The sequence below is a fragment of the Pseudomonas sp. GZD-222 genome (assembly GCF_049310525.1).
Lineage (GTDB): Bacteria > Pseudomonadota > Gammaproteobacteria > Pseudomonadales > Pseudomonadaceae > Aquipseudomonas.
In genome coordinates, this window is sequence record NZ_JBMOWO010000007.1 from 1 (window position 1) to 57671 (window position 57671).

Annotated in this window: 52 protein-coding genes (1 of these 52 running past the window's edge); 35 read left to right on the plus strand and 17 right to left on the minus strand. The window is 59.6% G+C overall.

The annotated features are described in order from the left end of the window. Positions 1-100: 100 nt before the first annotated feature. The 3 genes from minE to minC form a co-directional block, all read right to left on the minus strand. Positions 101-355, minus strand: a complete 255-nt coding sequence (gene minE, locus ACO6VD_RS00490) for a cell division topological specificity factor MinE (RefSeq protein WP_010224188.1) — start codon at positions 353-355, stop codon at positions 101-103. A 3-nt stretch (positions 356-358) separates the two neighbouring features. Then, the gene (gene minD / locus ACO6VD_RS00495) at positions 359-1171 is read right to left on the minus strand and encodes a septum site-determining protein MinD (RefSeq protein WP_038608231.1); all 813 of its coding nucleotides are present in this window, start codon (positions 1169-1171) and stop codon (positions 359-361) included. 97 nt (positions 1172-1268) lie between these two features. Continuing rightward, positions 1269-2024: a septum site-determining protein MinC gene (minC, locus tag ACO6VD_RS00500; protein ID WP_422416285.1), complete on the minus strand. Its 756-nt coding sequence runs from the start codon at positions 2022-2024 to the stop codon at positions 1269-1271. 120 nt (positions 2025-2144) lie between these two features. Between minC and ACO6VD_RS00505 the strand changes: the two genes are divergently transcribed. Both ACO6VD_RS00505 and ACO6VD_RS00510 read left to right on the plus strand, forming a co-directional pair. Then, on the plus strand, positions 2145-3077 hold the full coding sequence (locus ACO6VD_RS00505; RefSeq protein ID WP_422416287.1) for a lipid A biosynthesis lauroyl acyltransferase: 933 nt from the start codon (positions 2145-2147) through the stop codon (positions 3075-3077). A 55-nt stretch (positions 3078-3132) separates the two neighbouring features. Continuing rightward, on the plus strand, positions 3133-4293 hold the full coding sequence (locus ACO6VD_RS00510; protein ID WP_422416289.1) for a patatin-like phospholipase family protein: 1161 nt from the start codon (positions 3133-3135) through the stop codon (positions 4291-4293). A 6-nt stretch (positions 4294-4299) separates the two neighbouring features. On the opposite strand, the gene ACO6VD_RS00515 is transcribed toward ACO6VD_RS00510, so the two are convergent. Both ACO6VD_RS00515 and ACO6VD_RS00520 read right to left on the minus strand, forming a co-directional pair. Further along, positions 4300-5085, minus strand: coding sequence for an MlaA family lipoprotein (locus tag ACO6VD_RS00515; RefSeq protein WP_422416291.1), 786 nt, complete (start codon positions 5083-5085; stop codon positions 4300-4302). Then, entirely contained in the window at positions 5078-6376 is a 1299-nt protein-coding gene (locus ACO6VD_RS00520; protein WP_422416293.1) for a serine/threonine protein kinase, read from the minus strand. The genes ACO6VD_RS00515 and ACO6VD_RS00520 overlap by 8 nt, the downstream gene beginning before the upstream one ends. A gap of 243 nt (positions 6377-6619) precedes the next feature. Between ACO6VD_RS00520 and ACO6VD_RS00525 the strand changes: the two genes are divergently transcribed. Then, positions 6620-6976, plus strand: coding sequence for a hypothetical protein (locus ACO6VD_RS00525; protein WP_422416295.1), 357 nt, complete (start codon positions 6620-6622; stop codon positions 6974-6976). A 131-nt stretch (positions 6977-7107) separates the two neighbouring features. On the opposite strand, the gene ACO6VD_RS00530 is transcribed toward ACO6VD_RS00525, so the two are convergent. Beyond that, positions 7108-8664: a beta (1-6) glucans synthase gene (locus ACO6VD_RS00530; RefSeq protein ID WP_422416297.1), complete on the minus strand. Its 1557-nt coding sequence runs from the start codon at positions 8662-8664 to the stop codon at positions 7108-7110. 224 nt (positions 8665-8888) lie between these two features. Between ACO6VD_RS00530 and ACO6VD_RS00535 the strand changes: the two genes are divergently transcribed. From ACO6VD_RS00535 to ACO6VD_RS00545, 3 genes are all read left to right on the plus strand, one after another. Further along, positions 8889-9737, plus strand: a complete 849-nt coding sequence (locus ACO6VD_RS00535) for a glycine betaine ABC transporter substrate-binding protein (protein ID WP_422416298.1) — start codon at positions 8889-8891, stop codon at positions 9735-9737. Positions 9738-9929: 192 nt separating this feature from the next. Next, a complete protein-coding gene (locus ACO6VD_RS00540; protein ID WP_400171470.1) occupies positions 9930-10241 on the plus strand; it encodes a DUF485 domain-containing protein in 312 nt (103 codons plus the stop codon). After that, positions 10238-11896: a cation acetate symporter gene (locus ACO6VD_RS00545; protein ID WP_422416299.1), complete on the plus strand. Its 1659-nt coding sequence runs from the start codon at positions 10238-10240 to the stop codon at positions 11894-11896. Before ACO6VD_RS00540 ends, ACO6VD_RS00545 begins: the two co-directional genes overlap by 4 nt. Before the next feature lie 50 nt (positions 11897-11946). Here ACO6VD_RS00545 and ACO6VD_RS00550 read toward each other — a convergent pair whose 3' ends face one another. After that, positions 11947-12099, minus strand: a complete 153-nt coding sequence (locus ACO6VD_RS00550) for a DUF3309 family protein (RefSeq protein WP_010224169.1) — start codon at positions 12097-12099, stop codon at positions 11947-11949. Positions 12100-12330: 231 nt separating this feature from the next. Here ACO6VD_RS00550 and ACO6VD_RS00555 point away from each other — a divergent pair, with 231 nt between their 5' ends. The 3 genes from ACO6VD_RS00555 (at position 12331) to csrA (ending at position 13850) form a co-directional block, all read left to right on the plus strand. Continuing rightward, the gene (locus ACO6VD_RS00555; protein WP_400171472.1) at positions 12331-13146 is read left to right on the plus strand and encodes an SDR family oxidoreductase; all 816 of its coding nucleotides are present in this window, start codon (positions 12331-12333) and stop codon (positions 13144-13146) included. A gap of 53 nt (positions 13147-13199) precedes the next feature. Then, positions 13200-13532: a YnfA family protein gene (locus ACO6VD_RS00560; RefSeq protein WP_422416300.1), complete on the plus strand. Its 333-nt coding sequence runs from the start codon at positions 13200-13202 to the stop codon at positions 13530-13532. Positions 13533-13667: 135 nt separating this feature from the next. Next, entirely contained in the window at positions 13668-13850 is a 183-nt protein-coding gene (gene csrA / locus ACO6VD_RS00565) for a carbon storage regulator CsrA (RefSeq protein ID WP_422416301.1), read from the plus strand. Here csrA and ACO6VD_RS00570 read toward each other — a convergent pair whose 3' ends face one another. The 5 genes from ACO6VD_RS00570 to mnmC form a co-directional block, all read right to left on the minus strand. Beyond that, a complete protein-coding gene (locus tag ACO6VD_RS00570; RefSeq protein WP_045195429.1) occupies positions 13851-14078 on the minus strand; it encodes a YheU family protein in 228 nt (75 codons plus the stop codon). It abuts the gene before it with no gap. 65 nt (positions 14079-14143) lie between these two features. Then, the gene (locus ACO6VD_RS00575; protein ID WP_422416302.1) at positions 14144-15328 is read right to left on the minus strand and encodes an osmoprotectant NAGGN system M42 family peptidase; all 1185 of its coding nucleotides are present in this window, start codon (positions 15326-15328) and stop codon (positions 14144-14146) included. 14 nt (positions 15329-15342) lie between these two features. Then, the gene (gene ngg / locus ACO6VD_RS00580) at positions 15343-17088 is read right to left on the minus strand and encodes an N-acetylglutaminylglutamine synthetase (RefSeq protein ID WP_422416303.1); all 1746 of its coding nucleotides are present in this window, start codon (positions 17086-17088) and stop codon (positions 15343-15345) included. 3 nt (positions 17089-17091) lie between these two features. Then, on the minus strand, positions 17092-18879 hold the full coding sequence (locus tag ACO6VD_RS00585; RefSeq protein ID WP_422416304.1) for an N-acetylglutaminylglutamine amidotransferase: 1788 nt from the start codon (positions 18877-18879) through the stop codon (positions 17092-17094). 103 nt (positions 18880-18982) lie between these two features. Then, positions 18983-20974 (minus strand): bifunctional tRNA (5-methylaminomethyl-2-thiouridine)(34)-methyltransferase MnmD/FAD-dependent 5-carboxymethylaminomethyl-2-thiouridine(34) oxidoreductase MnmC, encoded by a 1992-nt coding sequence (mnmC, locus tag ACO6VD_RS00590; RefSeq protein WP_422416305.1) that lies wholly within the window; start codon positions 20972-20974, stop codon positions 18983-18985. Positions 20975-21069: 95 nt separating this feature from the next. Here mnmC and pap point away from each other — a divergent pair, with 95 nt between their 5' ends. Together pap and ACO6VD_RS00600 are read left to right on the plus strand one after the other, a co-directional pair. Beyond that, positions 21070-22563, plus strand: coding sequence for a polyphosphate:AMP phosphotransferase (pap, locus tag ACO6VD_RS00595; protein WP_422416306.1), 1494 nt, complete (start codon positions 21070-21072; stop codon positions 22561-22563). 216 nt (positions 22564-22779) lie between these two features. Continuing rightward, on the plus strand, positions 22780-23736 hold the full coding sequence (locus tag ACO6VD_RS00600) for a DMT family transporter (RefSeq protein WP_422416307.1): 957 nt from the start codon (positions 22780-22782) through the stop codon (positions 23734-23736). A 1-nt stretch (position 23737) separates the two neighbouring features. Here ACO6VD_RS00600 and ACO6VD_RS00605 read toward each other — a convergent pair whose 3' ends face one another. Continuing rightward, positions 23738-25132, minus strand: coding sequence for a class II fumarate hydratase (locus ACO6VD_RS00605; RefSeq protein ID WP_422416308.1), 1395 nt, complete (start codon positions 25130-25132; stop codon positions 23738-23740). Between the two features lie 156 nt (positions 25133-25288). Between ACO6VD_RS00605 and ACO6VD_RS00610 the strand changes: the two genes are divergently transcribed. From ACO6VD_RS00610 to ACO6VD_RS00640, 7 genes are all read left to right on the plus strand, one after another. After that, on the plus strand, positions 25289-25813 hold the full coding sequence (locus tag ACO6VD_RS00610; protein WP_128325869.1) for a DUF2059 domain-containing protein: 525 nt from the start codon (positions 25289-25291) through the stop codon (positions 25811-25813). Positions 25814-25828: 15 nt separating this feature from the next. Further along, positions 25829-26128, plus strand: coding sequence for a BolA family protein (locus ACO6VD_RS00615; RefSeq protein WP_400171482.1), 300 nt, complete (start codon positions 25829-25831; stop codon positions 26126-26128). Between the two features lie 107 nt (positions 26129-26235). Continuing rightward, entirely contained in the window at positions 26236-27174 is a 939-nt protein-coding gene (locus tag ACO6VD_RS00620; protein ID WP_400171483.1) for a rhodanese-related sulfurtransferase, read from the plus strand. Between the two features lie 3 nt (positions 27175-27177). Then, a complete protein-coding gene (locus ACO6VD_RS00625; RefSeq protein WP_422416311.1) occupies positions 27178-27810 on the plus strand; it encodes a DsbA family protein in 633 nt (210 codons plus the stop codon). Next, a complete protein-coding gene (locus ACO6VD_RS00630) occupies positions 27803-29635 on the plus strand; it encodes an ABC transporter ATP-binding protein (RefSeq protein ID WP_422416313.1) in 1833 nt (610 codons plus the stop codon). Before ACO6VD_RS00625 ends, ACO6VD_RS00630 begins: the two co-directional genes overlap by 8 nt. Positions 29636-29744: 109 nt before the next feature. Further along, on the plus strand, positions 29745-32201 hold the full coding sequence (locus tag ACO6VD_RS00635) for an EAL domain-containing protein (RefSeq protein WP_422416315.1): 2457 nt from the start codon (positions 29745-29747) through the stop codon (positions 32199-32201). A 72-nt stretch (positions 32202-32273) separates the two neighbouring features. Then, a complete protein-coding gene (locus ACO6VD_RS00640) occupies positions 32274-33026 on the plus strand; it encodes a TenA family transcriptional regulator (protein ID WP_400171512.1) in 753 nt (250 codons plus the stop codon). Position 33027: 1 nt separating this feature from the next. Here the strand turns inward: ACO6VD_RS00640 and ACO6VD_RS00645 are convergent, their stop codons facing one another. The 4 genes from ACO6VD_RS00645 to ACO6VD_RS00660 all read right to left on the minus strand — a co-directional run bounded on the left by ACO6VD_RS00645 (position 33028) and on the right by ACO6VD_RS00660 (position 36640). Continuing rightward, complete coding sequence (locus ACO6VD_RS00645) at positions 33028-33768, minus strand: YciK family oxidoreductase (RefSeq protein WP_422416317.1); 741 nt, start codon at positions 33766-33768, stop codon at positions 33028-33030. 104 nt (positions 33769-33872) lie between these two features. After that, complete coding sequence (gene mupP, locus ACO6VD_RS00650; protein ID WP_400171488.1) at positions 33873-34544, minus strand: N-acetylmuramic acid 6-phosphate phosphatase MupP; 672 nt, start codon at positions 34542-34544, stop codon at positions 33873-33875. 2 nt (positions 34545-34546) lie between these two features. Beyond that, positions 34547-35245, minus strand: a complete 699-nt coding sequence (ubiG, locus tag ACO6VD_RS00655) for a bifunctional 2-polyprenyl-6-hydroxyphenol methylase/3-demethylubiquinol 3-O-methyltransferase UbiG (protein ID WP_422416319.1) — start codon at positions 35243-35245, stop codon at positions 34547-34549. Between the two features lie 63 nt (positions 35246-35308). Continuing rightward, positions 35309-36640, minus strand: a complete 1332-nt coding sequence (locus ACO6VD_RS00660) for a TRZ/ATZ family hydrolase (protein WP_422416321.1) — start codon at positions 36638-36640, stop codon at positions 35309-35311. A gap of 110 nt (positions 36641-36750) precedes the next feature. Between ACO6VD_RS00660 and mtnA the strand changes: the two genes are divergently transcribed. The 17 genes from mtnA to ACO6VD_RS00745 form a co-directional block, all read left to right on the plus strand. Beyond that, positions 36751-37827: an S-methyl-5-thioribose-1-phosphate isomerase gene (gene mtnA, locus ACO6VD_RS00665; protein WP_422416322.1), complete on the plus strand. Its 1077-nt coding sequence runs from the start codon at positions 36751-36753 to the stop codon at positions 37825-37827. Positions 37828-38106: 279 nt separating this feature from the next. After that, a complete protein-coding gene (gene gyrA, locus ACO6VD_RS00670) occupies positions 38107-40752 on the plus strand; it encodes a DNA gyrase subunit A (protein ID WP_422416324.1) in 2646 nt (881 codons plus the stop codon). 99 nt (positions 40753-40851) lie between these two features. Further along, positions 40852-41937 carry a 3-phosphoserine/phosphohydroxythreonine transaminase gene (gene serC, locus ACO6VD_RS00675; protein WP_422416326.1) on the plus strand — a complete coding sequence of 362 codons (1086 nt, stop codon included), beginning with the start codon at positions 40852-40854 and terminating at the stop codon, positions 41935-41937. Continuing rightward, positions 41937-43031 (plus strand): prephenate dehydratase, encoded by a 1095-nt coding sequence (gene pheA, locus ACO6VD_RS00680; RefSeq protein WP_274293597.1) that lies wholly within the window; start codon positions 41937-41939, stop codon positions 43029-43031. The genes serC and pheA overlap by 1 nt, the downstream gene beginning before the upstream one ends. A gap of 77 nt (positions 43032-43108) precedes the next feature. Next, on the plus strand, positions 43109-45316 hold the full coding sequence (locus ACO6VD_RS00685) for a bifunctional prephenate dehydrogenase/3-phosphoshikimate 1-carboxyvinyltransferase (protein WP_422416445.1): 2208 nt from the start codon (positions 43109-43111) through the stop codon (positions 45314-45316). Further along, positions 45313-45993, plus strand: a complete 681-nt coding sequence (gene cmk, locus ACO6VD_RS00690; RefSeq protein ID WP_422416327.1) for a (d)CMP kinase — start codon at positions 45313-45315, stop codon at positions 45991-45993. Before ACO6VD_RS00685 ends, cmk begins: the two co-directional genes overlap by 4 nt. Before the next feature lie 125 nt (positions 45994-46118). Continuing rightward, complete coding sequence (gene rpsA / locus ACO6VD_RS00695; protein WP_400171495.1) at positions 46119-47795, plus strand: 30S ribosomal protein S1; 1677 nt, start codon at positions 46119-46121, stop codon at positions 47793-47795. Positions 47796-48044: 249 nt separating this feature from the next. Then, the gene (gene ihfB, locus ACO6VD_RS00700; RefSeq protein ID WP_422416329.1) at positions 48045-48344 is read left to right on the plus strand and encodes an integration host factor subunit beta; all 300 of its coding nucleotides are present in this window, start codon (positions 48045-48047) and stop codon (positions 48342-48344) included. Then, a complete protein-coding gene (locus ACO6VD_RS00705) occupies positions 48337-48576 on the plus strand; it encodes a LapA family protein (RefSeq protein ID WP_422416447.1) in 240 nt (79 codons plus the stop codon). Before ihfB ends, ACO6VD_RS00705 begins: the two co-directional genes overlap by 8 nt. A 653-nt stretch (positions 48577-49229) precedes the next feature. Continuing rightward, positions 49230-50267: an LPS O-antigen chain length determinant protein WzzB gene (locus ACO6VD_RS00710; RefSeq protein ID WP_422416331.1), complete on the plus strand. Its 1038-nt coding sequence runs from the start codon at positions 49230-49232 to the stop codon at positions 50265-50267. 191 nt (positions 50268-50458) lie between these two features. Further along, positions 50459-51805 carry a Wzz/FepE/Etk N-terminal domain-containing protein gene (locus ACO6VD_RS00715; protein WP_422416333.1) on the plus strand — a complete coding sequence of 449 codons (1347 nt, stop codon included), beginning with the start codon at positions 50459-50461 and terminating at the stop codon, positions 51803-51805. 469 nt (positions 51806-52274) lie between these two features. Further along, positions 52275-52481, plus strand: a complete 207-nt coding sequence (locus ACO6VD_RS00720; RefSeq protein WP_422416334.1) for a phosphopantetheine-binding protein — start codon at positions 52275-52277, stop codon at positions 52479-52481. Between the two features lie 303 nt (positions 52482-52784). Next, entirely contained in the window at positions 52785-53867 is a 1083-nt protein-coding gene (locus ACO6VD_RS00725; RefSeq protein WP_422416336.1) for a 3-oxoacyl-ACP synthase III family protein, read from the plus strand. A gap of 2 nt (positions 53868-53869) precedes the next feature. Then, positions 53870-54631 (plus strand): SDR family NAD(P)-dependent oxidoreductase, encoded by a 762-nt coding sequence (locus ACO6VD_RS00730; protein ID WP_422416449.1) that lies wholly within the window; start codon positions 53870-53872, stop codon positions 54629-54631. After that, positions 54628-55278: an acetyltransferase gene (locus tag ACO6VD_RS00735; RefSeq protein ID WP_422416337.1), complete on the plus strand. Its 651-nt coding sequence runs from the start codon at positions 54628-54630 to the stop codon at positions 55276-55278. Before ACO6VD_RS00730 ends, ACO6VD_RS00735 begins: the two co-directional genes overlap by 4 nt. A gap of 5 nt (positions 55279-55283) precedes the next feature. Continuing rightward, positions 55284-56297, plus strand: coding sequence for a ketoacyl-ACP synthase III (locus tag ACO6VD_RS00740; protein WP_422416338.1), 1014 nt, complete (start codon positions 55284-55286; stop codon positions 56295-56297). A gap of 695 nt (positions 56298-56992) precedes the next feature. Continuing rightward, positions 56993-57671, plus strand: the 5' portion of a protein-coding gene (locus ACO6VD_RS00745) for a UDP-glucose dehydrogenase family protein (RefSeq protein WP_422416339.1). Its footprint extends 656 nt past the window's final position; only the first 679 of its 1335 coding nucleotides appear in the window; its start codon is at positions 56993-56995; its stop codon lies beyond the right edge, outside the window.

The window sequence follows — 57671 nt, forward strand, 5'->3', positions numbered from 1 at the left end:
GTGGGAGCGGGCTTGCCCCGCGATAGCGATCTGTCTGGCAAATCGCATCGCGGGGCAAGCCCGTTCCCACACGCCGTGGCAGGTTACCCTCAGGCGCCGATCAACGATCGGGCAGGGTGATGTTGAGTTCCAGGATCGAGCAGCTGCCCTGGTTTTCCAGAGCGACCTGCACATCATCGGAGCCGATGTTGACGTACTTGCGGATCACTTCCACCAGTTCCTTCTGCAGGGCTGGCAGGTAGTCCGGAGTACTGCGCTGACCGCGCTCGTGCGCCACGATGATCTGTAGACGCTCTTTCGCGACCGACGCGGTGCTTACTTTTTTGCTGGCACGAAAGAAGTCAAAAAGGTTCATTGGTTAGTTGCCTCCAAACAGGCGCTCGAAGAATCCCTTCTTCTTCACATCAAGGAACCGATGTTCCACATTTTTGCCCAACAGACGATCAACGGTGTCGCTGTAGGCCTGGCCCGCATCGCTCTGGTCGTCGAGGATCACCGGCACACCCTGGTTGGAGGCCTTGAGCACCGCCTGGGATTCCGGGATCACGCCCAGCAGGGCGACCGAGAGGATTTCCTTGACGTCTTCGACGCCAAGCATTTCGCCCTGGCTCACGCGCTCTGGATGGTAGCGGGTGATCAGCAGGTGTTCTTTGATCGGGTCTTCGTTGCGTTCGGCGCGGCGCGATTTGCTCGCCAGCAGGCCGAGCATGCGGTCCGAGTCACGTACCGAGGAGACTTCCGGGTTGGTCACGACAATGGCCTCGTCGGCGAAGTACATCGCCAGGTGGGCACCTTTCTCGATGCCGGCCGGGGAGTCGCAGACCACGTATTCGAAGTCTTCCTTGAGCTGCATCAGGACCTTTTCCACGCCTTCCTGGGTCAGCGCGTCTTTGTCGCGGGTCTGACTGGCGGCCAGTACGAAGAGGTTCTCAAGGCGTTTGTCCTTGATCAGCGCCTGTTGCAGGTTGGCTTCGCCGTTGACCACGTTGACGAAGTCGTACACCACGCGGCGTTCGCAGCCCATGATCAGGTCGAGGTTACGCAGGCCGACGTCGAAGTCGACGATGACAGTCTTGTGACCACGCAGTGCGAGGCCGGTACCAATAGCGGCGCTGGTGGTGGTCTTACCCACACCACCCTTGCCGGATGTAACCACGAGAATCTTGGCCAAGGTGTTTCACCCCTAATGAAAAAGGACGTTGAGTCCCAAAAATACAAAAAACGGCAACATCGAAATAAGTTGCGCAGAAAATGGCGGCAAGTATCCGTTAAAGACGGGTGATGTTCAACACGTCACCAGCCAGGCTGATCTGCACGCCGGCCCCCCACAGCGGATCACGGCGCAGGTCTTCGGAGACCTTGTACTGGCCGGCGATCGAGACCATCTCGGCAGTCAGCTGCTGGCAGAAAATGCGTGCCCGGGTATTACCCTTGATCCCGGCCAGCGCCCGCCCTCGCATTGCACCGTACACATGGATATTGCCATCGGCGAGAAGTTCCGCGCCCGGACTGACCGACGACACTACTACCAGATCGCCACCTTGGGCGTAGATCTGCTGGCCGCCACGTACCGGCGTGGTGATGATCTTGGTCGGCCTGATCGCCGGTTCAGGCTCGGGTGCTGGCACCGGGGCGGGCGCAGGTTCGGGCTTGACCACTTCGGGCTCGGGCTCGACCGGGCGTTCGCGGGCGCCCGACGGTGGCAGCACCGGCAGGTCGATGGCGATGGCCGCGGCGATGTCTTCGATGCGGCTGGCACGAATAGCCAGGGTGCGCAGGCCGTGATGGCGGCAGACGCGCATCAGCCCCGGCAGGTCGACCGGACCTTCACTGGCCGGGAGCTTGTCCAGGGCCAGCACCAGTGGCGTGTTGCTGAAAAAATTGGGTGCCTGGGCAACCTTGGCTGCCAACTGCCGGTTGAGGCCTTCGAGGTTGTTCCGGGCGAGCTCGAGCACGGTGATGGCGAGCATGCTGCCCTTGAGCTGGAACACTGGGTCTTGGTCTGGCGTTTGGGTCTGGCTCATGGTCTGCATAGGACGGCTTGTTACGAAAAAGTGCTCAGACTTATAACGAGAACGCCGGTTAGCCGCAACCCGTGCCGAACCGTTGTAGAATGCCCGGCCACTGTCATTCCGGAATCTTTAATGGATCGCCCGCGTTTTCGTCTTTATTTTCTGCACCCGCGCTTTTGGCCGCTGTGGTTGGGCCTTGGGCTGCTGTGGTTGATCGTGCAGCTGCCGTATCGGGTATTGCTGGTGATCGGCCGCGTACTGGGCGCCTTGATGTACCGTGTGGCCGGTGAGCGCCGGTACATTGCTGCGCGCAATCTGGAGCTGTGTTTCCCGGAGCTACCGTCCGTCGAACGCAAGCGTCTGCTCAAGGAAAATTTCGCTTCCACCGGCATTGCCTTCTTCGAAATGGCCATGAGTTGGTGGTGGCCAAAGGCCCGTTTGGCGCGCCTGGCACACATCGAGGGGTTGGAGCACCTGCAGGCCGCCCAACGTGATGGCCAAGGGGCCATTCTCATGGCCTTGCACTTCACCACCCTGGAAATCGGTGCGGCGCTGCTCGGCCAGGAGCACACCATCGACGGCATGTACCGTGAGCACGGTAACCCGGTGTTCGACTTCATCCAGCGCCGTGGTCGCGAGCGGCACAACCTCGACTCGCTGGCCGTGGAGCGCGAGGACGTGCGCGGCATGCTCAAGTTGCTGCGTGCCGGCCGTGCGATCTGGTACGCACCGGACCAGGACTACGGCGCCAAGCAGAGCCTGTTCGTGCCGCTGTTCGGCATCCAGGCCGCGACGGTCACCGCCACCACCAAGTTTGCCCGCCTGGGCAAGGCGCGGGTGATTCCCTTCACCCAGCAGCGCCTGGCCGATGGCAGCGGTTATCGGCTGGTGATTCATCCGCCGCTGGGGGATTTCCCCGGCGAGACCGAAGAAGCCGATTGCCTGCGCATCAACCAATGGATTGAAGTGTCCTTGCGCGAGTGCCCGGAGCAGTACCTGTGGGCGCATCGTCGCTTCAAGTCGCGTCCGCCGGGGGAGCCAAAGCTTTACGATAAGCGGCGTTGAGGCTATCGCGGGCTTGCCCCGCGATGAATTCACCACTCTCTTCCAGGAAGGCAGTATGTCAGCACCGATCACAGGATTGATCCTCTCCGGCGGTGGCGCCCGCGCTGCCTACCAGGTTGGTGTGCTGGCCGGCATTGCTGATCTGCTGCCGCCCGGCGCGGCCAATCCGTTTCCAGTGATCGTCGGTACTTCGGCAGGGGCCATCAACGCGGTGACCCTGGCCAGCGGCGCGGTGCACTTTGCCGATGCGATCCGTCGGCTTACCAGCTTCTGGCAGGGTTTTCGCAGCCATCAGGTACTGCGCAGCGACTGGCCAGGGGTGATTCGCCAGGCCAGCCGTTTTGTCGGCCATAGCCTGCTTGGCCTCGGCGCGCCGGTCCCGGTGGCCCTGCTCGACAGTTCACCGCTGCGTCAGTTGCTCAACCAGCATCTGGACCTCAATGGCATCGGTCATGCCCTGGAACAGCAGCACCTGCACGCGGTGGCAGTGACGGCGTTCGGTTATGAGTCCGGCCAGGCAGTGACCTTCTATCAGGGCAGGGGCGCTATCGACCCCTGGTTGCGCCACCGTCGTATAGGTTTGCCCACCCGTTTGAGTGTCGAGCATCTGCTCGCCAGTTCAGCCATTCCGCTGTTGTTCGCGCCGGTGAAACTGGGCGAGGAATTCTTCGGTGACGGCGCGGTGCGCCAGTCGGCGCCGATCAGCCCGGCGTTGCACCTTGGCGCCAGTCGTGTGCTGGTGGTCGGGGTCAGCGGTAACCCGCAGCGTCCGCTGGACGGTGAGCCGCGCTCGCGCATTTTCAGCGGTCAGCAGCCGAGCCTGGCGCAGATCGGTGGCCATATGCTCAACAGCACCTTCATCGACAGCCTCGAAGACGACATCGAGCTGTTGCAGCGCCTCAACCACCTCAGTCACCTGATGCCCGAACACCTGGAACGTCGACGCCTGGGGCTGGCACCGGTGGAGGTGCTGGTGGTCGCCCCGAGCCAGCCGCTGGATGAAATCGCTGCCCGTCATCGCCGCGAACTGCCCGCGGCCCTGCGCCTGTTCCTGCGCGGCCCGGGAGCAACCAAGACCAGCGGTGCTGGGGTACTCAGTTACCTGCTGTTCGAAGCAGGCTACTGCAGCGAGCTGATCGAGCTTGGCCGACGCGATGCGCTGGCCAAGCGCCGGGAGCTGTGCAACTTCCTCGGCCTGCCCCAGGTGGCTGGCTGACTTCGACTACTCGGCGATTTGCAGCTGGCGTGCCGAGGTATAGACGTAGCGGACTTTCTCGTACTCGAATGGCGAGTTCAGCTGGCCATAGCGGAAGCGCGTGGTGTAGCGCTTGTCGACGGCGCGCAGTAACCACACTTCCGGGTGGTTGCTGCTGACTTCGGCAACGTTGAGGAAGTTGATCCAGTTCTCGGCGCTGTAGTCCACCACCAACCCGCCGGTGTCGCGCAGGTTCGACGGCCCGAGGATCGGCAGCATCAGGAAAGGACCGTCAGGTACGCCATAGAAGCCCAGGGTCTGACCGAAGTCTTCGCTCTGGTACGGCAGGCCCATTTTGCTTGCCGGGTCCCACAGGCCGGCAACGCCAATGGTGGTATTGAGCAGCAGGCGCGCAGTGATCTCCATCGAACGCTTGCCCTTGAACTGCAGCATGCTGTTGAGCAGGTTGGGCACATCGCCGAGGTTGCTGAAGAAGTTACTCACGCCGGTGCGGACAAAGCTTGGCGTGATGTAGCGGTAACCGTCGACCACCGGCAGGAACACCCATTGGTCGAAGCGGTAGTTGAAGTGGTAAATCCGCCGGTTCATCGACTCCAGCGGGTCATAGACGTTCAACGCCGCCAGGGTGGAGCGTTCGAACTCGCGCTGGTCCAGTCCCGGATTGAATTTCAGTTCTTTGAGCGGCTCGGTAAAACCATCGGTATCCACCACACTGGCGCGCGGCGCGGTTTCTTCAGCTTGAACCAGGGCACTGGCAATCAAGGCGCTAGCAATCAGTAGGTGTTTAACCACGGAAAAACTCCAGCATGGCGTCACTGTTGACACGGTAGTTGAGGTTGCCGCAATGGCCGCCGTGGGGGTAAAGGGTCAAACGCTCGCCAAAGGTGGTACGCAAAAAGCCGATGTCACCCGGGCCGAGAATGACGTCGTCGGCGTTGTGCATCACGGCTATTTTCGGACTCTGCTGCAGGTAGTCCTTGAGGGCATACAGGCTGACCTGATCAACCAGTTGCAGCAGGCTGCCGCCATCGGTACGGGCCCGCCACATGGGAATGACCTGTTCGGTAATGTAGCAATCGAAGTCGCACTGCAGCGCCCGTTTGAAAAACGGCGTGAGGCTGCTGCTTTCGGTGATCGGGTACTTGGGCGGGGTAATCAACCCGCGGCGGTTGACCAGGTCGGAGGTGAACGCAATGTCGGCGGCCGAGAAACGGAACGAGGTGCCGATGACCATTGCCATCTGCTCGTTGCTCAGGTGCTGGCGCGACTGCTGGAAGTCATAGAGCAGGGCGTCGTTGAGGTCGATGTAGCCTTTTTGCTGGAAGTAGCGGGTCAGCTTGCTCAGCACCAGTTCGTAGAAGGTGGTGCTGCTGTTGACGCCTTTGACCTCGGTTTGCACCAGTTTGTCGAGGTTGGTGATCGAGGTGTAGAGGTTGACCGGCGGGTTGAGCAACAGCACGCGTTTGAAGTTGAAGCTGCGCCGGGTTTCGTCCAGGTGGCTGACGAAGGCTGCATCCAGGGCGCCGAGGCTGTAACCACTGAGGTAGTACTCAGTCACCGGCAGGCGCGGATGTTGGGCGCGCACGCCCTGCATGACCCGGTAGAGGTCTTCGGCGTCCTCACTGCTGACACCGGGAGTGGCGAAGCGCGAGGCCGAAGTAATGAAGTCGAAGCTGGTCGGCGAAGACAGCTGCACCACATGGTAGCCGGCTTTGTAGAAGAGCTTTTTGAGGTATTCGTTGATGCTGCTGGAGTAGGGCGCACCGGTACCGGCAATGAGAAAGATAAGCGGCGCCGGGTGATCCTGTTCGGCCAGGCGGTACTTGAGCTTCTTCACTGCCCAGAAATTGTCAGGGAGGGTGAAGGCCCGCTCCGGGCGCATGGTCAGGCTGTAGTCGGACTGGGTGATGTCATCGTCGCTGGGCAATTCCGGGCGCAAGTCCGGCGGTGTCGTGGCGATGGTCGCTTCGAACGGGTTGGTCAGCGGGTAGCCGTAACTGGCGGCATCGATATCTTGTGCCGAAGCGGACGCACTCAGGATAAGGCCGCCCAGGAGGGCAGCGAGGCGTGGTAATCGAAGCATGACGGATCCCCAAAAAAAGCAGCAGCAAAGTGCGTTACGCAGGCTAGGACCATCGTGTCCCTGGCAAAGTTGCCTGGCGCTCCGGCATTTCTCGTCCCCGATGGTGCCGTTTTCGCCTGCGGCGCGGCAACAATTGGTTCCATTTATCTTTGCTTCAAAGTAGCTGAACTGGGCGCTTTTGCCTTGCATAGACAGCCCGGCGCTTTATGCTGGGCGCCGATTTCGAAGATTCCGGAGCGTTACATGTCTCGCCGTTTGCCGCTGATCACCTTATTGCTGTTTCTGCCTGTGTGGCTGGCAGCCAGCTACGGGGTGCGTTATGTCCTGATGGAAGACGCTCAGTGGGTCGGTGTCTGCGCTGAACAGGCGCAATTGTGGCAATGCCAGGCACGTTCGGCGCTGGGCTTGATGATTCACTTCAGGGTAATTGCCTGGACTGCGCTGGGGCTGGCGTTGCTGGCGCAGGTAGTGCCTGCGCGGGCTGGCTGGCGGGTGGCGGTGCTGGCTCTGGTGTTCGCGATTCCGGCGCTGGTGTTGTACAGCGCCAGTATCGCGGTGTTTGCCGTGGTGCTGGCGGGGTTGCGCCTGGTTCGGCGGTGAAGTTATCGCGGGGGAAAAACCACCTCCCCCACCAGGGGGGGGGGTGGCACGCCAGGTGGTGCGCGCGGAGGTCCAAGAAGAGCCCCCTCCTTCCCTGATGGTGCCCCTCCCCCCCCCCCCCGCGATGGCCATTAATGCTGCGCGCGAACTCTCAGGCTACGCCACAACGCCCCCACCATCAGCACACTGACCCCCGCCCAGACCAGCGCCTGCTGGTTGCTGAAGCCCTCACGGTACAACTGCGGTGCAATGCCGGCACCGACGATAAAGGCCAGCAGGCCAATCTCGGCCCGCGGCCCGCGTACCGGACGCAGCAGGTACACCACTGCAGGTAATACCAGTGCGGCGCTCGGGAAGCTGCGATAACGCGGATCAAACACCAGCGCCAGCATGCTCACCGCCGCGGCAAAACCTGCCGCCAGCAGCCACCAGCCGGCCCGCGCTTCCAGCCAGGCGAACAGCCGTTCACGCCAACCATTCCGTTGCGCCAGGGCCAACGCTGCATGGGCCAGGACGATCAGGTTCAAGCCGGCCAGCAGCACCGCCCAGATCCACTCACCGGCAAAGCGGCTGTTGATTCGCACCAGCTCACCCCACAGGCCCAGGCTCGCCGCACCCAAAGCCGCAAGCAGTGGCAGCAATAAGGCAGAGCGGGTGCCGCGTACACGACCCGCGAGCAGCAGAGTAGCGATGAACAGCAGGCCGCCGGCGATCAACCATTGCGGCCAGAACACCAGATTGCTGACCGGACCTTCGAGAATGCCCTTGTCCTGGCGATCAGCATCGTACAAACCCCAATAACCGCCTACCGCACCTTCACTGGCACGTTTCCAAGGCTGGTCGAAGGCTTCGATCAGGTTGTAGTGCCAGCCATTCTGTTCAGCCATGGCGACGAAGCCGCGAATGAACCGTGCTTCGTTGACCCGGCTCGGCAGGGCCGTCTCACGCTGACGCCCTTCGCTGGGCCAGCCGGTTTCGCCGATGACAATATCCTTGGGGGCAAAGCGGTTGCCGAACACCTGGCGGATTTCGCCGACATGCACCAGCGCGTCGTCGATACCCTTGGGATCATCTTCCCAGTAGGGCAGCAGGTGAATGGTCAAGAAGTCCACGGTCGGGGCGATTTCCGGGTGCTGCAGCCAGAACTCCCAGACGTCGGCGTAGGTCACCGGCACGTTGACCTGGCTTTTTACCTGTTTGATCAACGCAGCCAGTTGCGGGCCAGTGACTTCCTTGCGCAGCAGGGTTTCGTTACCGACGATCACCGCTTTGACCACATCCGGGTTGGCGTTGGCCGACGCAATCAGGGCCTTGACCTCTTTCTGCGTGTCCACCGGATTGGCGTTGATCCAGGCACCCAGCATGACTTTCAGACCATGCTTGCGGGCAATATCGGGAATCGCCTCAAGCCCGGTCATCGAATAGGTGCGGATGCACTCGAAGCGCTGGGCCAGCAGGGCCAGGTCGGCGTCCATGCGTGCCGGACGCAGCTGGAAAGGCTGGTCGAAAGGCGACTGGTCCTTGTCGAACGGCGTGTAGGACGCACACTGCAGTTTGTGCGAGGCACTGGCCGCATCAGGCAGCACCACCGGCTTGCCCAGCCCGTACCAGAGCCCTCCCAGCGCAAACAGGCCGAGCAGGCAGGCAAACAGATAGGGCAGTAGCGGGAAGCGGGCAGTCGGGGACATGGATCAGACCGTCAGGGAGCAAAGCCGCCAATAGTACCTGCAAATGGCACGGGCTAAAGCCTTGGCGGGCAAAGTTACTCCGGTTGGATGTTGCTTCATGTAACGGCAACCGTAGCTGGCGATGTGATGTCGCTGGTCGATGCCTGGAGGTCGTTGCCAGAGCAGGTCAGGGCGCATCAGCGGTTGATGATGCAGTTTCCGTGACGTGACGAGGGGAAGCTTTGATGAAAATGCGACGACTCCTGGGGGTGGGCACAGCCCTGGTAATGGCCATTGGCGCTGCACATGCGTCGGCCAAGGAAGTGAGCATCGGCTACGTCGATGGCTGGTCCGACAGTGTGGCGACCACCAACGTGGCGGCCGAAGTGATCAGGCAGAAGCTCGGTTATGACGTCAAACTGCAGGCCGTGGCTACCGGCATCATGTGGCAGGGGGTGGCGACCGGCAAACTCGACGCGATGATGTCGGCCTGGCTGCCGGTGACCCACGGTGATTACTGGACCAAGAACAAAGACAACGTCGTCGACTACGGCCCCAACTTCAAGGACGCCAAGATCGGCCTGATCGTCCCCGACTACGTCAAGGCCAGCTCCCTGGCCGACCTCAAGACCGACGACAGCTTCAAGCACAAGATCGTCGGTATCGACGCTGGCTCCGGCGTCATGCTCAAGACCGATCAGGCCATCAAAGACTACGACCTCAGCGGCTATAAACTCCAGGCCAGTTCCGGCGCGGCGATGACCGCAGAGCTGGGCCGCGCCTATGCCAAGCAACAATCCATTGCCGTGACCGGCTGGGTACCGCACTGGATGTTCGCCAAGTGGAAACTCAAATTCCTCGAAGACCCTAAAGGCGTGTACGGCGCTGCGGAAACCGTCAACAGCATCGGCAGCAAGGAACTGGCGACCAAGGCGCCAGACGTGGCTGAGTTCCTGAAGAAGTTCCAGTGGCAATCCAAGGATGAGATCGGTGAGGTCATGTTGGCCATTCAAGAGGGCGCAAAACCCGAGGCCGCAGCCAAGGACTGGGTAGCCAAACACCCTGAGCGCGTCGCCGAGTGGACCGCCAAATAATGGCCTAAGGCTTCTATCTGGCACCTTCCAGGGCCGCAGCACCAGAAACGGTGCTGCGGCCCTTGTCGTTTCTGGCTGTTACCGAATCGGTAAAACAGTTTTGCATCTAAGACTAAGGTCGTCTGGAGTGCGTCCCAAGGCAGCATAAAGTGGAGCGGGTACTACCTAATCTGTGCTGCGAGGACAAAAACAATGAACGACAGCATTTATCTATCGATACAAAACAGCCCGCGATTCAAGGAGCTGGTGTCAAAACGCGAACGTTTCGCCTGGATACTCTCGGCGATCATGCTCGGCCTCTACTCCGCTTTCATCCTGTTGATCGCTTATGGTCCGCAAGTACTGGGTGCCAAGCTCAGCCCTGACTCGTCGATCACCTGGGGCATTCCCCTTGGTGTCGGTCTGATCCTCTCGGCTTTCGTGCTTACCGCGATCTATGTGCGTCGCGCCAACGGTGAGTTCGATGAGATGAACAAAGCGATTCTCAAGGAGGCACAGCAATGATCCGGCGTCTTCTGGCAACTCTGGCCTTCGGCATTTTCGCACCTGCCGTCTGGGCCGCCGACGCCCTCACCGGCGAGGTGCACAAGCAACCGTTGAACGTCGCGGCGATCCTCATGTTCGTCGCTTTCGTCGGTGCCACCCTGTGCATCACTTACTGGGCTTCCAAACGCAATAAATCGGCTTCTGACTACTACGCCGCTGGCGGGCGCATCACCGGTTTCCAGAACGGTCTGGCGATTGCCGGTGACTACATGTCGGCAGCCTCCTTCCTGGGGATTTCCGCCCTGGTGTTCACCTCCGGCTACGATGGCCTGATCTACTCGATCGGCTTCCTGGTCGGCTGGCCGATCATTCTCTTCCTGATCGCCGAACGCCTGCGTAACCTGGGTAAATACACCTTCGCCGACGTGGCCTCGTACCGCCTCGGGCAAAAAGAAATCCGTACCCTGTCGGCCTCCGGCTCGCTGGTGGTAGTGGCGTTCTACCTGATCGCGCAAATGGTCGGTGCCGGCAAGCTGATCCAGCTGTTGTTCGGTCTGGACTACCATGTCGCGGTGATTCTGGTCGGTATCCTGATGTGCATGTACGTGCTGTTCGGCGGCATGCTGGCGACCACCTGGGTACAGATCATCAAGGCTGTACTGCTGCTCTCCGGTGCCAGCTTCATGGCGTTGATGGTGATGAAACACGTCAACTTCGACTTCAATGCGCTGTTCTCCCAGGCCATCGATGTTCACCCTAAAGGTGAAGCGATCATGAGCCCTGGCGGTCTGGTGAAAGATCCGATCTCGGCTTTCTCCCTGGGTCTTGCGCTGATGTTCGGTACCGCTGGCCTGCCGCACATCCTGATGCGCTTCTTCACCGTCAGCGATGCCAAGGAAGCCCGTAAGAGCGTTCTGTATGCCACCGGTTTCATCGGCTACTTCTACATCCTGACCTTCATCATCGGCTTCGGCGCGATCCTGCTGGTCAGCACCAACCCAGACTTCAAGGACGCTGCTGGCGCCCTGATCGGTGGTAACAACATGGCAGCGGTGCACCTGGCCGACGCCGTCGGTGGCAGCGTGTTCCTCGGCTTTATCTCGGCGGTAGCCTTTGCGACCATCCTCGCGGTTGTGGCAGGTCTGACCCTGGCCGGCGCCTCGGCGGTGTCCCACGACCTGTACGCCAGCGTGATCAAGAAAGGCAAAGCCAACGAGAAGGATGAAATCCGCGTCTCGAAGATCACCACCATTGCCCTGGCGGTACTGGCAATCGGTCTGGGTATCCTGTTCGAAAGCCAGAACATCGCCTTCATGGTCGGCCTGGCGTTCTCGATTGCGGCCAGCTGCAACTTCCCGGTACTGCTGCTCTCGATGTACTGGAAGAAGCTGACCACCCGTGGCGCCATGATCGGCGGCTGGATGGGGCTGATCAGTGCCGTGGCGCTGATGGTGCTCGGCCCGACCATCTGGGTGCAGATCCTTGGTCACGAGAAAGCCATCTACCCGTACGAGTACCCGGCGCTGTTCTCGATGCTGATTGCCTTTGTAGGGATCTGGTTCTTCTCGATCACTGACAAATCCAAGGCGGCAGACGAAGAACGTGCACTGTTCTTCCCGCAGTTCGTGCGTTCGCAAACTGGCCTGGGTGCCAGCGGTGCGGTGTCGCACTGATCAGTAGACGCTGAAGAAAAAGGCAGCCGTGAGGCTGCCTTTTTTATTGCCTAGATTTTGCCTAGCAACAACAGGATCAACAGGATGATCAGTACGGTACCGATGATACCGGACGGGCCATAGCCCCAACTTCTGGAGTGCGGAAAGACAGGTAAGCCACCGATCAACAGCAGTATCAGAATGATGATGAGTATGGTGCCCATGGCAGTGTCCTTGTTTGACGTGAGAGGGTAGGCGTATCGGTTCAATCCTTCTGTTCGGTCATGCGTTTCATGCCCGCTTGTTAATTCCGACTCTCGCGCGTAGCGAAAAGTTTAATTATCCGGTTTCACCACTGTTTGCCCGGGCCATTCAGCATCCTGATACAGCGTGGGTGCGGCCCATGCCTTCGCTACACTGGCGATAACTTTCAGAACCGTACAAGGCATCCGTCTATGCAAAACCGCATGATGATTACTGGCGCAGGCTCGGGGCTCGGTCGCGAGATCGCGTTGCGTTGGGCCGGTGAGGGCTGGCAGCTGGCGTTGGCGGATGTCAACGAGGCGGGCCTGAAGGAAACCCTGGCGCTGGTCAAGCAAGCCGGTGGCCAGGGCTTCGTACAGCGCTGCGATGTCCGCGACTACAGCCAACTGACGGCCCTGGCCCAGGCGTGCGAGGAAAAGTTCGGCGGCATCGATGTCATCGTCAATAACGCCGGGGTGGCTTCGGGTGGTTTTTTTGCCGAGCTGTCGCTGGAAGACTGGGAGTGGCAGCTGTCGATCAACCTGATGGGCGTGGTCAAAGGCTGCAAGGCCTTCCTGCCGATGCTTGAGCGCAGCAAGGGCCGGATCATCAACATCGCTTCGATGGCGGCCTTGATGCAGGGGCCGGCCATGAGCAACTACAACGTGGCCAAGGCCGGGGTGCTGGCGCTCTCGGAAAGCCTGTTGATCGAGCTGCGCCAACAGGAAGTGGCGGTGCATGTGGTGTGCCCGTCGTTCTTCCAGACCAACTTGCTGGACTCGTTCCGTGGCCCGACCCCGGCGATGAAAGCCCAGGTCGGCAAACTCCTGGAAAGCTCGCCGATCAGCGCCGCGGATATCGCCGACTACATCTACCAGCAGGTTGCCGAGGGCGAGTTCCTGATCCTGCCCCATGAGCAGGGCCGTGAAGCCTGGAAACTCAAGCAGCGCAACCCGAAACTGCTCTACGACGAGATGGCCAGCATGGCCGAGAAAATGCGCGCCAAGGCCCGTCCCTCTCCGGGTTGAGGCGTTGCATCAGGTATTCTTGGCGCTTTCTCACTAGCACCTGAGTATCTGGCGTGATCAATTATCTGTGGTTCTTCCTCGCGGCGGTCTTCGAGATCGCCGGTTGCTATGCCTTTTACATGTGGTTGCGGTTAGGCAAGAGCGGTTGGTGGATCGCGCCAGCGCTCATCAGCCTGACGCTGTTCGCGCTGATCCTTACCCGTGTTGAGGCCGCCTATGCCGGACGTGCCTACGCCGCCTACGGTGGCATCTACATCGTCACCTCGTTGCTCTGGCTGGCCCTGATAGAACGGGCGCGGCCACTGGGCAGCGACTGGGTTGGCGCGCTGCTCTGTGTTCTGGGCGCCAGCATCATCGTGCTGGGGCCGCGTCTTCAGAGTGCTTGAACGAGCTGAATTGACGAAAATCTGTAGGTAAATTCGTCAAGTTTGGTGGGATCGGTCTATTTGAGTGGCGGAGTATTGAAGCCTTCTGACCCCCCGTGCAGTCTCCAAATTCTCACCTTTGTGGAGGATCGGAGCATGTTGGTAATAGGCCGCGAAGTAGGCGAAGTCATCGCCATCGATGAGCACATCAAGGTCAAGGTGCTGTCGGTGGAAGGCAATGTGGTGCGCTTTGGTATCAGCGCACCTCGAGAGATCGAAGTCCATCGAGCCGAAATCTATCGGCTGATTGTCGAACAGTCGGCCAAGGATGCCAGCTGATCAGTCGAGCAGTTCCTTGGGCACGTCGTGCTTGGCCAGCAGTTGGCATTGCTGGCTTTCGAGGTCGAAGAGAATGAATGCCTGTTTCTTCGCCAGGGCCTGACGAACACGCAGCACGCGGGTTTCCAGCGGGGTGTCGTCGCCGTTGTCGGTGCCGTCGCGGGTGACGAAGTCCTCGATCAGGCGGGTCAGGGTTTCGGCTTCCAGTTGGTCGTAGGGAATCAGCATAAACAGGGCAGGCTTGGCGAAGTGTGCACTCATGCTACGCGAAACCTGTCCTGCGTGTGTAGGCGCTAGTGCTTGTTGCCAATCAGGCTATCAACCGCGGGTACCCGGGTATCGCTTTCCATCTGGGTGTCATGTTCCAGCTGGTGGCTGAAGCTTTCCAGGGAACTGCCGGTCGCCTGCGAGTCGCTGGCAAACACCGGTGGACTGAGCAGGTAGGCGGTCAGCAGGCGGCTGAGTGCCGCCAGGCTGTCGATATGGGTGCGTTCATAGCCATGGGTGGCATCGCAACCAAAGGCCAGCAGTGCCGTGCGTATATCGTGGCCAGCGGTAATGGCCGAGTGGGCATCGCTGAAGTAATAGCGAAAGACGTCGCGCCGCGCCGGCAGTTCGTGCTCGCGGGCGAGTTTGAGCAAGTGCCGCGACAGGTGATAGTCATACGGGCCGGCGGAGTCCTGCATGGCGACGCTGACTGCGTGTTCACTGGAGTGCTGGCCGGGGGCGACCGGGGCGATGTCGATGCCGACGAATTCGCTGACATCCCAGGGCAGGGCAGCCGCTGCGCCGGAGCCGGTTTCCTCGGTGATGGTGAACAGCGGATGGCAGTCGATCTGCGGTTGTACGCCGCTGTCGACCACGGCCTTGAGCGAGGCCAGCAGCGCCGCAACCCCGGCCTTGTCATCCAGGTGACGGGCGCTGATATGGCCACTTTCGGTGAATTCGGGCAATGGATCGAAGGCGACGAAGTCACCGATGTCCACCCCCAGGGTCTGGCAATCGGCGCGGGTGGCGCAATAGGCATCCAGACGCAGTTCAATATGCTCCCAGCTCACCGGCATCTGGTCGATGGCGGTGTTGAAGGCGTGCCCGCTGGCCATCAACGGCAGCACGCTGCCGCGCAGTACACCGTTGTCGGTAAACACACTGACCCGGCTGCCTTCGGCAAAACGGCTGGACCAGCAGCCCACCGCAGCCAGCGACAGGCGGCCGTTGTCCTGGATGGCCCGCACGCTGGCACCGATGGTGTCCAGGTGCGCTGAAACGGCACGGTCCGGAGAGCTCTTGCGCCCCTTGAGGGTGGCGCGGATGGTGCCACGGCGCGTCAGTTCGAAGGGGATGCCGAGCTCTTCCAGGCGCTCGGCAACATAGCGCACGATGGTGTCGGTAAAGCCGGTCGGGCTGGGAATGGCGAGCATCTCCAACAAGACTTTCTGCAGGTAGTTGAGGTCAGGTTGCGGGAGCGGTTCAGACATGTAGCCTCCTGTGCTCAGGGTGCCGGCCGGCTGTGCGGGAACAGCAGGTCGACGAAGCGTTCGGCAGTGGGTTGCGGTTCATGGTTGGCCAGCCCGACCCGTTCGTTGGCTTCGATGAACACGTGCTCGGGCTGGTCGGCAGCAGTGACCATCAGGTCCAGGCCGACCACTGGTATATCCAGAGCCCGGGCGGCGCGGATCGCCGCATCGGCCAACAGCGGGTGCAAGCGATCGGTGACATCCTCCAGGCAACCACCGGTGTGCAGGTTGGCGGCGCGGCGCACGGCCAGGCGCTGGCCTGCGGGCAGCACGGTGTCGTAGTCGACTCCCGCGGCGTGCAGGGTGCGCTGGGTTTCATCATCCAGCGGGATACGGCTTTCACCTGCGGTGGCGGCCTGGCGTCGGCGGCTTTGCGCTTCGATCAAGGCGCCGACGCTATGCTGGCCGTCACCGACTACCTGCGCCGGGTGGCGAATCGCGGCGGCCACCACCTCAAAGCCGATGACCACGATGCGCAGGTCCAGTCCTTCATGAAAGCTTTCCAGTAATACCCGGCTGTCGAAGCGCCGGGCGTTCTCCACGGCCTGGTTGATCTCTTCAAGACGCGTCAGGTTCACCGCCACACCCTGGCCTTGCTCGCCATCCAGCGGCTTGACCACCACCGCACCGTGGTCTTCGAGAAAGGCCTGGTTGTCATCGGCATTGCCTGCCAGCTGTTGCGCCGGCAGATGTAGGCCGGCGCTCTTCAACACCTTGTGGGTCAGGCTCTTGTCCTGGCACAGGGTCATGCTCACGGCGCTGGTGAGGTCGCTCAAGGATTCGCGGCAGCGCACCCGGCGTCCGCCCAGGCTGAGCGTGAACAGGCCGGCGTCGGCGTCATCCACCTGGACTTCGATGCCGCGCCGATAAGCCTCGTCGACAATGATCCGGGCATAGGGATTGAGCCCGGTCTCGGGGCTCGGGCCGAGAAACAGCGTCTGGTTGATGCCGTTTTTGCGCTTGATCGCAAAGGTCGGCAGGGTACGAAATCCCAGTTTGGCGTACAGGCGCTTGGCCTGACGGTTGTCGTGCAGGACCGAGAGGTCGAGGCAGCTCAGGCCGCGGCTCATGAAGTGCTCGATCAGGTGGCGCACCAGCACTTCACCAACCCCGGGCCGGGTGCAATGCGGGTCTACCGCCAGGCACCAGAGGCTGCTGCCGTGCTCAGGGTCGGCGAAGGCTTTGTGATGGTTCAAGCCCATCACGCTGCCGATCACCGCTCCCGTGTCTTCGTCTTCGGCCAGCCAGTACACTGGGCCGCCAAGGTGGCGCGGGGTCAGTAATGCCGGATCGATGGCGAGCATGCCGCGGGCCAGGTACAGGGCGTTGATCGCCTGCCAGTCGCTGTCGCTTTGTGCTCGGCGGATACGAAAGCCGCGAAATACGCGTTGCGCCGGGCGGTAGTCGCTGAACCACAGGCGCAAGGTGTCGGAGGGGTCGAGGAACAGCTGTTGCGGGGCCTGCGCCAGCACTTGCTGGGGGGCGGCCACATACAGGGCGATATCACGTTCGCCGGGGTGTTCATCTTGCAGGGCATTGGCCAGGCTCGCCGGGTCCGGGTAGGTGTGGCCGATCAACAACCGTCCCCAGCCGCAATGCAACGAGCGCGGCTGGTCGTGAGGGTCGCTGCCGTCGCCGGCCAGTTGCGCCTGTAAACGCTCATAAGACGGCACCTGGCCGCGCACCAGGCGCTGGCCATAAGGTGAGGCGTGGGCTTTCATCGGTCAGATTCCTTGTTCGCTGAGCCACAGGTTCAAGGCTGCCAGTTGCCAGAGTTTCGAGCCGCGCAATGGCGTCAGCTGGCCATGGGGATCACTGAGCAGACGGTCGAGCGCCGCCGGTTCGAACAGACCGCGGTCCTGGCTGGGGTCGAGCAACAACTCGCGGACCCAATCCAGGGTCGCACCTTGCAGGTGCTTGAGGCCGGGTACCGGGAAGTAGCCTTTCTTGCGGTCGATCACTGCAGCGGGGATGACCAGGCGCGCCGCTTCCTTGAGCACTTGCTTGCCGCCGTCGGGCAGCTTGAAGCGCGCCGGGATGCGCGCCGACAGCTCCACCAGGCGGTAGTCCAGAAACGGCGTGCGCGCCTCCAGGCCCCAGGCCATGGTCATGTTGTCGACCCGTTTGACCGGGTCATCGACCAGCATCACCGTGCTGTCCAGGCGCAGGGCTTTGTCCACGGCGTCGCTGGCGCCGGGCTGGGCGAAATGCTTGCGGACAAAATCACCGGCGGCGTCGTGATCGAGTCGCCACGGCTGCTGCACTGTGGCGGCGTAGTCGTCGAAACTGCGGTCGAAGAAGGCATCGCGATAAGCGTCATAGGGCTGCTGAGCGCCGTCGACCTGCGGGTACCAGTGATAACCGGCAAACAGTTCGTCTGCGCCCTGGCCGCTTTGCACCACCTTGCAGTGCTTGGCTACTTCCCGCGATAGCAGATAGAAGGCGATACAGTCGTGACTGACCATCGGTTCGCTCATGGCGCGGAATGCCGCGGGCAGTTGCTCGATGATTTCCCGTTCATCAATGCGCAGCTGGTGATGGCGGGTGCCATAGTGGCGGGCGATCAGATCGGAGTACTGGAACTCGTCACCGCGCTCGCCACCGGCATCTTCGAAACCGATGGAAAAGGTCGAGAGGTCGTCGACGCCCACTTCACGCAACAGGCCGACCAGCAAGCTGGAGTCGACGCCGCCGGACAACAGCACACCGACATCCACCGCCGCACGTTGACGAATCGCCACGGCTTCACGGGTGCTGTCGAGTACCCGGTCGCGCCAGTCTTCCAGGCTCAGATGCTGCTCGTCGGTGCGCGGACCGTACTGCAGTTGCCACCACACCTGTTGTTCGACGCGGCCCTGGGCATCGATACGCATCCAGGTGGCCGGCGGCAGCTTCTCGACATTGGCCAGCAGGGTGCGCGGCGCGGGCACCACAGCGTGAAAGTTCAGGTAGTGGTTGAGCGCTACCGGGTCGAGCATCGGATTGATGTCGCCGCCTTGCAGCAAGGCTGGCAGGCTTGAGGCGAAGCGCAGGCGCTCGCCGTTGCGCGACAGGTACAACGGCTTCACCCCCAGGCGGTCACGGGCGAGGAACAGCTGTTGACTATCACGCTCCCAGATCGCCAGGGCAAACATGCCGTTCAGGCGCGGCAGCAACTCGGTGCCCCAGGCGTGGTAGCCCTTGAGCAGCACTTCGGTGTCGCCGCCGGAATAGAAGGCGTAGCCGAGGTTTTCCAGCTCGCTGCGTAATTCCGGGAAGTTGTAGATGGCGCCGTTGAAAGCCAGCGACAAGCCCAGCTGGTTGTCGACCATGGGCTGCGCCGAGCCGTCGGACAGGTCCATGATTTTCAGTCGGCGATGGCCCAGGGCGATCGGGCCCTGGCTATGAAAGCCCCAGGCGTCGGGGCCGCGAGGGGCCAGGTGATGGGTGATCCGCTCGACCGCGGCGAGGTCCGCCGGGCGTGGTGGGTGGGCAACAGGGGTGAAACGAAACTCTCCAGCTAATCCACACATAAGTCCTTACCGGTTTTGCCGTTGGGGAAGGTGCCCGAACGCGGGCACAATGAAACTGACCGGTGCGGATAGCGAGAGTTTTAGATCGATCGGTTATAAGAGCTTAGGCTCGCTTGCCTTTGCCGCGTATCAGTTCGCGCAGCATGAAGCGATTCGGGTGGCAGGCTTCGGCGACGCTGCGCGGTACTGGCAATGGTGCGTTGTCGACCCAGGCGGCGATCATTTCGCCTGACAACGGCGCGGTGATCAGCCCGCGTGAGCCATGCCCGCTATTGATGTACAGGCCTTCGAGCCAGGGGCAAGGCGTGTCTGGCACCTGGCGTGCGTCCTTGGCCAGCACTGCGTAATGCTGGTTGAACGCCTGCTGGTCGGCGAGCGGGCCGACGATGGGCAGATAGTCGGGGCTGGTGCAGCGAAAGGCTGCGCGGCCTTGCAGGGTATGAGGATCGATGTGGTGGGCGTCGAGGCGCTCGGCCAGGTCGCTGGAGATTTCTTCCAGCAAGCGCAGGTTGCCGATGTGTTCGCCAGCGGTGGGGGTCAGGTCGGTGCTGTGGAAGTCGAAACTGGCGCCCAGGGTGTGTTCGCCGCCGCGTGCAGGCGCGACATAGCCGTCGGCGCAGACCACGGTGTTCAGTGTCTGGCTTTGCGTGGTAGCGGGCAGGCGGGTGACCTGGCCGCGAATACGCTTGAGCGGCAGGGCGGCACAGGGCTCGAAATGCTGGATCTCGGCGGCGGTGGCCAGCACCACCAGCGGCGCACTGGCGAGGAACTTCTCGCTTTCCCACGCCTGCCACAGGCCATCGACCTTGCGCAGCTGCAGCACCTGATGGTGGGTCAGCAAGGTGATGTTCGGATGCTGCAGCTGCGCCTGGCACAAGGCGGGCGGATGCACCCAGCCCGCTTCCGGGTAGTACAAGCCGCCACTGGCCAGTGTCACACCTGCCAGCGCTTCGGCCTGCTCGCGGTCCAGGCGTTGCAGCAGTTGCGGGTTGAAGGCATTGGCCAGCAGCGTCTGGCGCTGTTCTTCCTTGGCATCGAAGGCCAGTTGCAGCACGCCGCAGCCGTCCCAGTCACGTCCACGTTGCAGGGATTCGAGCAGCCGTCGGGTGTAGCCAAAGCCGCTGAGTATCAATCGTGACAAGGCGGTGCCATGGGCCGACAGCTTGAGGTACAGCACCCCTTGCGGATTACCCGAAGCCTCGGCTGCCGGGGTGGCATGACGCTCCAGCACGCTGACCTGCCAGCCCCGTGCAGCAAGGCTCGCGGCGGTGGCACAACCGGCCAGGCCGGCGCCGATCACCAGGGCCTGGCGCGGGCCGGGTAGGGCAGCGGGGCGAGCGAACCAAGGTGCTTGTGCTGCAGGTGTTGCAAGCGTTTCAGGTGTGCCACGAAAGACACCGCGCAACACCTCCCACTTCTTGCCGATACCCGGAATACGCTTCATCTCGAAGCCCACGGCAATCAGGCCGCGACGCACCCAACCGGTGCTGGTGAACGTGCCCAGGGTGGCATTGGCGGCTGACAGGCGGCCGATCTGGGTGAACAGTTCCGGGGTCCACATCTGCGGGTTCTTCGCCGGGGCGAAACCGTCGAGGAACCAGGCATCGACCTGGGCGTCCAGTTGCGGCAATTGCTCCAGGGCATCACCGATCATCAAGGTTAGCCGAACTCGGCCCTGATCGAAGACGAAGGTCTGGAAACCCTCGTGTACCGCAACGTACTGAGTCAGAAGCTGTGCGCTGAAGGGCGCCAGTTCCGGCCACAGGGCCAGGGCGCGGGTCAGGTCGGCCTGGCTCAGCGGGTACTTTTCAACGCTGACGAAATGCAGGCGGGCGTCAGCGTTGGCGCATTCGCTGAACAGCTGCCAGGCGCAAAAGAAATTCAACCCTGTACCGAAGCCGGTTTCACCGATCACCAGACACTGGTCGGGCAGCATCGCGCTGAAGCGCCGGCGCAGGTCATTCTGGTCGATGAACACATGGCGGGTCTCTTCCAGGCTCTGGTCCTTGGAAAAGTAGATGTCATCGAACTGGCGAGAGTGGGGGCGGCCCTGGTCGTCCCAGTCGATCTGGGCGTAGTGGGTAACTTCGGTCATGGTCGGCTCAGGCATGTCTAGAGCGGCATTTTAGCTTACCCGGACAAAGTCTACCCGGATCCGCTAGTCTTGCTTATCCATGTAGGGAGCCTGGTATGTTCGAATCCGCTGAAATTGGTCACGCCATCGACAAAGAAACGTACGAAGCCGAAGTTCCAGCGTTACGGGAGGCGTTGCTCGAAGCACAGTTCGAGCTCAAGCAGCAGGCACGTTTTCCGGTGATTGTGCTGATCAACGGCATCGAAGGGGCGGGCAAGGGCGAAACGGTAAAACTGCTCAACGAATGGATGGACCCGCGCTTGATCGAAGTGCGCACCTTCGACCAGCAGACCGACGAGGAGCTTGCCCGGCCACCGGCCTGGCGTTACTGGCGTGCGCTGCCGGCCAAGGGGCGGATCGGGATATTTTTCGGTAACTGGTACAGCCAGATGCTGCAGGGGCGGGTCCATGGTCACTTCAAGGACGCCGTGCTCGACCAGGCCATCCGTGGTGCCGAGCACCTGGAAGAGATGCTCTGTGATGAAGGCGCGCTGATCTTCAAATTCTGGTTCCACCTGTCGAAGAAACAGATGAAGGCCCGGCTCAAGGCGCTCAAGGACGATCCGCTGCACAGCTGGCGCATCAGCCCGCTGGACTGGCAACAGTCGGAAACCTACGACCGCTTCGTGCGTTTCGGCGAACGGGTACTGCGCCAGACCAGCCGCGACTACGCGCCCTGGCACGTAATCGAAGGGGTTGATCCGCATTACCGTAGCCTGGCGGTCGGGCGCATCCTCCTCGAAGGGCTGCAGGCGGCGCTCAAGGTTCAGCATGCGCCGGTTCATCAGGCCAATATCGCTCCCCTCGGTCACGCCATCGATCAGCACAGCCTGCTGGGCAGCCTGGACATGACCCTGCGCCTGGACAAAAGCGACTACCAGGAACAATTGATCACCGAACAGGCGCGTCTGGCCGGTCTGCTGCGTGACAAACACATGCGCCGCCATGCCCTGGTGGCGGTGTTCGAAGGCAACGACGCTGCCGGCAAGGGCGGTGCCATCCGCCGCGTTGCGGCGGCGCTGGACCCCCGTCAGTACCGCATCGTGCCGATTGCCGCGCCGACTGAAGAAGAGCGCGCGCAACCCTACTTGTGGCGCTTCTGGCGGCATGTCCCGGCGCGGGGCAAGTTCACCGTGTTCGACCGCTCCTGGTATGGCCGGGTGCTGGTCGAGCGGGTCGAAGGCTTCTGCAGCCAGGCTGACTGGATGCGTGCCTATGGCGAGATCAACGACTTCGAAGAACAGCTGACCAGTGCCGGGATTGTGCTGGTCAAGTTCTGGCTGTCGATCGATGAGCAAACCCAGCTCGAGCGCTTCCAGGAGCGTGAGCAGATACCGTTCAAGCGCTTCAAGATCACCGAGGAAGACTGGCGCAATCGCGAAAAATGGGGCCAGTACGCGGAAGCGGTGGGTGACATGGTTGACCGCACCAGTACCGAGATCGCGCCGTGGACGCTGGTGGAGGCCAACGACAAGCGCTGGGCGCGGATCAAGGTGCTGCGGACCATCAATGATGCGCTGGAGGCGGCGTTCAAGAAGGACAAGAAATAACTGAGGCCCACTCTTTGTAGGAGTGGATTCATCCGCGATGGACGACAAAGTCGTCCCCATTCCCGGTGAAGGGGGACGCTCCGCGCCCCATCGCGGATGAATCCGCTCCAACAGGGAATGAAGTACTGAATTCTTTTCCGTAATTGTACCTGTCGGCCCAGGCCTCCCAGCCCGTAGAATCCAGTCTCCCCCCACCACAGGGCATTTGAGGCTGGTATGCACATTTCTTCCGGACGCTGGGTCTATGGCCTTTCTCTTTCGCTGTTGACCGCATTGCTCTGGGGCATCCTGCCGATCAAGCTCAAGCAGGTGCTGCAGGTGATGGACCCGATCACCGTCACCTGGTTTCGCTTGCTGGTGTCTGGCGGCCTGTTGCTGGCCTGGCTGGCGGCGAGCAAACGCCTGCCGTCGTTCGGCCGGCTCGGGCGCAACGGCTGGGGGCTGGTGGCGTTGGCGACCGGCGGGCTGGTCGGTAACTATGTGCTGTACCTGATGGGTTTGAACCTGCTCAGTCCTGGCACCGCGCAACTGGTCGTGCAGTTGGGGCCGGTACTGCTGCTGGTGGCCAGTGTGTTCCTGTTCAAGGAGCGCTTCAGCCTCGGCCAGGGCATGGGCCTGGTCATCCTGCTCATGGGCTTCGGCCTGTTTTTCAATCAGCGCCTGGAAGAGCTACTGACTTCGCTGAGCGTCTACACCACGGGTGTGCTGACCATTGTCCTGGCAACCACCATCTGGGTGTTCTACGCCCTGAGCCAGAAGCAATTGCTGACGGTGTGGAATTCGATGCAGGTGATGATGGTGATCTACCTGTGCTGTGCGGTGCTCCTGACACCGTGGGTGCATCCGCTCGAAGCGTTGCAACTGAGCCCGTTGCAAGGCTGGCTGTTGCTCGCCTGCTGCCTGAACACCCTGGTGGCTTATGGTGCCTTCGCAGAGGCCCTGGCTCACTGGGAAGCCTCCAAGGTCAGCGCCACCCTGGCGATCACGCCCTTGATCACCTTCGTTGCGGTCGCCCTGGCGGCCTGGTTCTGGCCTGACTACGTGCACGCTGAGCAGATCAACACGCTGGGCTACATCGGTGCCCTGGTGGTGGTGCTGGGCTCGGCGCTGACTGCGCTGGGCCCATCGATCATGGCCGGCTGGCGGGCCAGGCGCGTACGCCTGGCCCGTTGAGTCAGCCTTTCTTGCCGGGCTCGAGCATGTCTTGCGGGCGTACCCACTGGTCGAATTGCTCGTTGGTCAGGTAACCCAGAGTCAAGGCCGCCTCGCGTAACGTGCGGCCTTCGCTGTAGGCCTTTTTGGCGATTTCCGCCGCCTTGTCGTAACCGATGTGCGGGTTGAGCGCAGTGACCAGCATCAGCCCGCGCTCCAGGTGCGCCGCCATCTGTTCGGCATCCGCTTCGATACCGGCCACGCAGTGCTGCTGGAAGTTGCGGCACCCGTCGGCCAGCAGCTCGATGGACTGCAGCAGGTTGTGAATGATTACCGGCTTGAACACGTTCAACTGCAGGTGGCCCTGGCTGGCGGCAAAGCCGATAGCGGTATCGTTGCCCAGCACCTGGCAGGCCAGCATCGACAGTGCCTCGCACTGGGTCGGGTTGACCTTGCCGGGCATGATCGAGCTGCCTGGCTCGTTGGCTGGCAGGCGCACCTCGGCAAACCCGGCGCGGGGGCCGGAGCCGAGCAGGCGCAGGTCATTGGCCAGTTTCATCAGCGCCACCGCCAGGGTTTTCAGGCCGCCGGACAGGGTGGTCAGCGGCTCATGCCCAGCGAGGGCAGCAAATTTGTTCGGCGCAGTGACGAAGGGCAGACCGGAAAGGGCGGCCAGCTCTGCGGCGATTGCCTCGGCAAAACCGTGAGGGGCGTTGAGGCCGGTGCCGACGGCGGTGCCGCCCTGGGCCAGTTCGCACACCGCAGGCAACGCGGCACGAATCGCGCGCTGGGCGTAGTCGAGTTGGGCCACGTAGGCCGAGATTTCCTGGCCGAAGGTGATTGGCGTGGCATCCATCATGTGCGTGCGCCCGGTCTTGACCAAGTGCTGATGGCGCGCCGAAAGCTCTGCCAAGCCTGCCGACAGTTCGGCAATAGCCGGCAGCAGGTGGTGTTGAACGGCCTGGGCGGCGGCGATGTGCATGGCCGTGGGGAAGCAGTCGTTGGAACTCTGGGAGCGGTTGACATGATCGTTGGGGTGAACCGGGATCTTGCCCCCGCGGCCTTTGCCGGCCAGTTCGTTGGCCCGCCCGGCGATCACTTCATTGACGTTCATGTTGCTCTGGGTGCCGCTGCCGGTTTGCCAGACGACGAGTGGAAATTGCTCGTCGAGCTGGCCGTCGAGCACCTCGTCAGCCGCCTGTTCGATCAGCCGGGCAATATCGGCCGGAAGGTCTCCGTTGCGGCTGTTGACCCGTGCGGCGGCTTTTTTGATCATCGCCAGCGCATGCAGGACAGCCGGGGGCATACGCTCCTTGCCGATGGCGAAATTGATCAGCGAGCGCTGCGTCTGGGCACCCCAATAGGCCTGGTCAGGAACTTCGACCTGCCCCAGGCTGTCAGTTTCGATACGGCTCATGCTGCGATCACTCCCTTGTGGTCTGAATTCGCAGTTTAGGTCCCTTTTTGTCGCAGCGGTTCCATCGCTCGTCGACCCACTTGAGTGCCGTGCCCGAGTCGGCGCAGAATGCTCTACTCTGGGGTACTACCTCCTCTGTCTAATGAAGGAATTCCGATGACCCGTCTTCGCGCCCTTTGCACCGCTGTTGCGCTGGTCTGCGCCAGCGGCCAGGTGCTTGCCGACACCGCCAGCCACAACGCCAGTGCCGAAAAATTCCTCATGATGGCGCACGCTGACAAGCTCGGCACCCCGGTCTACATGCAGGTGCAACAGATGTTTGCCCAGCGTTTCGAACAGACCAAGGCCCCAGCCTCGAAAAAATCCGTGCTCGACAGCTACCAGGCCAAGGCCAACGCCGCCCTGGACCAGGCCATTGGCTGGAACAAGCTCAAGCCTGACATGGTCAAGCTCTACACCAGCACCTTTACCGAAAGCGAGCTCAAGGACCTGGTAGCTTTCTACCAGTCGCCGCTGGGCAAGAAAGTCCTGGAAAAAATGCCTCAGGTTACCCAGCAGTCGGCGCAGTTGACCCAGCAGAAGCTGGAAAGCGCGGTACCGGTGGTCAACAAGCTGCTGGCTGACATGACCAAGGAACTCGATCCGAACGCTGGCAAGGCCGCCGCGCCAGCGAAGAAGTAAGACCCGGAGCCGTCCATGTCCATGCAGCAAAAGATTGAACAAAGCCTGGCCGCGCTGGCGCCACAGCACCTTTCAGTGCTCGACGAAAGCCATATGCACAGCCGTGGGCAAGAAACCCACTACAAGGCCGTGCTGGTCAGCGAGCAGTTTGAAGGCCTGAACAGCGTCAAGCGCCACCAGAAGGTCTACGCCACCCTCGGTGAGTTGATGGGTCAGGTCCATGCCCTGGCCCTGCACACCTACACCCCCGACGAGTGGCAGAAGGTCGGCGCAGCCCCCGCTTCACCCACCTGCGCAGGTGGCAGCAAACACTGATTTCATCGTCAGGTTTTTGCTAGAATGTGCAACGCGCCGCTCGTCGGCGCGTTTTTTTTGTCATCCGGTCCGCCCCTTACGAGGGTGACCACCTGGAGATTTACTGCATGACCCAAGCTATCGTCGTGGCGGCGCTGTACAAATTCGTCACCCTGAAAGATTACGTCGAGCTGCGCGAGCCGCTGCTCGAAAGCATGGTTGCCAATGGCGTCAAAGGCACCCTGTTGTTGGCCGAAGAAGGCATCAACGGCACCGTGTCCGCTACCCGTGAAGGTATCGACGGCCTGCTGGCCTGGCTGCGCAGCGATGCGCGCCTGGTGGATATCGATCACAAGGAATCCTACTGCGACGAACAGCCGTTCTATCGCACCAAGGTCAAACTCAAGAAAGAGATCGTCACCCTTGGCGTGCCGGGCGTAGACCCGAACCACAAGGTCGGTACCTACGTCGAGCCGCAGGACTGGAACGCGCTGATCAGCGACCCTGAGGTGCTGCTGATCGACACCCGCAACGACTACGAAGTGGCGATTGGCACCTTCGAAGGCGCGATCGACCCGAAAACCACGACCTTCCGTGAGTTCCCCGAGTACATCAAGGCCAACTTCGACCCGGCGCGGCACAAGAAAGTCGCGATGTTCTGCACCGGTGGCATTCGTTGCGAAAAAGCCTCCAGCTACATGCTCGGTGAAGGTTTCGAAGAGGTCTATCATCTTAAAGGCGGGATCCTGAAATACCTCGAAGAGGTGCCGCAGGACGAAAGCCGCTGGCAGGGCGACTGCTTCGTGTTCGACAACCGGGTCACCGTGCGTCACGACCTGACTGAAGGCGACTACGACCAGTGCCATGCCTGCCGTACCCCGATCAGCGTTGAAGACCGTGCGTCCGAGCACTATTCGCCAGGTATCAGCTGCCCGCATTGCTGGGACAGCCTCAGCGAAAAGACCCGACGCAGCGCCGTTGACCGGCAGAAGCAGATCGAGTTGGCCAAGGCCCGCAACATGCCGCACCCGATCGGCCATAACTACCGCAAAGCTGCCGAGGCCTGATAGATGTCCGCTCGCCTGCTCTATGTGATGGACCCGATGTGTTCCTGGTGCTGGGGGTTTGCGCCGGTTGCCCAAGCCCTGATTGCCCAGGCGCGCGACGCCGGGATCGACACCCACCTGGTGCCCGGTGGTTTGCGCACCGGCAGCAGTGCGCTGGATGCATCGACCCGTGGCTACATCCTTGAGCACTGGCAAGCGGTCAATGAGGCCACTGGCCAGCCCTTTACCCTTGAAGGCGCGATGCCGGAAGGCTTTGTCTATGACACCGAGCCGGCCTGCCGCGCCCTGGTGGCCGCGCGTGGTCTTGACCCGCAACGCACCTGGGCATTGCTCGCAGCCATCCAGCAGGCCTTCTATCAGGGCGGCGAAGACGTCACCCGTGCCCCCGAGCTGGTGGCGTTGGCCGAACAGGTCGGTTTTGAGCGGACGGTGTTTGCCGAGCGCTTTACCAGTACTGAAGTGCGTGCGGCCACAGCCTCCGACTTCACCTGGGTACAGGACCTGGGCATTGCCGGGTTTCCAACCCTGCTGGCCGAACGCAACGGCCAGTTGGCGTTGCTGACCAATGGCTACCAGTCACTCGATTCGCTAAGCCCATTGCTCGGCCGCTGGCTGCAGCAGGCTGCCTGTGCTTGACGTACCAGGGTCACCCGACCCTGTGCCGGGGCCGGCGCCAACTGTTGCCGATCGACTGAGCTGGGCGGAAATTCGCCGCCTGGCCCTGCATCATAAAAAAGCCCTGTGGATCGCCAACGGTGTCGCCGTGCTGGCGGCTCTGTGCAGCGTTCCTATCCCGTTACTGCTGCCGTTGCTGGTCGACGAAGTCTTGCTCGGGCACGGCGATGCCGCGCTCAAGTGGATGAATCAGCTGCTTCCGGGCAACTGGCAAGTGGCGGCCGGCTATATAGGTATCATGCTGGCACTGACCTTGTGTCTGCGTTGTGCCGCGCTGGCCTTCAATGTGGTGCAGGCCAAGCTGTTCGCCGGCCTTGCCAAGGACATCGTCTATCGCCTGCGCATCCGCCTGATCGAGCGGCTCAAACGGATCTCGCTGAAAGAATACGAAAGCCTGGGCAGTGGTACGGTGACCACCCACCTGGTTACGGACCTGGATACCCTCGACAAGTTTGTCGGCGAGACCCTGAGTCGTTTCCTCGTTGCCATGCTGACCCTGACCGGTACCGCCGCAATCCTGATGTGGATGCACTGGAAGCTGGCGCTGTTGATCCTGCTGTTCAACCCCTTGGTGATTTTTGCCACAGTGCAGTTGGGCAAACGGGTCAAACACCTGAAAAAGCTCGAGAATGACAGCACCTCGCGCTTCACCCAGGCGCTGACCGAAACCCTGGATGCAATCCAGGAAATTCGTGCCAGCAATCGCCAGGGCTATTTCCTCGGCCGCCTCGGTTTGCGTGCCCAGGAAGTGCGCAACTATGCCGTGGCTTCGCAGTGGAAGAGCGATGCCAGCGGCCGCGCCAGTGGCCTGTTGTTCCAGTTCGGTATTGATATCTTCCGTGCTGCGGCGATGCTGACCGTGCTGTTTTCCGACCTATCGATCGGGCAGATGCTGGCAGTGTTCAGCTACCTGTGGTTCATGATCGGTCCGGTCGAACAGTTGCTGAACCTGCAGTACGCCTACTACGCCGCTGGCGGTGCGCTGAGCCGCCTCAACGAGCTGCTGGCGCGCGCCGACGAGCCGCAATACCCGGGCGGCGTCGATCCGTTCAAGGGCCGCGACACCGTGGGCATCGAAGTGCAGGGGCTGCGCTTTGCCTATGCCGACGAGCCGGTGCTTGACCAGTTGAACCTGTCCATCGCCCCGGGTGAAAAGGTCGCTATCGTCGGTGCCAGTGGGGGTGGCAAGAGCACCCTGGTGCAGTTGCTGCTCGGACTCTACAGCGCCCAGGCCGGTACTATTCGCTTCGGTGGCTCGACCTTGCAGGAGATCGGCCTGGAAACCCTGCGTGAGCATGTCGCTGTGGTGCTGCAGCATCCGTCGCTGTTCAACGACACGGTACGCGCCAACCTGACCATGGGCCGCGACTGCAGCGACGAAGCCTGTTGGCAGGCGCTGGGCATTGCCCAGCTCGAGACGACCATTGCCGCGTTGCCCCGTGGCCTGGACACCGTGGTCGGGCGTTCCGGCGTACGCTTGTCGGGCGGGCAGCGCCAGCGCCTGGCGATCGCGCGGATGGTTTTGGCCGAGCCCAAGGTGGTGATTCTCGACGAAGCCACTTCGGCCCTTGATGCGGCCACCGAATACAACCTGCACCAGGCGCTTGCGCGCTTCCTCAGTGCGCGTACCACGTTGATCATTGCCCACCGTCTGTCAGCAGTGAAGCAGGCAGACCGCGTACTGGTCTTCGATGGCGGGCATGTGGCCGAGGATGGCGATCATCAGCAATTGATTGCCGATGGTGGTTTGTACGCCAAGCTGTATGGTCATTTGCAACAGAGTTGAGTGCAAAGTGGCGAGTAAATGAGAAAAGCTCTCCAGTATTGAGCCTAAATAGCCTAGGCTGTGCCTTTACAAGATAGAGATTCATTCGGCTCTGTGTGCAAGGGACCTCATGAAGCGAAAAAGGACTCTCGAAGCCCCGAATTTGTTGGGCATCATCTGGCCGTTTGTTGCCGTGGTGTTGTTTCAGGCATTACTGGGGGGGATCAGCCTGTACGCGTTGTCGGCGGTGCGTGGTTATGTGGCGGGGGAGAGCCTCTGGTCCAAGGGGCAGAAGGACGCGATCTACTACCTCAACCTGTATGCCGATAGCCGCGACGAGGCCGTATTCCAGAAGTATCAGAAAGCCTTCGCCGTGCCGCAGGGCGGGCATGACCTGCGTGCGGCCCTGGATTTGCCAGTCCCGGACCTGGACGCTGCGCGGCGTGGCATTTTGCAGGGCGGTAACCACCCTGACGACATCTCCAGTGTCATCTGGTTGTACTTGAACTTTCGTCAGGTTAGTTACCTGGAAAAGGCCATCGAGCTGTGGGCGGTGGGTGACAGCTTCCTCAGTCAGCTCGACGGCGTTGCCCGACAGATGCACGAAGGCTTTCGTTCCGGCACGGCAACTGCCGCTGACGTGGCCGAATGGAAAGCACGTATTGCGACCATCAACGACGGTGTAACGCCGGCGGCCCGAGCGTTCAGCGACGCCTTGGGTGAAGGCTCGCGGGTGTTGTTGCGGGTGCTGTTGCTGACCAACCTTGCCACCGCCCTGTTCCTGATTGCCCTGGCCTGGATGCGCTCGAGCAAATTGCTGGCCCAGCGCCAGGCCTTTGCCAACGCCTTGCAGGTGGAAAAAGAGCGAGCGCAAATCACCCTGGAGTCGATTGGCGACGGTGTGATCACCACCGACGTCGAAGGCTGCATCGCCTACATGAACCCGGCTGCCGAACAACTGACCCACTGGCATGCCGCCCAGGCGCAGGGGCTGCCCTTGGCGGCTTTGTTCAGCCTGCTGGATGACAATGCCGAAAAAGACAGCCTGACCCTGGTCGAGCGCATTCTCAGTGGCGGCCTCAGTGGCGGCAGCGAACACACCAAATTGATCCAGCGCCTGGATGGCAGCACGGTGTCGGTGACTTTGGTTGGCGCACCGATCATGGCCGATGGCAAGATCAGCGGCATCGTTCTGGTGCTGCATGACATGACTCAGGAGCGCCAGTACATCGCCAACCTGTCCTGGCAGGCGACCCATGACGCACTGACCGGTCTGGCCAACCGCCGCGAGTTCGAGTACCGCCTCGAGCAGGCACTCAATGCCCTGGCGCGCAAGCCGGCGCGGCATGCCTTGATGTTTCTCGATCTCGATCAGTTCAAGCTGGTCAACGACACCTGCGGGCATGCAGCCGGAGATGAACTGCTGCGACACATTTGTGCCGTGCTGCAGGCGGGGCTGCGCGACGGTGACACCCTGGCGCGATTGGGCGGCGATGAGTTCGGCATTCTTCTCGAGAATTGCCCGCAGGAGCAGGCCGAACGTATCGCCGAAAGCCTGCGCCAGGCGGTCCAGAGCCTGCATTTCGTGTGGAAAGGTCGCCCGTTCATGACCACCGTGAGTCTGGGCCTGGTACACATCGCTCAAGCTCCTACCACCCTTGAAGCCTCCCTGCGCGCCGCCGACATGGCGTGCTACATGGCCAAGGAGAAGGGGCGCAACCGCGTGCAGGTGTACCACGCCGACGACAGCGAGCTGTCCATGCGCTTCGGCGAAATGGCTTGGATCCAGCGTCTGCATGTGGCGTTGGAGGAGAACCGTTTCTGTCTATACGCCCAGGAGATTGCCGCCCTTGGCGCGCATGACGGGGCAGGGCACATAGAGATTCTCCTGCGCCTGCAGGATGAAAGCGGGCGGATCATTCTCCCGGACAGTTTCATTCCTGCTGCCGAGCGCTATGGTCTGATGACGGCGCTGGATCGTTGGGTGGTACGCAGTGTCTTTGAGGTCATTCGCCAGTGCCTGGATGAACGGCGTGAAGGCCCCTTGGCCATGTGCGCGATCAACCTGTCCGGCAGCAGCATCGGCGATGACAAGTTCCTCGAGTACCTGCGGCGCCTGTTCGGCGAGTACGGGATTCCGCCGCAGATGATCTGCTTCGAGATCACCGAGACCAGTGCAATTGCCAACCTGGGCAGTGCCATACGCTTCATCAATGAGCTCAAAGGCCTGGGTTGCCGATTCTCGCTGGATGACTTCTGTGCCGGGATGTCGTCGTTCGCCTACTTGAAGCATCTGCCGGTAGACTTCCTGAAAATCGACGGCAGTTTCGTTAAAGACATGCTCGATGATCCGGTCAACCGGGCTATGGTTGAAGTCATCAACCATATCGGTCATGTCATGGGCAAACGCACCATTGCCGAATTCGTCGAAACGCCGTTGATTGAGCAGGCCCTGCAGGAAATAGGCGTCGACTACGCCCAGGGGTACCTGATCGAGCGCCCGCAGGTGTTCACCTGCGACAGCTTGCAACGCCAACGGATTGCCGCAAGGCCCTTGCTGTTCAAGGCACCAGGGACTTTTCGCTGAAGATCCGCACACATAATCACAAGGAACAAGGAGCTGACAGTGATTGACGCGTTTATCCGTACCGGTCCATTGATGGACCCCACCAGTTACCCGCTCTGGGCTCAGCAGTTGATCAAGGACTGTCACGAGAGCAAGCGTCGGGTGGTCGAACACGAACTCTATCAGCGCATGCGCGACGGGCGGCTCAGTGGCCGGACCATGCGCCAGTACCTGATTGGCGGCTGGCCGGTGGTTGAGCAGTTCTCCCTGTACATGGCCAAGAACCTGACCAAGACCCGCTACGCGCGCCATCCCGGCGAAGACATGGCGCGTCGTTGGCTGATGCGCAACATTCGCGTCGAGCTCAATCATGCGGATTACTGGCTGTACTGGAGCCAGGCCCATGGCGTCAGCCTGGAGGATCTCCAGGCCCAGGACGTACCGACCGAACTCAATGCCCTGAGCGACTGGTGCTGGCATACCTGCGCAACCGATTCGCTGGTGGTCGCTATCGCAGCGACCAACTATGCAATCGAAGGGGCGACCGGCGAATGGTCAGCGGTAGTGTGTTCGACCGGTGTGTATGCCGAAGGCTTTCCCGAGGAGGGTCGCAAGCGCGCCATGAAGTGGCTGAAGATGCACGCCCAGTACGACGACGCCCACCCATGGGAAGCGCTGGAAATCGTCTGCACCCTGGCTGGCAATCACCCGTCCCAGGCATTGCAGGCGGAGCTGCGTCGGGCGGTGTGCAAGAGCTACGACTACATGTTCCTGTTCCTTGAGCGCTGCATGCAGCAGGAACAGCGCCAGCCCGCCCGTGTCCAGGCGGAACTGGCCGAAAGCTGAGTTACTGGGCGTTGAACGCCTGGCCGTTGATGCCAGTGCTGTCAGGGCCCATCAAGTACAGGTACACCGGCATGATCTGCTCGGGCAGCGGGTTGTTTTCCGGGTTCTCGCCCGGATACGCCTGGGCACGCATGCTGGTGCGGGTGGCGCCCGGGTTGACGCTGTTGGAGCGTACCGGCGCCACGCCTTCCAGTTCGTCAGCGAGGGTCTGCATCAGACCTTCGGTAGCGAACTTCGACACCCCGTAGGCACCCCAGTAGGCCCGGCCTTTGCGCCCGACGCTGCTGGAGGTGAAGATCACCGAAGCATCCTGGGACAGCTTGAGCAGTGGCAGCAGGGTGCTGGTGAGCATGAACATGGCATTGACGTTGACTTGCATCACGCGCATGAAGTTGTCGCCGGACAGCTGCTCCAGTGGCGTGCGCGGGCCGATGATCGAGGCGTTGTGCAGCAGGCCGTCGATATGGCCGAACTCGGTCTCGATCATGGCTGCCAGCTCGTCGTACTGATGCGGCAGGGCGGTTTCCAGGTTGAACGGGATCACTGCAGGCTTGGGATGGCCAGCTGCTTCGATCTCGTCGTAGATCTGGCCCAGGTTGCCTTCGGTCTTGCCCAGCAGCAGTACAGTCGCACCGTGTGCCGCGTAGGCCTTGGCGGCCGCAGCGCCGATTCCGCGACCAGCGCCGGTGACCAGGATGGTCCGGCCTTTGAGCAGGTCGGGGCGGGCGGAGTAATCGAACATGGGGTTACCTCTTGATTGTGTTGACTCATCGCGGGGCAAGCCCGCTCCTACAGGTTCTACATGATCTCTGTGGGAGCGGGCTTGTCCCGCGATCCTTGTCGAAATCAGCAGCCGCAAAGCGCGCTATCAAGCACCTTGCGCAGCTCCAGCGGATGATCGACCACCACATCCGCACCCCAGTTGTTAGGGTTGTCATCTGGATGAATATAGCCGTAGCGTACCGCCGCTGTGCGAGTCCCGGCATCACGGCCAGACTCGATGTCACGCAGGTCGTCACCGACGAACAGCACGCTGGCCGGGTCCAGGTTGAGGGTCTTGCAGGCAAGAATCAGCGGCTCGGGATCCGGCTTGCTGTTCTTCACGTGATCCGGGCAGATCAGCAGTGCCGAGCGTTCGGCCAGGCCCAGCTGCTGCATGATCGGTTCGGCGAAACGAACCGGCTTGTTGGTCACCACACCCCACAACAGGTTGCCTTTCTCTATATCGGCCAACAGCTCGGCCATGCCGTCATAGAGCTTGCTATGGACCGCGCAGCCCTGCTGGTAGCGCTCGAGGAACTCCAGGCGCAAGGCTTCGAATTCTGCGGCTTCAGGGTCGAGATTGAAGGTGACCGAGACCATGGCCTTGGCGCCGCCGGAGACCACGTCGCGGATGCGCTGGTCGTCAACGGCGGGCAAACCACGCTCGGCGAGCATCGCCTGGCAGATGGCGATGAAGTCCGGCGCCGTGTCGAGCAGGGTGCCGTCCATGTCGAAAAGTACTGCTCTCAGGCGCATGCTCATTCCTCTCGCAGGGTCTGGATCATGTAGTTGACGTCGACATCGCTGGCCAGCTTGTAGTGCTTGGTCAGCGGGTTGTAGGTCAGGCCGATGATGTCTTTGACGTTCAGGCCGGCGTCACGGCTCCAGGCACCCAGCTCGGAAGGGCGGATGAACTTCTTGAAGTCATGGGTGCCGCGCGGCAGCAGCTTCATGATGTATTCGGCGCCGATGATCGCGAACAGGTAGGCCTTGGGGTTGCGGTTGATGGTCGAGAAGAACACCTGGCCGCCGGGCTTGACCATGCGGTAGCAGGCACGGATTACCGATGAAGGGTCCGGGACGTGCTCAAGCATTTCCAGGCAGGTGACCACGTCGAATTGCTCGGGCATTTCTTCGGCCAGGGCTTCGGCAGTGATCTGCCGATACTCGACCTGCACGCCGGATTCGAGCTGGTGCAACTGGGCGACGGCCAGAGGCGCTTCACCCATGTCGATACCCATGACGGTGGCACCGCGCTGAGCCATGGCTTCGCTGAGGATGCCGCCGCCGCAGCCGACGTCGAGGACTTTCTTGCCGGCCAGCTTGACCCGTTCGTCGATCCAGTTGACCCGCAGCGGGTTGATGTCGTGCAGCGGCTTGAACTCGCTTTCGCGGTCCCACCAGCGGTGTGCCAGGGCTTCGAATTTGGCGATTTCGGCGTGGTCGACGTTGCTCATGGAGCGCTCCTCTGAAACTTTGATTAAAGGTGTTACGGGCTCGCAGCCGCAGCTGCCAGCCAGTTATTCGGTACGCTCGGCAATCCGCTGGCCCCAGGCACAGGCGGCGGCATGCAGCGCCTGCTCGTCCATGCGGGTCAGGCGGCGCTCGTCGAGCAGTTGCTTGCCGGCAACCCAGACATGCTTCACGCAGTCACGGCTGCTGGTGTAGATCAGTTGTGACACCGGCTCATAGATTGGTTGCTGGGCCAGGCCGGAAAGGTCGAAGGCCACCAGATCGGCAGCCTTGCCCACTTCCAGCGAACCGGTCAACGCGTCCAGGCCCAGTGCCCGGGCACCGTTGAGGGTGGCCATGCGCAACGCCCGGTGGGCATCCAGGGCGGCCGCCGAGCCGGCCACGGCTTTGGCCAGCAGGGCTGCGGTACGGGTTTCGCCAAGCAGGTCGAGATCGTTGTTGCTGGCCGCACCATCGGTTCCCACCGCTACGTTGACCCCCGCCTGCCACAGGCGCTCGACCGGGCAGAAACCACTGGCCAGCTTGAGGTTGGATTCCGGGCAGTGCACCACACTGGTGTTGCTTTCTACCAGCAGGGCCAGGTCTTCGTCGCTGACCTGGGTCATGTGTACCGCCTGCAGACGCGGCCCGAGCAAGCCCAGGCGGGCGAGGCGCGCCAGCGGGCGCTCGCCGCGGGTGGCCAGCGATTGCTCCACTTCGAAGGCAGTTTCGTGAATGTGCATATGAATCGGCGCATCGAGCTCTTCGGCAATGACCCGGATCTTCTCCAGGTTCTCATCGCTCACCGTGTAGGGCGCATGAGGGCCCATCGCCACAGTGATGCGCGGGTGATGGCGCAGATCTCCAAACAGTTCGACACCCAGGTGCAGGGCTTCTTCGGTGCTGCGTGCGCCAGGAATCGGGAAATCCAGCAGTGGCACGGCGATCTGCGCGCGGATGCCACTGTTGTGCACCCGTTCGCTGGCGATCTTGGGGAAGAAGTACATGTCGGAAAAACAGGTGACGCCACCTTTGATCTGCTCGGCAATGGCCAGGTCGGTGCCGTCACGGACGAATGCTTCATCAACCCAGCGTCCTTCTGCGGGCCAGATGTGCTCTTCGAGCCAGGTCATCAGCGGCAGATCGTCGGCCAGGCCCCGGAACAACGTCATTGCAGCGTGGCCGTGGGCGTTGATAAGCCCCGGGCTGAGCAGGCAGCCAGGCAGCTCGCGGGTTTCGCTGGCAATAAAGCGCTCTGCCTCGGCTCGGGGACCGATGAAAACAATCTGCCCATCGCGGATACCCAGGCCATGATCCTTCAATACCACCCCGGCAGGTTCGACAGGCACCAGCCAGGTCGGCAGGAGCAGCAGGTCGAGCGGCGTTGCGGGTTTGGGCATGGCAGGATTTTCCTCGGGCACAGGGGGCTGAGGGCGAAGTATACCCGAGCGTCTGCGCCTGGGGCTCGCTATAATCGTACGCTTTTGATGTCCGAATGATGGGGTGAGGCATGCGCGATCGGCTACTGGCAGAAGAGAAGGTGAAAGCCATCGATTGGCGCAATGGTGTCCTGTACCTGCTCGATCAACGCGCGCTGCCATTGGAACAGACCTGGCAAGCCTGTACCGATGCGGCTGAAGTGGCTCAGGCCATTCGTTCGATGGTCGTGCGTGGCGCCTCCGCCATTGGTATCAGCGCCGCTTATGGCCTGGCCATGGCGGTGCGCCAGCGTCTGGCGCAGGGCGACGATTGGGAGATGGCCCTGGAAGAGGATTTCGAACTCCTGGTCCACTCGCGTCCCACCGGCGCCAACTTGTTCTGGGCGCTCAACCGCATGCGTGAGCGCCTGTTGCGGCTCAAGGATGGCGATGACGTGGCGGCGATCATGGCGGCCGAAGCCGTGGCCATCCATGACAGCGATCGTGAGGCCAACCTGACCATGGCCCAGCTGGGCGTCGAGCTGATTCGCAAGCATCAGGGCAACGAGCAGGCCGTGCTGACCCATTGCAACACCGGCGCTTTGGCTACCGGCGGCTTTGGCACTGCGTTGGGGGTGATTCGTGCGGCCTACCTGGAAGGCATGGTCGAGCGCGTTTACGTCGATGAAACCCGGCCCTGGTTGCAGGGTTCACGCCTGACGGCCTGGGAGCTGGCCGGCGAGGGCATCCCGCTGACCGTTAATGCCGACGCTGCCGCCGCCCAGCTGATGAAGACCAAGGGTATTACCTGGGTTATCGTCGGCGCCGACCGCATCACTGCCAATGGTGACATGGCCAGCAAGATCGGCACTTACCAACTGGCCGTCAATGCCATGCACCATGGCGTGCGCTTCATGGTCGTGGCGTCGAGTTCGAGCATTGACATGAACCTGGACAGCGGCGAAGACATTCTGCTTGAGGAACGCGATGCCAGCGAGTTGCTGGCGGTTGGCGGCACACGGCTGGGTGCCGATGTCGAAGCCTTCAATCCGGTATTTGATGTGACTCCGGCGGATCTGATCGATGTGATCGTGACCGAGAAGGGCATCGTCGAGCGCCCGGACACCGTAAAGATGGCGCAACTGATGTGTCGCAAGCGTTTGCATTGAGTCTTTAGTGTCCGCCTGCGGCCTGTTGTGGCGGCTAACGGGCGTTACTGACGAGCAGTAGGGTAGTAGTGCCGCAGCCTACTCCCACCGTCTGGGCGATTGTGGTAACATCCGACGGTTTCCAAGGCAGGCCTGCGGGGCTGTCTTTACTGCGCAAATCCATGGCTTAACTTGTTGATTTGTCGTAAGTCGCTGCAAGGAGTCACTTTGCAGCGGCGAGCTTCGTTCGTCCCATATGGATGTGACGAGGTTTCACCAGAAAAAGGAATCAGGCTTCTCATGGGCGAACTGGCCAAAGAAATCCTCCCGGTCAATATCGAAGACGAACTGAGACAGTCCTACCTCGACTACGCGATGAGCGTCATTGTCGGGCGTGCACTGCCCGATGCGCGTGATGGCTTGAAGCCCGTGCATCGCCGCGTTCTGTATGCGATGAGCGAACTGGGTAACGACTGGAACAAACCGTACAAGAAATCCGCCCGTGTGGTCGGTGACGTGATCGGTAAGTACCACCCGCATGGTGATACTGCCGTTTACGACACCATCGTACGTATGGCTCAGCCGTTCTCGCTGCGTTACCTGCTGGTCGATGGCCAGGGCAACTTCGGTTCGGTGGACGGCGACAACGCCGCGGCCATGCGATACACCGAAGTGCGCATGACCAAGCTGGCGCACGAGCTGCTGGCGGACCTGCACAAGGAAACCGTCGACTGGGTGCCCAACTACGACGGCACCGAGCTGATCCCGGCGGTCATGCCGACCAAGATCCCCAACCTGCTGGTCAACGGTTCCAGCGGTATCGCCGTGGGCATGGCGACCAACATTCCGCCACACAACCTCGGTGAAGTCATCGACGGTTGCCTGGCGCTGATCGACAACGCCGACATCACCGTCGATGAACTGATGCAGTTCATTCCGGGCCCGGACTTCCCGACTGCCGCAATCATCAACGGCCGTCAGGGCATCATCGAGGCCTACCGCACCGGTCGTGGCCGCATCTACATGCGTGCGCGTTCGATTGTCGAAGACATCGACAAGGTCGGTGGCCGTCAGCAGATCGTCGTCACCGAGCTGCCTTACCAGCTGAACAAGGCGCGTCTGATCGAGAAGATCGCCGAGCTGGTCAAGGAAAAGAAACTCGAAGGCATCACCGAGCTGCGCGACGAGTCCGACAAGGACGGTATGCGTATCGTCATCGAGCTGCGCCGTGGCGAGGTGCCAGAGGTCATTCTCAACAACCTCTACGCCCAGACCCAGCTGCAGAGCGTTTTCGGCATCAACGTGGTCGCGCTGATCGACGGCCGTCCGCGGGTGCTGAACCTCAAGGACCTGCTCGAAGCCTTTGTTCGCCACCGTCGCGAAGTGGTTACCCGCCGCACCGTGTTCGAACTGCGCAAAGCCCGCGAGCGTGGCCATATCCTTGAAGGTCAGGCGGTTGCCCTGTCCAACATCGATCCGGTCATCGCCCTGATCAAGGCTTCGCCGACTCCGTCCGAAGCCAAGGAAGCGCTGATCAGCACACCTTGGGAATCCAGTGCTGTGCAGGTAATGGTCGAGCGCGCTGGCGCAGACTCCTGCCGTCCGGAAAACCTCGACGAGCAGTTTGGCCTGCGCGATGGCAAGTACTTCCTGTCGCCAGAACAGGCTCAGGCTATTCTTGATCTGCGTCTGCACCGCCTGACCGGTCTTGAGCACGAGAAGCTGCTGGCCGAGTACCAGGAGATCCTCAAGCAGATCGGCGAGCTGATTCGCATCCTCAACAGCGCCGAGCGCCTGATGGAAGTGATTCGCGAAGAGCTGGAACTGATCCGCGCTGAATACGGCGATGTGCGCCGCACCGAGATTCTCGATGCGCGTCTGGACCTGACCCTGGGTGACATGATCCCGGAAGAAGACCGGGTAGTGACCATCTCCCACGGCGGCTATGCCAAGACCCAGCCACTGGCGGCCTACCAGGCCCAGCGTCGCGGCGGTAAAGGCAAGTCGGCTACTGGCGTCAAGGACGAGGACTACATCTCGCACCTGCTGGTCGCCAACAGCCACACCACGCTGCTGCTGTTCTCCAGCAAGGGCAAGGTGTACTGGCTGAAAACCTACGAAATTCCGGAAGCTTCCCGTGCTGCCCGCGGTCGACCACTGGTCAACCTGCTGCCGCTGGACGAGGGCGAGTACATCTCGACCATGCTGCCGGTCGAGGAATACACCGAAGGTCACTTCATCTTCATGGCCACCGCCAACGGCACTGTGAAGAAAACCCCGCTGGAGTCCTTCAGCCGTCAGCGCAGCGTCGGTCTGATCGCCCTGGAGCTGGACGAAGGCGACGTACTGATTTCCGCGGCCATCACCGATGGCGAGCGTGAGGTCATGCTGTTCTCCGACGCCGGCAAGGTAACCCGCTTCAAGGAGTCCGACGTTCGTGCCATGGGCCGTACCGCCCGCGGTGTGCGCGGCATGCGTCTGGCTGAAGGGCAGAAGCTGATCTCGATGATCATTCCGGAGGAGGGTAGCCAGATCCTCACCGCCTCCGAGCGTGGTTTTGGCAAGCGTACCGAAATCGGCGAGTTCCCTGAGTACAAGCGTGGCGGTCAAGGCGTTATCGCCATGGTCAGCAACGAGCGTAACGGCCGCCTGGTCGGTGCCGTGCAGGTGCAGGATGGCGAAGAAATCATGCTGATTTCCGACCAGGGCACCCTGGTCCGTACCCGCGTCGGCGAGGTCTCCAGCCTGGGTCGTAATACCCAGGGCGTGACCCTCATCAAGTTGGCCAGCGACGAGACCCTGGTGGGTCTGGAGCGTGTCCAGGAGCCTTCCGAAGAGGAAGGCGACGAGGACTACGAGGAAGATGCGGACGCCGTTGCAGCCGTTGAAGCCGATGACGTACCAGAGGCCCAGGCCGCTGGCGACGAAGAGGCGCCGCAGGAATAACTAACACCGTAGCGTAACCCTGGTGGGGTGGTCGGAGAGGTGCAGTCTTTGCGTTCTCCGCCCAGCTCCACGGACATCATGAGCAGAGCGAGAGTGGATGTGAGCAAACGAGCCTTTAACTTCTGCGCAGGCCCTGCTGCGCTTCCCGACGCTGTCCTGCAGCGCGCCCAGGCTGAAATGCTGGACTGGCGTGGCAAAGGCCTGTCCGTGATGGAGATGAGTCACCGTAGCGATGACTACGTGGCCATTGCCGAGAAGGCCGAGCAGGATCTGCGCGACCTGATGTCCGTTCCCTCCAACTACAAGATTCTCTTCCTGCAGGGCGGTGCGAGCCAGCAATTCGCTGAGATCCCGCTGAACCTGCTGCCTGAAAATGGCACTGCCGACTATATCGAAACCGGTATCTGGTCGAAGAAAGCCATCGAAGAAGCCCGTCGCTTCGGCAACATCAACGTTGCTGCCAGCGCCAAATCCTACGACTACCTGAGCATCCCTGGTCAGAACGAGTGGAACCTGACTCCGGGCGCCGCTTACGTGCACTACGCCTCGAACGAGACCATCGGTGGTCTGGAGTTCGACTGGGTGCCGCAGACCGGTGACGTACCGCTGGTGGTCGACATGTCTTCGGACATCCTCTCGCGTCCGGTCGACGTCTCCGATTTCGGCTTGATCTACGCCGGCGCGCAGAAAAACATCGGCCCTAGCGGTCTGGTGGTGGTCATCGTCCGTGAAGACCTGCTGGGCCGCGCCCGCAGCAGCTGCCCGACCATGCTCGACTACAAGGTCGCGGCCGACAACGGCTCTATGTACAACACCCCGGCGACTTACTCCTGGTACCTCTCGGGCCTGGTCTTCGAGTGGCTCAAGGAGCAGGGCGGTGTTGATGCGATGGAGAAGCGCAACCGCGCCAAGAAAGATCACCTGTACGGCTTCATCGACAGCAGCGATTTCTACAGCAACCCGATCAGCGTTAACGCCCGTTCGTGGATGAACGTGCCGTTCCGCCTGGCCGACGAGCGTCTGGACAAGGCCTTCCTCGCCGGTGCTGACGCGCGTGGCCTGCTCAACCTCAAAGGTCACCGTTCGGTGGGCGGCATGCGTGCTTCGATCTACAACGCCCTGGGCCTGGACGCCGTTGAGGCGCTGGTGGCCTACATGGCTGAATTCGAGAAGGAGCACGGCTGATGTCGGAGCAGGAACTCAAGGCGCTGCGGGTGCGCATTGACAGCCTCGACGAGAAAATTCTCGAGCTGATCAGTGATCGTGCTCGCTGCGCGCAAGAAGTGGCGCGGGTCAAGACCGCGACCCTGGCTGAGGGCGAGGTGCCGGTGTTCTACCGGCCCGAGCGTGAGGCTCAGGTGCTCAAGCGCGTCATGCAACGCAACCAGGGGCCGTTGGGCAACGAAGAGATGGCGCGTTTGTTCCGCGAAATCATGTCCTCGTGCCTGGCCCTGGAGCAGCCGCTCAAGGTTGCCTACCTGGGCCCTGAAGGTACCTTCACCCAGGCTGCGGCGATGAAGCACTTTGGCCATGCTGTGATCAGCAAGCCGATGGCGGCCATCGACGAAGTGTTCCGTGAAGTGGCGGCCGGTGCCGTGAACTTCGGCGTAGTGCCGGTGGAAAACTCCACCGAAGGTGCGGTCAACCACACCCTCGACAGCTTCCTTGAACATGACATGGTCATCTGTGGCGAAGTCGAGCTGCGTATTCACCATCACCTGCTGGTGGGCGAAAACACCAAGACCGACAGTATCAGCCGCATTTACTCCCACGCCCAGTCCCTGGCCCAGTGCCGCAAGTGGCTGGATGCTCACTACCCGAACGTCGAGCGCGTCGCTGTGTCGAGCAACGCCGAGGCGGCCAAGCGGGTCAAGGGTGAGTGGAACTCGGCGGCCATCGCCGGCGACATGGCGGCGGGCCTGTATGGCTTGACCCGTCTGGCCGAGAAGATCGAAGACCGTCCGGACAACTCCACGCGCTTCCTGATGATCGGTAACCAGGAAGTGCCGCCGACCGGCGACGACAAGACCTCGATCATCGTCTCCATGAGTAACAAACCGGGTGCTTTGCATGAGTTGCTGGTGCCGTTCCACGAGAACGGTATCGACCTGACTCGTATCGAGACCCGTCCGTCGCGCAGTGGCAAATGGACCTACGTGTTCTTCATCGATTTCATCGGTCACCACCGCGATCCTTTGATCAAGGCCGTGCTCGAGCAGATCAGCCAGGAAGCGGTGGCCCTCAAGGTGTTGGGTTCCTATCCCAAGGCGGTACTCTGAGACAATGAGTGACGTGCACGCAGATTTGAATAGGGCCCTGCTCCGTGGTTGAAGTCGTGGTAAACAAAGTCGAGCCGCTGATCGGTCGCCTGGTGGTGGTCGGTCTCGGGCTCATCGGCGGCTCTTTCGCCAAAGGCTTGCGTGAAAGCGGTCTGTGCCGTGAGGTGGTCGGTGTCGACCTGGATCCGCAGTCGCGCAAGCTGGCGGTGGAGCTGGGCGTGGTCGACCGCTGCGAAGAAGACCTGGCTACTGCCTGCGTTGGCGCTGATGTCATTCAGTTGGCGGTGCCGATCCTGGCCATGGAGAAACTCCTGGCCCGTCTGGCGCAACTCGACCTCGGCCAAGCGGTGCTGACCGATGTCGGCAGCGCCAAGGGCAATGTAGTGCGTGCCGCGCGCGAGGCGTTTGCCAAGCAGCTGGCGTACTTCGTGCCCGGGCACCCGATTGCCGGTTCCGAGCAAAGCGGGGTGGAAGCTTCCAATGCCGCGCTGTTCCGACGCCATAAAGTAATCCTTACGCCGCTGGCTGAAACCGATCCTGAGGCGCTGGCGCTGGTCGACCGGCTCTGGCGTGCACTGGAGGCCGATGTCGAGCATATGCAGGTCGAGCGCCATGACGAAGTCCTGGCGGCGACCAGTCATTTGCCGCACCTGCTGGCCTTTGGCTTGGTCGATTCGTTGGCCAAGCGCAATGAAAACCTGGATATCTTCCGTTACGCTGCCGGAGGTTTCCGCGATTTCACAAGAATCGCCGGAAGCGACCCGGTCATGTGGCACGACATTTTTCTCGCCAACCGCGAAGCTGTTCTGCGCACACTCGATACATTTCGCAGCGATCTCGACGCCTTGCGCGACGCGGTCGATGCAGGGGATGGGCATCAATTGCTGGGCGTTTTCACGCGCGCCCGGGTTGCCCGCGAGCATTTCAGTAAAATCCTGGCCCGCCGGGCCTATGTGGACGCTATGAACTCCAACGACCTGATTTTCCTGGCAAATCCTGGTGGCCAATTGTCTGGCCGAATTCGCGTACCAGGCGACAAATCGATTTCCCATCGCTCGATCATGCTGGGTTCCCTGGCCGAAGGCACCACTGAAGTCGAAGGCTTCCTTGAGGGTGAAGACGCGCTGGCGACCCTGCAGGCCTTCCGCGACATGGGCGTGGTCATCGAAGGCCCGCACCATGGTCGGGTGACCATTCACGGTGTTGGCCTCAATGGCCTGAAGCCGCCACCGGGCCCGATCTATCTGGGCAACTCCGGCACCTCTATGCGTCTGCTGTCTGGCCTTTTGGCGGCGCAGCCGTTTGACACGGTGCTGACCGGCGATGCCTCGCTGTCCAAGCGTCCGATGAACCGAGTAGCCAACCCCCTGCGGGAAATGGGCGCGGTGATCGAGACGGCCGCTGAAGGCCGTCCGCCGATGACCATCCGTGGCGGTCATACGCTCAAAGCCCTGACTTACACCCTGCCAATGGCCAGTGCCCAGGTGAAATCCTGCCTGCTGCTGGCGGGCCTGTATGCCGAAGGCAAGACTACCGTCACCGAGCCTGCGCCTACCCGTGACCATACCGAGCGAATGCTCCGTGGTTTCGGCTACAGCGTTGATGTCAATGGCCCGACTGCTTCCCTGGAATCGGGTGGCAAGCTGACCGCGACCCATATCGAAGTGCCAGCCGATATTTCCTCGGCAGCCTTCTTCCTGGTTGCGGCTTCGATTGCCGAAGGTTCGGAGCTGGTCCTTGAGCACGTCGGTATCAACCCGACCCGAACCGGCGTGATTGATATCCTCAAGCTGATGGGCGGCGATATCACCCTGGAAAACCAGCGTGAAGTCGGTGGTGAGCCGGTCGCAGACCTGCGTGTACGTGGCGCTAAGCTCAAGGGTATCGAGATCCCCGAGCACCTGGTGCCGCTGGCGATCGACGAATTCCCGGTGCTGTTCGTCGCCGCGGCCTGTGCCGAGGGGCGTACCGTACTGCGTGGTGCCGAAGAGCTGCGGGTCAAGGAATCCGACCGCATCCAGGTCATGGCCGATGGCTTGCTGACCCTGGGTGTGAAGTGCGAGCCGACTCCAGACGGCATCATCATCGATGGCGGCCCGATCGGCGGCGGTGAAGTGCACGGGCATGGCGATCACCGTATTGCCATGGCATTCAGCGTTGCCTCGCTGCGTGCCACTGCACCGATCCGCATCCATGATTGCGCCAACGTCGCTACGTCCTTCCCGAACTTCCTGGCCTTGTGCGCCGAAGTCGGGATCCGTGTTGCTGAAGAGGGCAAGTCGTGAAGGCGCCGGTCATTACTATCGACGGTCCAAGTGGCTCGGGTAAAGGTACCGTTGCTGGCCTTTTGGCGCGGGAGCTGGGTTGGAAGCTGCTGGATTCGGGCGCGCTGTATCGCCTTCTGGCCTTTGCCGCCAGCAATCACGGCGTCGACCTGACCAACGAAGAGCTGCTGGTCAAGCTGGCTGCGCACCTGGATGTGCAGTTCATCGCCGCCGAGCCTGGCAAGCTGCAGCAGATCATTCTCGAGGGTGAGGATGTCAGCAACGTCATCCGTACCGAAACAGTGGGTGCCGGGGCTTCCATGGTCGCTTCGCTGCCGGCAGTGCGCGACGCGTTGCTGCAGCGCCAGCGGGCGTTTCAGGAAGCACCGGGGCTGATTGCCGACGGTCGCGACATGGGCACGGTGGTGTTCCCTGATGCGCCACTGAAGGTTTTTCTGACCGCCAGCGCCGAGGAACGTGCCCGTCGCCGCTACTTGCAGTTGAAGGGCAAAGGCGAAGATGTTAGTCTGTCGAGTCTGCTAGATGAGATTCGTGCGCGCGATGAGCGCGACACCCAGCGCGCAGTGGCCCCGCTCAAACCGGCGGCCGATGCGATTCAACTGGATTCCACGGAGTTGTCCATCGAGCAGGTGTTGCAACGCATCAAGAGCGAGATCGCCCAGCGCGATATCGCCTGATGACCAGGGAAGCAGGCAGGGGCACCAGTCAACGTCCTGTCGGCTTTCCTTTATATGAACGAAACCCACATTGTCTGGAATGTGGCTGATGGGCGTATGTTTCGCCCTTATTTACAGGAATTAAAATGAGCGAAAGCTTTGCAGAACTCTTTGAAGAAAGCCTGAAAACCCTCAATCTTCAGCCGGGTGCGATCATCACCGGTATCGTTGTCGACATCGACGGCGACTGGGTTACCGTACACGCTGGCCTGAAGTCCGAGGGCGTCATCCCGCTCGAGCAGTTCTACAACGAAGCTGGCGAGCTGACCATCAAGGTCGGTGACGAAGTTCACGTTGCGCTGGACGCGGTCGAAGACGGCTTTGGCGAAACCAAACTGTCCCGTGAAAAAGCCAAGCGCGCCGAGTGCTGGATTGTTCTGGAAGCAGCTTTCGCCGCCGAAGAAGTGGTCAAGGGCGTTATCAACGGTAAGGTTAAAGGCGGCTTCACTGTCGACGTTAACGGTATCCGTGCGTTCCTGCCGGGCTCCCTGGTTGATGTCCGCCCAGTGCGCGACACCACCCACCTGGAAGGCAAAGAGCTGGAATTCAAGGTCATCAAGCTGGACCAGAAGCGCAACAACGTTGTCGTTTCCCGTCGCAGTGTCCTGGAAGCCGAAAACAGCGCCGAGCGCGAAGCTCTGCTGGAATCGCTGCAGGAAGGCCAGCAAGTCAAAGGTATCGTCAAGAACCTCACCGACTACGGCGCATTCGTTGACCTGGGCGGCGTTGATGGCTTGCTGCACATCACCGACATGGCCTGGAAGCGTATCAAGCACCCATCGGAAATCGTCAACGTTGGTGACGAGATCGATGTCAAGGTTCTGAAGTACGATCGCGAGCGTAACCGTGTATCCCTGGGCCTGAAGCAACTGGGTGAAGACCCATGGGTTGCTATCAAAGCTCGTTACCCAGAAAGCACTCGCGTAATGGCGCGTGTTACCAACCTGACCGACTACGGCTGCTTCGCAGAGCTGGAAGAAGGCGTGGAAGGTCTGGTGCACGTTTCCGAAATGGACTGGACCAACAAGAACATCCACCCTTCGAAAGTCGTACAAGTCGGCGACGAAGTGGAAGTTATGGTTCTGGACATCGACGAAGAGCGTCGTCGTATCTCCCTGGGCATCAAACAGTGCAAGTCCAACCCATGGGAAGACTTCTCTGGCCAGTTCAACAAGGGCGACAAGATCTCCGGCACCATCAAGTCGATCACCGATTTCGGTATCTTCATTGGTCTGGACGGCGGCATCGACGGCCTGGTTCACCTGTCGGACATCTCCTGGAACGAAGTCGGCGAAGAAGCCGTACGTCGCTTCAAGAAGGGCGACGAGCTGGACACCGTCATCCTGTCTGTTGATCCAGAGCGTGAGCGCATCTCGCTGGGCATCAAGCAGCTGGAAAGCGATCCGTTCTCCGAGTACGTTCAAGCGAACGACAAGGGTGCAATCGTTAAGGGTGTTGTAAAAGAAGTTGACGCCAAAGGCGCCATCATCACCCTGGCCGACGACATCGAAGCTACTCTGAAAGCTTCCGAAATCAGCCGTGACCGCGTTGAAGACGCGCGTAACGTCCTGAAGGAAGGCGAAGAGATCGAAGCCAAGATCATCAGCGTTGACCGTAAGAGCCGTGTCATCAGCCTCTCCATCAAGTCGAAAGACGACGCTGAAGAGAAAGAAGCCATCCAGAGCCTGAAAGAAACTGCTCCGGAAGCTGCTGATACCACCATGGCCGCGCTGCTGCGTCAGGCAATGGCCAAACAGAACTAAGTTCTGCTTGGATCAAAAAAAGGGCGACTTCGGTCGCCCTTTTTTATGCCTGCGATTTAGTGTTGCCGCAGGCGTCGTTGCAGCTGCAACCCTTGTGGACGCTGGCTTTGGCCGCGCGTCCAGAATGCTTGCTTGAAGGGGGGGAACAAGAATCCTCGATTAAGTCAATAACCACCCTGTTCAAAAGCTTCAGGTCATGCTAAAAACAATGAAGCAATGATCTAGCTGCTTGATAAAGAAGGGAAAAATATGACGAAGTCGGAGCTGATCGAACGTATTGTCACCCATCAAGGGCTGCTCTCATCCAAGGATGTCGAGCTGGCCATCAAGACCATGCTTGAACAAATGTCTCAGTGCCTGGCGACCGGAGATCGCATTGAGATTCGGGGCTTTGGCAGCTTTTCCTTGCACTACCGTGCGCCAAGGGTAGGGCGTAATCCCAAGACGGGGCAGTCCGTCAGTCTAGATGGCAAGTTTGTGCCGCATTTCAAACCTGGCAAAGAGCTTCGGGATCGGGTGAACGAGGATGAGCAAGATAACCATGCGTAATCTCAAGCGCGCCTTGGTGGTGCTGTTCGTCCTTGTATTGGTGATGCTTGTGTTGTTCTTCGTGCTGGAAAACCAGCAGGCTGTTGCCTTGGTCATGTTTGGTTGGTCAGCGCCGTCGATGCCCGTTGCAGTGCCGGTGGTGGCTGCCTTGCTGCTGGGTCTTGCGATAGGCCCATTGTTAGGGGCCTATGGCGTGTGGCGTGGTAAGCGTCGGTTGCGGTCGGCACCTTGAGGTATCGACCTGCTCAATAGTGTTGTCTTTTCTTGCGGATCACTGTGATTTCGCCGAAAGGGGGTCTTAGCTCCAAGTCAGTCTGAAAGATAACTCTGAAGACGGATTATTCCACCCTTTCAGTCCTCATGGCGCCATTCGTGGTGTCATCGCCTGATCTAGGAACTGCTCCCGGATTTCAATCTCGGTGAGATCGAGGCGCTAAGTGTTATCCATATCCATGTCTAGCAGGTAAGTCGTCCTGCGGATTTTTCTGCAGACTTTTAGTTTCGATTAAGGTCCGTTGTCCAGGCATGCCACGGAGGGGGCTGGTTGGGAATTCCCGGGGCGAAACTCTAAAGCGGTTTGGCGCGCAAACAAGCAGTCGATGACAGTCGCGAGCCGGGCTTTGGGTGACCGTTCGGCAGTCCGCAGGGTGCTGGTCGGAGGTGAAGGAACTTATTTTGCTAGCGGATGATCTATTTCTGATCGAAGTGTTGGTAAAGTAGCCCGAGGACGCGCGGTACTAGCGGGTAGGCAAATGGCCGCTACGCTTTAGCTCAAGGTCAGGCCAAGCTACCTGGCACTTGGAGTGCTAAAGTCGTCCAAGGTGTTGCATTAGCACTCCTCAAGCACGAACACAAGTTAGACAGACCCAAGGAAAATTAGAATAAATGCGCAATGTACCTGAGCGCCGTGGTGATGATGAGATTGATCTTTTCGAGTTGCTGGGGGGAGTGTGGAGGCAGAAGCTGCTGATCATTGTGACAACGCTGGTGATAACTGGCGTGGCTTTGGCATACGCATTTTTGGCTACGCCAATATACGATGTGAAGGTTGTTGTACAGCAACCATCGCAGAGCAATATAGCGCAGCTCAACTATGGGCGGGGTGGCGACAGTGGGCTGGCGGTGATGTCAGTCAAGGATGTTTACAACATATACCAGCGTAATCTCCAGTCGGAATCCTTAAAGCGGGAGTTCTTTCGCAAGGTGTATCTGCCTAGCTTGTCAGAAGACAAGCGTCGAGGTTCTCAGGATGATCTATATGTTCGCCTGAATCGACTCGTCAGTGTGGTAGATACGAAAGATTCGCCGGGTCGCCTTCTTGTAGTGGCAAGCCTTCCTTCGGCGGAGCAGGCGGCGGAGTGGGTGGTTCAGTATGTGCAAATGGCGGCAGAGAACACCGAGCGAGAGGTGATCAGGGATGTCCGTGGCGATGCCATGATCATGGCCAGCAACCTCGAGCAACAGATCCGCGCTGCACGGGAGAGTGCGCGCAAGCAACGGGATGATCGAATCGTCCAGTTGGCGGAAGCGTTGAGGATCGCAGACTCGATCGGTCTGGAAAAGCCACCGATTATCTCAAATAATCTTTCAAGTGAAGTCACTGCCGGTATGGACGACTCGCTTACCTACATGCGTGGCAGCAAAGCGTTACGCGCTGAAATCGAGAACCTGCGCAATCGAACATCTGATGACCCTTTCATTGCCAACTTAAGGCCGCGACAGGAGGCGGCTGCATTCTATTCATCGTTGCAAATCGATCCTGAGGTCATTGAGGTTTATCGGCAGGATGGCGCGATTGAATTGCCTGACCAGCCGGCAAAACCCAAGAGGTTGATCATCGTGCTGATGGGAGTGTTTGCAGGGATGGCATTGGGTGTTCTGTTTGCGTTAGTAAGGTATGTGTGGAGAACCAGGGCAGGCTAGAGTCCGGTGATTTGCTACATGCGAATAGTTGGTATTACGGAAAAGTAGAGAATATTTACATTTACTGTCAGAATATGCGCTGTTCGTTTTCTTTAGACAGGGATGTCTGCACCAGACAAAAGTCTTAGGACGAGACGATGCGGGCCCTGTCAAGAGGATGCGTTTCTCTTGATTGACTGACAGGCATTGGTGTGACTAGTATTTCTCCTACCCCCCCCGCTTTACCTCATGATGAGATAGATGTACTGGCGGCTCTTCAATCGCTCTGGCGACAAAAGGTATTAATTGCAGCTGTTGGGGTGCTATTTGCATTTCTGGCAGCTGCTTATGCCTATTCGGTAACGCCTCTGTATGTGGTCAGTACCGTCTTGCGGCCTGCTGCGCTTAACGATCTGGACGCTTTGAATCGGTCAAAGATTTACTCGCTGCCGCCAGGACTTGCGCTGACTCGCGTAGGGGTTGCACTTGACTCCTATGAAACGCGATTGGGCTATTTCCGTTCAAACAAAGAGTTGCAAGCTGCGTTCAGTAAGTCCGGTCGCACCGCAGAGCAAGCCTTTGAGGCCTTCAATCGTAATGCATTGAAGATGGTGCAGGTTGACTCCAAGAAACCTGATGTGCTGAGCTCCTTTATCGCTCTCGAATTGCGCTATCCGCAAGGGGTCAATGGAAAGGAGGCGCTAAATGGATTGGTGCAATATGCAATTGAACGCGAGCGTCAACAGATCTCCAAGGATCTTGAAGTTATCATCGGTAACCGGCTTAAAGAGATTGATGGCCAGCTAGCATCTGCGCGTGTTGACTATGACGCGGGGAAAGAGGGGACGATTGCCGAGTTGCTGGAGTCGGATGTTCTCAAGCGGGAGCAACTGAACGATGAGCTGAGAGCTTTGCGAGTTCAGCTCAAGCTGCGACGAGAGGATAGGATCGCGCAACTGAATGAGGCGATCTCTATTGCTCGATCACTTGGCCTGAAAAAGCCAAGCACACCTTCGGCAATGGGGCGTAGCGAGGTCGAAGTCGCGGGTAGTGTCATTACCGAGGTAAACAACCAGCAGAACCCCCTGTATTTCATGGGCACAGATGCGCTGGAGGCTGAGCAGCAGGCCTTGCGCAAGCGAGTCTCGGATGATTTCGTTGACCCGCGGATCGCTCAAATACGTAAGGAGTTGTTGTTACTGAGTAACAATCGACAGGTTCAGGCGCTTCAGCAGCGTCAAAACGAAGAGTTGTTCGTGAAAGGCATCGAGTCTCTGAGGGCGGAGCAGGCTCGACTGATGAGTATCTCGACAGATATGAGTGGTTTGCTCTTGGTCAGTATTGACCGGCTGGCCGTAGAGCCGCTCAACCCTGTCAGTCCGAAAAAAACACTTTTCATTGTGGTGGGCTTGGCCCTCGGTGTGGTGGTTGGGTGCATTATTGCTTTGCTGCGTTACGCTTTCAAAAAGCGGCGCCGGGAGCTGGCCCGTATTTCATCGGCCTCTACACCCAAAAAAGGCCAGTGCGAATATACACCGGCAACGTTGAGTGTGGAGTGAGCTGGCGCTCAGGTTGATGATCGCCTGGGGATGGGGGAAATCACGGGTAACGGCATTGGGTTTCCAGCCGATCTCGTGCAACGCTCTGTATAACAACAGCCCCTGTGGAGAAGCTTCGCTCAGCTACGCGGATTGATCAGCGTTTGAAGGGGCTTCGGTATCGTCGCCCCGCAACTCTTGCTGACGGACTGCCTGCCCCTATACTATGCGGAGCGGAACCGTTGGCATTTGGTGCGTCCGGGCGTATCGGGACTCGCTCAGGTCAGTGATTGAAAAAGCTTTCCTGGGAGGAAGCGCTCGGAGTGGATGGCTGCTATTTAGATAGTCAGTCTTTATTGTTGGATCTGAAGATTATGTTTTTGACCTTCAAAAATGTGCTCTTGCGAGAAGACATAATTCAAGAAAGGCAAGAATCTACGTGACCCTTCAATGGTTTCGCAGATAATACAATTGATTCAGGGGAAAATAAATGAGCCAAGAAATTTTGGATTTGATCGCAGAGGCCAAGGAAGCTGATGAGGGCTCTGTTAAAGCTAGTGACCCATTGGATTGGGATTCTATCGCAGTTGTAACATTCATGGCTTTGCTTTCTGAGCGCAATATTACCGTTTCGGCCGATAAATTGAATCAGTGCGAAACTGCGGATGACGTGCTCAAGTTGCTTTCCGCCCGGTAGTTGGTAAGTAATAGATTTGTATGGCCCGGGCTGCTCAAGCAGAGACAATGGTTGAGCGGCTTGCGTTATAGGTTTTTTTTAATGGATTATCTATCGTATTCGGTAGGATGTGTTACGAGAATTGAAGAGGTAGGGTGTTTCAGGTGCGATGAACGGGGCTCCGTTTTGAAATGCCTAAATACCTTGGTACAGAAAATTGTTCATTTTCGCCACTCGTGCGCAGAATGGGATAAATAGCGGCTTTCACTCGCAATTTTTAACAGCAATATCTGAATGCAGGGTTGTCGACAGGGGATGGGCAAGATGTCAGAGAAAGAGTTTAAGGACGTAAGATCCATAAAGAATGTTCGGGTCGAAGGGATCGCCTGTTCGATGCCAGAGAATATCTCTGAAGTGTCTGACCTCGCCGAAAAATTCGGAGAGGAAAATATCCAGAAGATTATGGCAAGCACAGGGGTTTTTCGCCGGCATGTAGTGGACAATCAATGTTCTTCTGATCTTTGCGTTGCAGCGGCAGAGCGCCTGTTATCAGACCTTGCAGTAGATCGTGCATCTATCGATACATTGATTTTTGTATCCCAGACTCATGACCACACGCTACCTGCCACAGCTTGTATTTTGCAAGAACGTTTACAGCTGCCTGTTGGTGTGGCGGCGTTCGATGTCGCTTTAGGTTGTTCAGGTTATGTGTACGGCTTGTGGCTTGCCTCATCGTTGATTTCAGGCGGAGGGAGTCGGCGTGTATTGTTACTGGTAGGGGATACCATCAGTAAAATCGTTTCAGAAGAGGATCGCTCGGTAGCGGCTCTGTTTGGCGATGCGGGCTCCGCAACACTACTTCAATATGATGAGACTGCGCAGCCGATTTCCTTTGCCCTGGGAACAGATGGTCGCGGCGCCAACAATCTCATTGTCCCGGCAGGCGGTTTTCGGGATCGTAGCGGGGAGGGCAGCCCTAGCGGCGAGGGGGAGGTGCGCGGGCCATTCGACTTGTTTATGAATGGCGCGGAGATCTTCGCATTCACTCTGGCTCGCGTACCTTCACTGGTTAAAGCGCTTCACGAAAGCCGGCCTGATAACGGGCTGGCGATTGATCACTATGTGTTTCACCAAGCCAACAAGTTTATGCTGGAACACTTGGTCAAACGTATGAAGTTACCTCGGGAGAAAGTCCTGCTGGATGTGGAAAGTGTTGGAAATACCAGTTGCACCTCTATCCCGCTAGCGCTGTCATTGGCTGATCTGGAAAATAATAATAGAGTCACGGGGCTGATGATGCTGGCCGGTTTTGGTGTCGGCTATTCCTGGGCGGGTTGTATTATAGATTTTGATAGCGTGTGGATCAGCCCCATGACAATTACTTGCGATGCGAAGAAGCGAGCGTGATTATGAATAATCTAAACCCGTTCTCTCTTCAAGGCCAACATGTTCTGGTTACCGGAGCTTCATCCGGTATTGGTCGTGAGGTCGCAGTATGGCTAAGTTCGCAGGGGGCTCGCATCACGTTGGTCGCCAGAGATGAACAGCGACTGAAGGACACTCACCGGCGCCTGGCAGGAGAGGGGCATGCCATTGCTGTGATAGATTTTCTGGCTGATCCAGATGTATCTGCATGGATGAAGAAGTTGGCGAAGGAGTCTACGCCGTTTAATGGGCTCGTGCATGCAGCCGGCGTTCAGGCGCCCATGCCTATCAGGGCAACCAGCGTGTCGCATTGGGAAAAAATCATGTCGACGAACGTAACGTCGTCATTTTCCCTGATCAAAGCGTTCCGGCAGAAAGGTGTCTGCCAGAGCGACTCAAGTATTGTCCTCATTTCTTCGGTCATGGCCAAAGTTGGCGAACCAGCACTGCTGGGCTACTGCGCTAGCAAGGGGGCGGTAGAGTCAATGGTCAAAGCGGCAGCAGTTGAACTCGCGCGCGAGGGGATTCGGGTCAACTGTGTAGCGCCTGGCGTTGTTAAAACCGAAATGGCCGATTCACTCAAGGATCTGGTCGGCGTAGACTCAATGGAGGCCATCGAGCAAAAGCATCCATTGGGCTTCGGCACACCCGCAGATGTAGCATATGCAGTCAATTATCTACTTTCCCCGGCCGCCCGCTGGGTCACGGGTACCGCGCTTGTCGTTGATGGTGGATATCTGGCATGAGCAGTTATAAATTTGTAATTGTCGGTGCGGGTGGTTTTGGGCGAGAGGTCTATGTCTGGCTGCGTGACTGGATTGCCAGCTCAGCTGAGTCCCATCAGTATGAAATCAGCGGATTTCTCGATGATTCGCCTGCCGCGTTGGAGCGCTTCACTGGCTTGCCACCAATCATTTCCTCTATCGATGGCTATCAGCATCAGGATGGGATGACTCTGGTGTGTGCCATTGGTAATCCCAAGATAAAGAAAGCTGTCGCTGAAAAGCTTCAGGCAAAAGGCGCGCGCTTCTTTTCTTTGATTCATCCCACGGCAATAGTCGGCACCCGTGTAAGCCTTGGTGAAGGTGTAGTTATTTGTCCCCATGCGGTACTGTCTGCGGACATCTCGATTGGTGATTTCGTGACTATAAACTCAGCTACCACTGTAGGTCATGATGCGTCTGTCGGTAGTTTTAGCACGACTAGCGGGCATTGCGATATTACTGGTGGGGCTCAGTTGGCCGAGGGTGTTTTCATGGGGTCGCATTCAGTTGTAGTGCCGAAGGTTTCCATCGGTGCTTACGCCGTTATTGGTGCGGCATCTGTCGTTATACGCAAGGTCGCTCCGGGCACAACAGTTTTTGGTGTTCCTGCCAAACGAATTGCTGGGTAATAATTATGAAATTTGCAAAAATCGTTGCAATTGAATACGAGCTTCCCAGTCACTCGTTGAGTAACGAGGATCTGGCGCGACAGTTTCCAGAGTGGGATGTCGCCAAGATTTTCGGTAAAACCGGCATTAATGATCGGCGAATCGTGGCGGAAAACGAATGTGCATCTGACCTGGGCTTGCGTGCCTGTGAAAAAATCTTTGATTCCGGCGTTATAGAGCGCTCGGACGTTGATTGTCTGATTTTGTGCACCCAAAGCCCTGATTACGTCTTGCCCGCTACCGCCTGTATTCTTCAGCATCGTTTGGGACTTCCCACGCAGTGTGCGGCATTTGATTATAATCAAGGATGTTCCGGCTATATTTATGGGCTGGGAATGGCGAAGGGTCTCATCGAGACTGGACAGGTCAAGAACGTCCTGCTTGTCACTGCGGAAACCTACAGCAAGTATATTAATGAAGGCGACAAGAGTGTGCGTACGCTGTTTGGCGATGCTGCGGCGGCTACGCTCATCCAGGCGGCTGATGAAACTGTGGCTCTAGACCGTTTCCGTTATGGAACAGATGGTTCCGGGGCGCAAAATTTAATTGTTCCCGTGGGTGGTTCGAGATTTCCTGCTGCACAGAACCTTGATCTCGAATCCCGCAAGGACGAGAGCGGTAATATCAGAACCGATGCCGATTTGTACATGAACGGGCCGGCAATTCTCGAATTTTCCTTAACGCGTGTTCCGGAGTTGTTTGAATCGCTGTTTGATGAGAATTTCACCACAGAGATGGTGGATCACTTTGTCTTTCATCAGGCAAACAAGTTCATGTTGGATACGTTGAAAAGACGGCTGAAACTTCCTGAAGAGAAATTCGTCAGGGAGTTTGAGCATTGCGGCAACACCGTCTCCTCCACCATTCCGATTGCGCTGAAGGAGTCTATGGAAAAAGGAAAGTTGAAGGAAGGTGACATGGTTGCATGCGTCGGGTTTGGCGTTGGCCTTTCCTGGGCAGCCTGCACGGTCCGCTTCTGATATTGATGTGCCAGCAGAGTGCGAAAAGTACCCAAGCAAGCACCGCATAGGGCACTCTAGCGAGGAGGCTGCGGCATAGCGTGTCCTGGCGCAACAAACCAGTCGAACAGTTTCAGTCGATCGTACATGCACCCGATCGTATTGCAGTATTCGCTCCGCCCTGCTGTTCCGGTTGCGGTTCAGAGGGGCAGGCACGCGTTCGGTGGTGGTACTACCAGGTTTCAGTTCACCCAGGCCCTCCTTGTTTAGTTCTACAGGTAAATGATGTGCATCAACCGCTCATCGGTACAAGCCCTGCCTGCTTAGCGGGTTCTTTTAAAGAAATAGGCAGGCATTTACCTGGCAGCAACGCTCCCGCCCCAGGCGGGCCAGTGCAGAGCCTGGAGCAGAGCGTGCTGGATCGTGCCGTATAGTGCGTTGCCGAATTTCAGATCAGCCAGGGTTTCACCTTGGCGGATTACACGGCCATGGCATTCAGAATTTAGCGTCAGGCCGCCGGCTTGTCTTGTGCTACAGGACGGTATCAGCTAAGATTTTTCAATTTGAATTTTTTTGGCCGATTTAAAGAAGCGTCGTAATAAAAGCCGGTGCGCTTTGTTTCCTGTGGCTCGCGTGCTTGACGGAATTATCACGACGAACCTTAAACGATCGATATCATTGAGTTATAAACATAACTTTGTTGTAAATGGAATTCTATGAAAGTAACGATATTTGGTACAGGCTATGTAGGGTTGGTGCAGGGTGCCGTTTTGGCCGATGTTGGGCATGAAGTGGTTTGTTTAGACATTGACCAAAATAAAGTTGATCGACTGTCTCGGGGCGAAGTACCTATTTATGAGCCGGGTTTAGAGGAGATTCTAAAATCCAGTCTGCTCAATGGTAATATTCGTTTTACCAGCGACTACGGATTGGCTACTGCTCACGGTGATGTTCTGTTTATCGCTGTGGGCACACCGCCGGATGAAAACGGTTCGGCTGACCTGAAATATGTACTTGATGTCGCTAGTTCAATAGGTCAAGAGATTGACGGTTACAAGGTTGTCGTCAATAAGTCGACGGTTCCAGTAGGTACAGCAGATAAAGTCCGTCAACGCATCGGCGATATTATTAGCCAGCGTTCAGGAAAAACTGCTTCTTTTGATGTGATTTCGAATCCTGAGTTTCTCAAAGAAGGTTCAGCTGTTAACGACTGCCTGAGGCCGGACCGAATCATCATCGGCACCGATAGTGAGCGGGCTGAGGATGTTATGCGTGAGCTCTACGCTCCGTTCAACCGGAATCACGAAAAAATCATCGTAATGGATACGCGTAGTGCAGAGCTTACAAAGTATGCTGCGAATTGTATCCTCGCAACCAAGATCAGCTTTATCAACG

Bases quoted from the DNA above. Each gene is read 5' to 3' on its own strand.
- ACO6VD_RS00505 (WP_422416287.1), top strand. From the start codon at position 2,145: ATGGATCGCCCGCGTTTTCGTCTTTATTTTCTGCACCCGCGCTTTTGG.
- ngg (WP_422416303.1), bottom strand. From the start codon at position 17,088: ATGAAAGCCCACGCCTCACCTTATGGCCAGCGCCTGGTGCGCGGCCAG.
- ACO6VD_RS00710 (WP_422416331.1), top strand. From the start codon at position 49,230: ATGCGCAATGTACCTGAGCGCCGTGGTGATGATGAGATTGATCTTTTC.
- ACO6VD_RS00610 (WP_128325869.1), top strand. From the start codon at position 25,289: ATGACCCGTCTTCGCGCCCTTTGCACCGCTGTTGCGCTGGTCTGCGCC.
- ubiG (WP_422416319.1), bottom strand. From the start codon at position 35,245: ATGAGCAACGTCGACCACGCCGAAATCGCCAAATTCGAAGCCCTGGCA.
- ACO6VD_RS00525 (WP_422416295.1), top strand. From the start codon at position 6,620: ATGTCTCGCCGTTTGCCGCTGATCACCTTATTGCTGTTTCTGCCTGTG.
- pheA (WP_274293597.1), top strand. From the start codon at position 41,937: ATGTCGGAGCAGGAACTCAAGGCGCTGCGGGTGCGCATTGACAGCCTC.
- ACO6VD_RS00645 (WP_422416317.1), bottom strand. From the start codon at position 33,768: ATGTTCGATTACTCCGCCCGCCCCGACCTGCTCAAAGGCCGGACCATC.
- ACO6VD_RS00620 (WP_400171483.1), top strand. From the start codon at position 26,236: ATGACCCAAGCTATCGTCGTGGCGGCGCTGTACAAATTCGTCACCCTG.
- ACO6VD_RS00555 (WP_400171472.1), top strand. From the start codon at position 12,331: ATGCAAAACCGCATGATGATTACTGGCGCAGGCTCGGGGCTCGGTCGC.
- ACO6VD_RS00735 (WP_422416337.1), top strand. From the start codon at position 54,628: ATGAGCAGTTATAAATTTGTAATTGTCGGTGCGGGTGGTTTTGGGCGA.
- ACO6VD_RS00635 (WP_422416315.1), top strand. From the start codon at position 29,745: ATGAAGCGAAAAAGGACTCTCGAAGCCCCGAATTTGTTGGGCATCATC.
- gyrA (WP_422416324.1), top strand. From the start codon at position 38,107: ATGGGCGAACTGGCCAAAGAAATCCTCCCGGTCAATATCGAAGACGAA.
- pap (WP_422416306.1), top strand. From the start codon at position 21,070: ATGTTCGAATCCGCTGAAATTGGTCACGCCATCGACAAAGAAACGTAC.
- ACO6VD_RS00625 (WP_422416311.1), top strand. From the start codon at position 27,178: ATGTCCGCTCGCCTGCTCTATGTGATGGACCCGATGTGTTCCTGGTGC.
- csrA (WP_422416301.1), top strand. From the start codon at position 13,668: ATGTTGGTAATAGGCCGCGAAGTAGGCGAAGTCATCGCCATCGATGAG.
- ACO6VD_RS00615 (WP_400171482.1), top strand. From the start codon at position 25,829: ATGTCCATGCAGCAAAAGATTGAACAAAGCCTGGCCGCGCTGGCGCCA.
- ACO6VD_RS00740 (WP_422416338.1), top strand. From the start codon at position 55,284: ATGAAATTTGCAAAAATCGTTGCAATTGAATACGAGCTTCCCAGTCAC.
- ACO6VD_RS00575 (WP_422416302.1), bottom strand. From the start codon at position 15,328: ATGTCTGAACCGCTCCCGCAACCTGACCTCAACTACCTGCAGAAAGTC.
- mtnA (WP_422416322.1), top strand. From the start codon at position 36,751: ATGCGCGATCGGCTACTGGCAGAAGAGAAGGTGAAAGCCATCGATTGG.
- ihfB (WP_422416329.1), top strand. From the start codon at position 48,045: ATGACGAAGTCGGAGCTGATCGAACGTATTGTCACCCATCAAGGGCTG.
- ACO6VD_RS00530 (WP_422416297.1), bottom strand. From the start codon at position 8,664: ATGTCCCCGACTGCCCGCTTCCCGCTACTGCCCTATCTGTTTGCCTGC.
- ACO6VD_RS00570 (WP_045195429.1), bottom strand. From the start codon at position 14,078: ATGCTGATTCCCTACGACCAACTGGAAGCCGAAACCCTGACCCGCCTG.
- ACO6VD_RS00660 (WP_422416321.1), bottom strand. From the start codon at position 36,640: ATGCCCAAACCCGCAACGCCGCTCGACCTGCTGCTCCTGCCGACCTGG.
- ACO6VD_RS00600 (WP_422416307.1), top strand. From the start codon at position 22,780: ATGCACATTTCTTCCGGACGCTGGGTCTATGGCCTTTCTCTTTCGCTG.
- ACO6VD_RS00725 (WP_422416336.1), top strand. From the start codon at position 52,785: ATGTCAGAGAAAGAGTTTAAGGACGTAAGATCCATAAAGAATGTTCGG.
- ACO6VD_RS00640 (WP_400171512.1), top strand. From the start codon at position 32,274: ATGGACCCCACCAGTTACCCGCTCTGGGCTCAGCAGTTGATCAAGGAC.
- ACO6VD_RS00585 (WP_422416304.1), bottom strand. From the start codon at position 18,879: ATGTGTGGATTAGCTGGAGAGTTTCGTTTCACCCCTGTTGCCCACCCA.
- ACO6VD_RS00540 (WP_400171470.1), top strand. From the start codon at position 9,930: ATGAACGACAGCATTTATCTATCGATACAAAACAGCCCGCGATTCAAG.
- mnmC (WP_422416305.1), bottom strand. From the start codon at position 20,974: ATGACCGAAGTTACCCACTACGCCCAGATCGACTGGGACGACCAGGGC.
- ACO6VD_RS00720 (WP_422416334.1), top strand. From the start codon at position 52,275: ATGAGCCAAGAAATTTTGGATTTGATCGCAGAGGCCAAGGAAGCTGAT.
- ACO6VD_RS00545 (WP_422416299.1), top strand. From the start codon at position 10,238: ATGATCCGGCGTCTTCTGGCAACTCTGGCCTTCGGCATTTTCGCACCT.
- minE (WP_010224188.1), bottom strand. From the start codon at position 355: ATGAACCTTTTTGACTTCTTTCGTGCCAGCAAAAAAGTAAGCACCGCG.
- mupP (WP_400171488.1), bottom strand. From the start codon at position 34,544: ATGCGCCTGAGAGCAGTACTTTTCGACATGGACGGCACCCTGCTCGAC.
- ACO6VD_RS00605 (WP_422416308.1), bottom strand. From the start codon at position 25,132: ATGAGCCGTATCGAAACTGACAGCCTGGGGCAGGTCGAAGTTCCTGAC.
- ACO6VD_RS00535 (WP_422416298.1), top strand. From the start codon at position 8,889: ATGAAAATGCGACGACTCCTGGGGGTGGGCACAGCCCTGGTAATGGCC.
- ACO6VD_RS00550 (WP_010224169.1), bottom strand. From the start codon at position 12,099: ATGGGCACCATACTCATCATCATTCTGATACTGCTGTTGATCGGTGGC.
- ACO6VD_RS00705 (WP_422416447.1), top strand. From the start codon at position 48,337: ATGCGTAATCTCAAGCGCGCCTTGGTGGTGCTGTTCGTCCTTGTATTG.
- minC (WP_422416285.1), bottom strand. From the start codon at position 2,024: ATGAGCCAGACCCAAACGCCAGACCAAGACCCAGTGTTCCAGCTCAAG.
- ACO6VD_RS00520 (WP_422416293.1), bottom strand. From the start codon at position 6,376: ATGCTTCGATTACCACGCCTCGCTGCCCTCCTGGGCGGCCTTATCCTG.
- ACO6VD_RS00510 (WP_422416289.1), top strand. From the start codon at position 3,133: ATGTCAGCACCGATCACAGGATTGATCCTCTCCGGCGGTGGCGCCCGC.
- ACO6VD_RS00730 (WP_422416449.1), top strand. From the start codon at position 53,870: ATGAATAATCTAAACCCGTTCTCTCTTCAAGGCCAACATGTTCTGGTT.
- rpsA (WP_400171495.1), top strand. From the start codon at position 46,119: ATGAGCGAAAGCTTTGCAGAACTCTTTGAAGAAAGCCTGAAAACCCTC.